This is a genomic window from Candidatus Binatia bacterium, assembly GCA_029243485.1.
In the GTDB taxonomy this organism is placed as follows: domain Bacteria; phylum Desulfobacterota; class Binatia; order UBA12015; family UBA12015; genus VGTG01.
Genome location: JAQWRY010000072.1, coordinates 114,813 through 162,281, shown reverse-complemented (window position 1 = coordinate 162,281; position 47,469 = coordinate 114,813). Strand labels below are relative to the sequence as shown.

At 65.9% G+C, this 47,469-nt stretch carries 47 protein-coding genes and 1 pseudogene (1 of these 48 cut by a window edge); 18 read left to right on the top strand and 30 right to left on the bottom strand.

Going from position 1 to position 47,469, the window contains the following annotated elements:
- Positions 1 to 171: 171 nt before the first annotated feature.
- Positions 172 to 1,881, top strand: coding sequence for a hypothetical protein (locus P8R42_20870; protein MDG2307052.1), 1,710 nt, complete (start codon positions 172 to 174; stop codon positions 1,879 to 1,881).
- Between the two features lie 19 nt (positions 1,882 to 1,900).
- Here P8R42_20870 and P8R42_20865 read toward each other — a convergent pair whose 3' ends face one another.
- Both P8R42_20865 and gor read right to left on the bottom strand, forming a co-directional pair.
- Positions 1,901 to 2,656, bottom strand: coding sequence for a DUF1353 domain-containing protein (locus P8R42_20865; GenBank protein ID MDG2307051.1), 756 nt, complete (start codon positions 2,654 to 2,656; stop codon positions 1,901 to 1,903).
- Between the two features lie 7 nt (positions 2,657 to 2,663).
- Positions 2,664 to 4,025, bottom strand: coding sequence for a glutathione-disulfide reductase (gor, locus tag P8R42_20860; GenBank protein ID MDG2307050.1), 1,362 nt, complete (start codon positions 4,023 to 4,025; stop codon positions 2,664 to 2,666).
- Between the two features lie 48 nt (positions 4,026 to 4,073).
- On the opposite strand from gor, the gene P8R42_20855 reads away from it, so the two are divergent.
- The 4 genes from P8R42_20855 to P8R42_20840 all read left to right on the top strand — a co-directional run bounded on the left by P8R42_20855 (position 4,074) and on the right by P8R42_20840 (position 9,048).
- The gene (locus P8R42_20855; GenBank protein MDG2307049.1) at positions 4,074 to 5,873 is read left to right on the top strand and encodes a long-chain-acyl-CoA synthetase; all 1,800 of its coding nucleotides are present in this window, start codon (positions 4,074 to 4,076) and stop codon (positions 5,871 to 5,873) included.
- 176 nt (positions 5,874 to 6,049) lie between these two features.
- Entirely contained in the window at positions 6,050 to 6,214 is a 165-nt protein-coding gene (locus P8R42_20850) for a hypothetical protein (protein ID MDG2307048.1), read from the top strand.
- Positions 6,215 to 6,351: 137 nt separating this feature from the next.
- A complete protein-coding gene (locus P8R42_20845; protein ID MDG2307047.1) occupies positions 6,352 to 7,602 on the top strand; it encodes a cytochrome P450 in 1,251 nt (416 codons plus the stop codon).
- A 120-nt stretch (positions 7,603 to 7,722) separates the two neighbouring features.
- On the top strand, positions 7,723 to 9,048 hold the full coding sequence (locus tag P8R42_20840) for a hypothetical protein (GenBank protein ID MDG2307046.1): 1,326 nt from the start codon (positions 7,723 to 7,725) through the stop codon (positions 9,046 to 9,048).
- Here P8R42_20840 and P8R42_20835 read toward each other — a convergent pair.
- A pseudogene (locus P8R42_20835) lies at positions 9,007 to 9,909 on the bottom strand (DUF692 domain-containing protein). The gene P8R42_20840 and the pseudogene P8R42_20835 sit on opposite strands and share 42 nt — an antisense overlap.
- Positions 9,910 to 9,944: 35 nt before the next feature.
- On the opposite strand from P8R42_20835, the gene P8R42_20830 reads away from it, so the two are divergent.
- Positions 9,945 to 10,112: a hypothetical protein gene (locus P8R42_20830; GenBank protein MDG2307045.1), complete on the top strand. Its 168-nt coding sequence runs from the start codon at positions 9,945 to 9,947 to the stop codon at positions 10,110 to 10,112.
- A gap of 111 nt (positions 10,113 to 10,223) precedes the next feature.
- Here P8R42_20830 and P8R42_20825 read toward each other — a convergent pair whose 3' ends face one another.
- The gene (locus P8R42_20825) at positions 10,224 to 10,646 is read right to left on the bottom strand and encodes a hypothetical protein (GenBank protein MDG2307044.1); all 423 of its coding nucleotides are present in this window, start codon (positions 10,644 to 10,646) and stop codon (positions 10,224 to 10,226) included.
- Positions 10,647 to 10,848: 202 nt separating this feature from the next.
- Between P8R42_20825 and P8R42_20820 the strand changes: the two genes are divergently transcribed.
- Together P8R42_20820 and P8R42_20815 are read left to right on the top strand one after the other, a co-directional pair.
- Positions 10,849 to 11,424: an RNA polymerase sigma factor gene (locus P8R42_20820; GenBank protein ID MDG2307043.1), complete on the top strand. Its 576-nt coding sequence runs from the start codon at positions 10,849 to 10,851 to the stop codon at positions 11,422 to 11,424.
- A gap of 2 nt (positions 11,425 to 11,426) precedes the next feature.
- Positions 11,427 to 12,095, top strand: coding sequence for an NrsF family protein (locus tag P8R42_20815; GenBank protein ID MDG2307042.1), 669 nt, complete (start codon positions 11,427 to 11,429; stop codon positions 12,093 to 12,095).
- 6 nt (positions 12,096 to 12,101) lie between these two features.
- Here the strand turns inward: P8R42_20815 and P8R42_20810 are convergent, their stop codons facing one another.
- The 5 genes from P8R42_20810 to P8R42_20790 are packed head-to-tail and all read right to left on the bottom strand — an operon-like array spanning position 12,102 to position 15,034.
- The gene (locus P8R42_20810; GenBank protein MDG2307041.1) at positions 12,102 to 12,788 is read right to left on the bottom strand and encodes an HAD family hydrolase; all 687 of its coding nucleotides are present in this window, start codon (positions 12,786 to 12,788) and stop codon (positions 12,102 to 12,104) included.
- 8 nt (positions 12,789 to 12,796) lie between these two features.
- Entirely contained in the window at positions 12,797 to 13,345 is a 549-nt protein-coding gene (gene thpR / locus P8R42_20805) for an RNA 2',3'-cyclic phosphodiesterase (GenBank protein MDG2307040.1), read from the bottom strand.
- Positions 13,342 to 13,953 (bottom strand): CoA pyrophosphatase, encoded by a 612-nt coding sequence (locus tag P8R42_20800; GenBank protein ID MDG2307039.1) that lies wholly within the window; start codon positions 13,951 to 13,953, stop codon positions 13,342 to 13,344. Before P8R42_20800 ends, thpR begins: the two co-directional genes overlap by 4 nt.
- A complete protein-coding gene (locus P8R42_20795) occupies positions 13,954 to 14,247 on the bottom strand; it encodes an HNH endonuclease (GenBank protein ID MDG2307038.1) in 294 nt (97 codons plus the stop codon).
- Between the two features lie 13 nt (positions 14,248 to 14,260).
- Positions 14,261 to 15,034: a type II CAAX endopeptidase family protein gene (locus P8R42_20790; GenBank protein ID MDG2307037.1), complete on the bottom strand. Its 774-nt coding sequence runs from the start codon at positions 15,032 to 15,034 to the stop codon at positions 14,261 to 14,263.
- 90 nt (positions 15,035 to 15,124) lie between these two features.
- Here P8R42_20790 and P8R42_20785 point away from each other — a divergent pair, with 90 nt between their 5' ends.
- Complete coding sequence (locus P8R42_20785) at positions 15,125 to 16,288, top strand: patatin-like phospholipase family protein (protein MDG2307036.1); 1,164 nt, start codon at positions 15,125 to 15,127, stop codon at positions 16,286 to 16,288.
- An 82-nt stretch (positions 16,289 to 16,370) separates the two neighbouring features.
- On the opposite strand, the gene P8R42_20780 is transcribed toward P8R42_20785, so the two are convergent.
- The 12 genes from P8R42_20780 to P8R42_20725 all read right to left on the bottom strand — a co-directional run bounded on the left by P8R42_20780 (position 16,371) and on the right by P8R42_20725 (position 26,442).
- Positions 16,371 to 16,955 carry a DUF4340 domain-containing protein gene (locus P8R42_20780; protein MDG2307035.1) on the bottom strand — a complete coding sequence of 195 codons (585 nt, stop codon included), beginning with the start codon at positions 16,953 to 16,955 and terminating at the stop codon, positions 16,371 to 16,373.
- A gap of 7 nt (positions 16,956 to 16,962) precedes the next feature.
- The gene (locus P8R42_20775) at positions 16,963 to 18,342 is read right to left on the bottom strand and encodes a GldG family protein (protein ID MDG2307034.1); all 1,380 of its coding nucleotides are present in this window, start codon (positions 18,340 to 18,342) and stop codon (positions 16,963 to 16,965) included.
- Positions 18,306 to 19,043 (bottom strand): ABC transporter permease, encoded by a 738-nt coding sequence (locus tag P8R42_20770; GenBank protein MDG2307033.1) that lies wholly within the window; start codon positions 19,041 to 19,043, stop codon positions 18,306 to 18,308. The genes P8R42_20775 and P8R42_20770 overlap by 37 nt, the downstream gene beginning before the upstream one ends.
- A complete protein-coding gene (locus tag P8R42_20765; protein ID MDG2307032.1) occupies positions 19,040 to 19,990 on the bottom strand; it encodes an ABC transporter ATP-binding protein in 951 nt (316 codons plus the stop codon). The genes P8R42_20770 and P8R42_20765 overlap by 4 nt, the downstream gene beginning before the upstream one ends.
- A gap of 118 nt (positions 19,991 to 20,108) precedes the next feature.
- Positions 20,109 to 21,119: an NAD(P)-dependent oxidoreductase gene (locus P8R42_20760; protein MDG2307031.1), complete on the bottom strand. Its 1,011-nt coding sequence runs from the start codon at positions 21,117 to 21,119 to the stop codon at positions 20,109 to 20,111.
- Entirely contained in the window at positions 21,116 to 21,769 is a 654-nt protein-coding gene (locus tag P8R42_20755) for a TetR/AcrR family transcriptional regulator (GenBank protein MDG2307030.1), read from the bottom strand. The genes P8R42_20760 and P8R42_20755 overlap by 4 nt, the downstream gene beginning before the upstream one ends.
- A 109-nt stretch (positions 21,770 to 21,878) precedes the next feature.
- The gene (locus tag P8R42_20750) at positions 21,879 to 22,250 is read right to left on the bottom strand and encodes a hypothetical protein (GenBank protein ID MDG2307029.1); all 372 of its coding nucleotides are present in this window, start codon (positions 22,248 to 22,250) and stop codon (positions 21,879 to 21,881) included.
- 31 nt (positions 22,251 to 22,281) lie between these two features.
- Positions 22,282 to 23,214, bottom strand: a complete 933-nt coding sequence (locus P8R42_20745) for a lysophospholipid acyltransferase family protein (GenBank protein MDG2307028.1) — start codon at positions 23,212 to 23,214, stop codon at positions 22,282 to 22,284.
- A gap of 223 nt (positions 23,215 to 23,437) precedes the next feature.
- Positions 23,438 to 24,082 (bottom strand): PHP domain-containing protein, encoded by a 645-nt coding sequence (locus tag P8R42_20740; GenBank protein ID MDG2307027.1) that lies wholly within the window; start codon positions 24,080 to 24,082, stop codon positions 23,438 to 23,440.
- Positions 24,079 to 24,498: a Zn-ribbon domain-containing OB-fold protein gene (locus tag P8R42_20735; protein MDG2307026.1), complete on the bottom strand. Its 420-nt coding sequence runs from the start codon at positions 24,496 to 24,498 to the stop codon at positions 24,079 to 24,081. The genes P8R42_20740 and P8R42_20735 overlap by 4 nt, the downstream gene beginning before the upstream one ends.
- 1 nt (position 24,499) lies before the next feature.
- Positions 24,500 to 25,648 (bottom strand): acetyl-CoA acetyltransferase, encoded by a 1,149-nt coding sequence (locus tag P8R42_20730; GenBank protein ID MDG2307025.1) that lies wholly within the window; start codon positions 25,646 to 25,648, stop codon positions 24,500 to 24,502.
- Positions 25,645 to 26,442 (bottom strand): alpha/beta fold hydrolase, encoded by a 798-nt coding sequence (locus P8R42_20725; GenBank protein MDG2307024.1) that lies wholly within the window; start codon positions 26,440 to 26,442, stop codon positions 25,645 to 25,647. The genes P8R42_20730 and P8R42_20725 overlap by 4 nt, the downstream gene beginning before the upstream one ends.
- 147 nt (positions 26,443 to 26,589) lie before the next feature.
- Here P8R42_20725 and P8R42_20720 point away from each other — a divergent pair, with 147 nt between their 5' ends.
- Positions 26,590 to 27,057, top strand: a complete 468-nt coding sequence (locus tag P8R42_20720) for a methylated-DNA--[protein]-cysteine S-methyltransferase (GenBank protein MDG2307023.1) — start codon at positions 26,590 to 26,592, stop codon at positions 27,055 to 27,057.
- 16 nt (positions 27,058 to 27,073) lie between these two features.
- Here the strand turns inward: P8R42_20720 and P8R42_20715 are convergent, their stop codons facing one another.
- From P8R42_20715 to pgm, 4 genes are all read right to left on the bottom strand, one after another.
- Positions 27,074 to 27,994 carry a branched-chain amino acid transaminase gene (locus P8R42_20715; GenBank protein MDG2307022.1) on the bottom strand — a complete coding sequence of 307 codons (921 nt, stop codon included), beginning with the start codon at positions 27,992 to 27,994 and terminating at the stop codon, positions 27,074 to 27,076.
- A 58-nt stretch (positions 27,995 to 28,052) separates the two neighbouring features.
- Entirely contained in the window at positions 28,053 to 28,472 is a 420-nt protein-coding gene (locus P8R42_20710; protein MDG2307021.1) for a Zn-ribbon domain-containing OB-fold protein, read from the bottom strand.
- Positions 28,469 to 29,626, bottom strand: a complete 1,158-nt coding sequence (locus tag P8R42_20705) for a thiolase family protein (protein MDG2307020.1) — start codon at positions 29,624 to 29,626, stop codon at positions 28,469 to 28,471. The genes P8R42_20710 and P8R42_20705 overlap by 4 nt, the downstream gene beginning before the upstream one ends.
- A 102-nt stretch (positions 29,627 to 29,728) precedes the next feature.
- Positions 29,729 to 31,381: a phosphoglucomutase (alpha-D-glucose-1,6-bisphosphate-dependent) gene (pgm, locus tag P8R42_20700; GenBank protein ID MDG2307019.1), complete on the bottom strand. Its 1,653-nt coding sequence runs from the start codon at positions 31,379 to 31,381 to the stop codon at positions 29,729 to 29,731.
- Positions 31,382 to 31,498: 117 nt separating this feature from the next.
- On the opposite strand from pgm, the gene P8R42_20695 reads away from it, so the two are divergent.
- Positions 31,499 to 33,427: a S9 family peptidase gene (locus P8R42_20695; GenBank protein ID MDG2307018.1), complete on the top strand. Its 1,929-nt coding sequence runs from the start codon at positions 31,499 to 31,501 to the stop codon at positions 33,425 to 33,427.
- Here the strand turns inward: P8R42_20695 and bioD are convergent, their stop codons facing one another.
- The 4 genes from bioD to P8R42_20675 form a co-directional block, all read right to left on the bottom strand.
- Positions 33,428 to 34,111: a dethiobiotin synthase gene (gene bioD / locus P8R42_20690; protein MDG2307017.1), complete on the bottom strand. Its 684-nt coding sequence runs from the start codon at positions 34,109 to 34,111 to the stop codon at positions 33,428 to 33,430.
- Positions 34,108 to 35,481 carry an adenosylmethionine--8-amino-7-oxononanoate transaminase gene (gene bioA, locus P8R42_20685; GenBank protein MDG2307016.1) on the bottom strand — a complete coding sequence of 458 codons (1,374 nt, stop codon included), beginning with the start codon at positions 35,479 to 35,481 and terminating at the stop codon, positions 34,108 to 34,110. Before bioA ends, bioD begins: the two co-directional genes overlap by 4 nt.
- Positions 35,478 to 36,638, bottom strand: coding sequence for an 8-amino-7-oxononanoate synthase (gene bioF, locus P8R42_20680; protein MDG2307015.1), 1,161 nt, complete (start codon positions 36,636 to 36,638; stop codon positions 35,478 to 35,480). Before bioF ends, bioA begins: the two co-directional genes overlap by 4 nt.
- Before the next feature lie 626 nt (positions 36,639 to 37,264).
- The gene (locus P8R42_20675) at positions 37,265 to 39,175 is read right to left on the bottom strand and encodes a glycoside hydrolase family 15 protein (GenBank protein MDG2307014.1); all 1,911 of its coding nucleotides are present in this window, start codon (positions 39,173 to 39,175) and stop codon (positions 37,265 to 37,267) included.
- Between the two features lie 124 nt (positions 39,176 to 39,299).
- On the opposite strand from P8R42_20675, the gene radA reads away from it, so the two are divergent.
- From radA to P8R42_20660, 3 genes are read left to right on the top strand one after another with little or no spacing between them, the layout of a single operon-like run.
- Positions 39,300 to 40,679 (top strand): DNA repair protein RadA, encoded by a 1,380-nt coding sequence (gene radA, locus P8R42_20670; protein MDG2307013.1) that lies wholly within the window; start codon positions 39,300 to 39,302, stop codon positions 40,677 to 40,679.
- A gap of 14 nt (positions 40,680 to 40,693) precedes the next feature.
- Entirely contained in the window at positions 40,694 to 41,128 is a 435-nt protein-coding gene (locus P8R42_20665; protein MDG2307012.1) for a hypothetical protein, read from the top strand.
- Positions 41,125 to 41,895 carry a hypothetical protein gene (locus P8R42_20660; protein ID MDG2307011.1) on the top strand — a complete coding sequence of 257 codons (771 nt, stop codon included), beginning with the start codon at positions 41,125 to 41,127 and terminating at the stop codon, positions 41,893 to 41,895. The genes P8R42_20665 and P8R42_20660 overlap by 4 nt, the downstream gene beginning before the upstream one ends.
- Here P8R42_20660 and P8R42_20655 read toward each other — a convergent pair.
- On the bottom strand, positions 41,858 to 43,783 hold the full coding sequence (locus P8R42_20655) for a SurA N-terminal domain-containing protein (GenBank protein MDG2307010.1): 1,926 nt from the start codon (positions 43,781 to 43,783) through the stop codon (positions 41,858 to 41,860). The genes P8R42_20660 and P8R42_20655 overlap by 38 nt on opposite strands.
- A 216-nt stretch (positions 43,784 to 43,999) precedes the next feature.
- On the opposite strand from P8R42_20655, the gene P8R42_20650 reads away from it, so the two are divergent.
- The 4 genes in view from P8R42_20650 to mrdA are tightly spaced (at most 6 nt apart) and all read left to right on the top strand, a layout consistent with a single transcriptional unit that may run on beyond the window.
- Positions 44,000 to 45,034 carry a rod shape-determining protein gene (locus tag P8R42_20650; protein ID MDG2307009.1) on the top strand — a complete coding sequence of 345 codons (1,035 nt, stop codon included), beginning with the start codon at positions 44,000 to 44,002 and terminating at the stop codon, positions 45,032 to 45,034.
- Positions 45,035 to 45,040: 6 nt separating this feature from the next.
- Complete coding sequence (gene mreC / locus P8R42_20645) at positions 45,041 to 45,916, top strand: rod shape-determining protein MreC (GenBank protein MDG2307008.1); 876 nt, start codon at positions 45,041 to 45,043, stop codon at positions 45,914 to 45,916.
- Positions 45,913 to 46,425 carry a rod shape-determining protein MreD gene (gene mreD / locus P8R42_20640; protein MDG2307007.1) on the top strand — a complete coding sequence of 171 codons (513 nt, stop codon included), beginning with the start codon at positions 45,913 to 45,915 and terminating at the stop codon, positions 46,423 to 46,425. Before mreC ends, mreD begins: the two co-directional genes overlap by 4 nt.
- Positions 46,412 to 47,469, top strand: partial view of a penicillin-binding protein 2 gene (gene mrdA, locus P8R42_20635; protein MDG2307006.1) — the 5' portion only. 910 nt of this gene lie beyond the right edge of the window; 1,058 of the gene's 1,968 nt are visible here — the first part of the coding sequence; the start codon lies at positions 46,412 to 46,414; its stop codon lies off the right edge, out of view. The genes mreD and mrdA overlap by 14 nt, the downstream gene beginning before the upstream one ends.

Below are 47,469 nucleotides of genomic sequence, written 5' to 3'. Positions count from 1 at the left end.
GCGTCTTAGAGAAGGTCCCGCGGCGACTAAACAAAAAAGGCGAGACTAACCAACGTCCCCTCCGGGCTTCCCCCGGCGCTGCCAGATAAGCTAGGCCCTTTACCTTAGTAGGTAACGTTGAACGTGGGGAGAACGTAGATGCACAGCCGGATACCCTTAGTCGCCACCGCCTTGGTCGCACTGTTCGTCGTCGGATGTGGAAGCGACGCGACCGGCCCCAGTACGTCGACCGCACCGGTTCCGGGCGAGCCGCCCCCGTACCCCGATCCGGAGCCACCGGCTCCCAACCCGAGCGATTGCGAAGAGTTCGACAGCACCTACGGCGCCATCCAGGAGCTCGTGTTCGAGCGGAAGGGCTGCACGGCGGAGGCGTGTCACGGGAACAGCGGCGCGGGCGGGCTCGACCTCCGGGCCGACGTAGCGATCGAGAACCTGATCGACGCCCCGTCGGTCGGCAGCCGCCTCGCGCGAATCGTGCCGAAGCAACCGCTGAAGAGCTACCTCTTCCTCAAGTTGGCGGCCGCGACCGACCCGCAGCAACTCGCCGGGCAAGAGATCGTCGGCAGCCCCATGCCTCTCTCAGGGAACGGCCTCACAGAGGATCAACTCGAGGCCATGCGCATCTGGATCGAGGCCGGTGCACCGGCCACTGGCGCGGTGACCGGAAATGCCGGGCGTGGCTCCGGGTACGTCGGCGACCTTCTCGGCGCCTGCCTTCCCGAAGCCGACCCCGTCGAGGTCGCCCCGCTCCCCATTCCAGCGGCGGATGAAGGCGTTCAACTCGTGATGCCGCCCCATCCCATCGCGGCCGGCGGCGAGGTCGAGATCTGCTTCGCTTCCTACTTCGATTTCTCCGACCAGATTCCGACGCGGTACCTCGATGAGACCGGCGACTTCTACTACGCGCAGCGCGAAGAAAAGCGTGAGGATCCGAACACCCACCACATCATCGTGATGAAGCCCTCGGTCGACCTCGACCTGATCCACGATCTCTCCTACGGCGGCTGGGTCTGCGCCGACGGGGGACGCGCCGAGGAGGTCTGCGACCCGCTCCAACCGAGCGATTGCCCCGACTCGCTCTGCCGCACGCATATCTTCGACTCGGTCACGTGCGGCGGATTCGGGCCCGCCGAGGGACGCCCCAACGGCGGCATCAACTTCGACGAGACGTATCTGATCCCAGAGATCAAAACCAAGGGCTTCTTCACAAAGCTCCCGGTCCGCGGCCTCGTGTACTGGAACTCGCACGCCTTCAACCTCACGACGAAGGACACGCTGCATCGAGTGTGGCGCAACTTCTATTTCACCGACGACCTGCAGTTCCAGATGACCCACTTCAATCACTTCTTCGCGATCAGCGCGGGTGCGGGTACGGAACCCTTCACAAAGAAGACCGTCTGTTCGACCCGCACGTTCGAACCAGACGAACAGATCCTCTACCTCGCGTCGCACACCCACAAACGAGGCGAGTTCTTCTGGATCGAGAATCCGGACGGCGACGTGATCTACGAGAGCCCCTTTTACGACGACCCGCTCTTCAAGAGCTACGATCCGCCGCTCCAGTACACCGCGGACGACCCCGCAGGACGCACGGTCACCTACTGCGCCACATACAACAACGGCGTGAACGACGACGGCTCGCCCAACGTCGACACCGTGACGCGCCTTTCCCGCAAACCGGCACGAAGCAGCTGCACCCCGGTCGCCTGCGCCGAGGGCCGCATCGGCGCACCCTGCGCCGGCACGACGGACCACGTCACCTGCGACACCGAACCCGGCGACGGCGACGGCCTCTGCGACGCCTGCCAGATCACTGGCGGCCTCACCACCGACGACGAAATGTTCGTCATGCTAGGCGGCACCGCCTCCACCGTGGAGTGAGAGAGGGAGGGGACGTTGGTTAGTCTCGCCCTTTTTGTTTAGTCGTCGCGAGGTTTCCTGGTGGCGACGCGCCGGCCGGCCGACGACTAAACAAAAAGGGCGAGACTAACCAACGTCCCCGTCCCACTGCGCGTTCTGTGAGAGCGTAGGTGGCGTAGGCGATCGAGATGGTGATGGCGGGGGGGCCCAGGAGGGCGGCGCCGTAGCCGGCGACGAGGCCGATTCGGAACTGGGGCCACCACATGAGGGCGCCGGCGATCGGGGCGATGACGGCGCCGATCGTGAGGAGGGGCTCGCGCGCCACGATGGCGCCGAGCAGGGTTGCGGTGCCGAGTAGGGACGCGACGATCCACGCCTGCATTCCAAAGCGCGCGAGTCCGCCGCGGTTCAGGCGAGTCTTCAGGTTCACAGCCGCCCACATCAGATGCCGACGGACGAGGGGCACCCGGAGATCCCCGAGCGCCGCGAGGAAGATCTCATCGGCGCGAACGCGGGAGACCGGGGGGACGAGTCTCGCCCCATTCTCGATCAGGTGGTCGTGCAACAACGCCGCGAGCGAGTGGCGACCATAGGCCGGAACAAACCAACGCAGGAACCACGGCACCGAGGCGAGATCGGTCACCGGCAGGTCGGCCGGCAGAACCGTGAGGTCGAGATCGGCGCCCTCATCCCGGTAGCGAAAGCCCTCGCGCAGAACGAATCCACTGTCCGCCCGCTGCTCGATCACGACCCGCGCGGATGCGGTACCGTCGGTGCTCGTGAACCGTCCGGCCATGCGTGCCTCAATCGTCCCGGGCGACCGGTTCGCGCATCGTCACGAACTCCTCGGCCGCGGTCGGGTGGATCCCGATCGTCGCGTCGAACTGCGCCTTCGTCGCGCGACACGTGACGGCGATCCCGATGCCCTGAATGATCTCGCCCGCATCCGGTCCGACCATGTGCACGCCAACCACCCGGTCCGACGCGCGATCGACGAGGAGCTTCATCATCGTCTGCTCGTCTCGACCGGTCAGGGTGTGCTTCAGCGCCCGAAACTTCGAGCGGTACACGTCGATCTCGCCGTAGGTCTCGCGTGCCTGCGCCTCGGTCAGACCAACGCTGCCGATATTCGGCTGACTGAACACCGCCGACGCCACGTCGTCATGAGTCGGGGACGTGGGACGGCCGTCGAACAACGTCGCGGCGAGGCACATGCCCTCGTGGATCGCGACGGGCGTGAGGTTGATGCGATCGGTGACGTCGCCGATCGCGTGAATGCTCGGCACCGAAGAGGCACCGTACTCGTCGACGACGATCGCTCCGCCCTTGCCCAACTTCACGCCCGCCTCCTCCAACCCCAGATCGTTCGAGAGAGGCACGCGCCCGATCGCACAGAGAACCTGGTCGACCTCCAGGCGGCTCCCATCGTCGAGAGTCACAACGAGCCCGCCTGCGACCTTCTCGATTGAAGAGAGGTTCGTGTCGAATCGCAGATCGATCTCCTTCTTTCGCATCTCCTCGGCGAGTGTGACGCGGCAATCGTCGTCGAACCCACGCAGGAACAGCGGCCCGCGGTACACCTGCGTCACGGCGGAGCCCATCCCATGCAGGATCCCGGCGAACTCAACGGCGATGTATCCCCCACCGACGACCAGGAGCCGCTCCGGCCGGCGCTCGAGATGGAAGATCTCGTTCGAACTGATCGCGAGCTCGGCCCCCTTCCCTTCGGGCATCCGCGGCCACCCGCCCGTGGCAACGAGGATGTGCTCGGCTGTAATCCGTCGTCCACCGATCTCCACGGTGTGGGGATCCACGACGACCGCGCGCCCCTCGATGATCTCGACCCCGTGCTGGTCGAGAATCCGCCGATATATCCCATTCAGCCGTTCGATCTCGCGGTCCTTGTTCGCGATGAGCGTTGCCCAATCGAAGCTCCGCGGCCCGACCGTCCACCCGTAGGAGGCCGCATCCTCGAAGTCCTCGCTGTAGTGCGAGGCGTAGACCATGAGCTTCTTCGGGATGCAGCCCACGTTCACGCAGGTCCCGCCGAGCTGCCGCTCCTCGGCGACGGCCACCCGGGCCCCGTAGGAGGCCGAAACGCGGCTCGCCCGCACGCCGCCTGAGCCGGCCCCGATGGTGAAGAGATCGTAATCGTAACGCGCCATGGGCCTACTATCCCTTTTTTGGAATGTCCCTGCTAATCCTCGAAGCGCATGGATCTGGATGGCGGCACCGCCACGCTCATCGAAGACCTGATCGAGCTACCGACGTTCCGCGCGATTAGGGACTCCCTCATGGGCGCCGGCGCCGGCGCCTTCCGGACGATGGGGTTCGTGTGCCGAGACCAAGCCGAGAAGATCCCCGACCGAATCGCGCTGCGCTTTGAGGACGAAGAGGTGTCGTTCGGCGCCTACAACGCGGGCGTGAACCGCTACACGAACCTGCTGCGTAAGCACGGAGTCGAGCGCGGCGACGTCGTAAACGTGATGATGGAGAATTCTCCCGCCATGCTCATGGCGCAGGGCGCCTGCGCGAAACTCGGAGCCGTTGGCGCACTGATCAACACGCATCTCGAAGGGGAAGCTCTCCAGCACGTCCACCAGGCTTCGGGAGCTCGAGTCGCCGTCCTCGACGAGCGATGCACGGAGTCGGTCGTACCGGTTCTCGATCGGCTCGCGGATTTTACCGTGTACGGCGACGACCGCAGTGGAGCGACGCATGTCGCGCTGCGATCTCTGCCGGAAGGCCTCGCGAGTGCATCGGATGGTGAGCCCGACATCCCGGACGTGACGATCGGCGACGTCTTCCTCTACGTCTACACGTCCGGCACGACAGGCTTCCCGAAACCGGCGATCGTGCGCCACCTCCGCTTCACGGCCGGCGGACATTCCCTTGCGATCATGCTCGGCGAGACCGAGGACGACTGCGCATACGCGCCAACGCCGCTCTACCACGGGTACGCGAACTTCGTCGGTTTCGCCCCGGCCTTCCACAAGGGAGCTTGCTTCGCATCGCGCAGAAGGTTCAGCGCGAGCGAGTTCCTCTCCGACGTTCAGCGCCACCACGCGACGGTCTTCTGCTACGTCGGGGAACTCTGCCGCTACCTTCTGCGCACTCCGCCGAGTGCCGACGACCGCGCACACCGGATTCGAGTCGCCACGGGCTCCGGCCTCCGCCCCGACATCTGGACCGAGTTCCAGGAGCGCTTCGGCATTCCTCGAATCATCGACTCGTATGGACAGAGTGAAGGGAACATCAGCCTCCAGAACCGACGCGGCCGTGTCGGTTCCTGCGGCCGCGCCCAGCCGTTCACCCACCACCTGCTGAGGCTCGGGCGCTACGACCACGACCGCGGCGAGCTCGCGCGAGACGACGCCGGTTTTTTGATCGAGTGTCGCGTCGGAGAGACCGGCGAACTGCTCGGCAAGATCGACGCGACGAGCGTGATGGCATTCGACGGATACGCAAACGCGAGCGACAACGAAAAGAAGCTTCTCCGGAACTGCTTCGAGGACGGCGACGTCTTCCTTCGAACCGGCGACCTGCTCCGCCGAGACTACGAATCGTACTACTATTTCGTCGACCGCATCGGAGACACGTTCCGCTGGAAGGGAGAGAACGTCGCCACACTCGAGGTCGAGCACCTGCTGAACCAAGCGCCGGGCGTTCACGAGTCGGCGGTCTACGGCGTGCAGGTCCCCGGAGCCGACGGCCGGGCCGGGATGGCGCTCGTCGTCGTCCAGGATGGCGCGGCCTTCGATCCGCAGGCGTTCTACGCGTACGCGACGCGGACCCTGCCGGGGTATGCGCGTCCCTTGTTCGTCCGCGTCGCCGAACGGGTCGACGCGACCGGCAACTTCAAGACCCGGAAGACGGGACTGCAAAGCGAGGGCTTCGACCCACAGGCCGTCCGGAACGACCCGCTCTGGTTCCGGGACGATTCGGCGGGAACCTTCGTGCCGCTCCAGGGCCCGCTGTACGCCGAAATCACGGGCGGAATCCGAAAACTCTGAGCTCGACCGTATCTCAGAGGATGAGCGATCCAGCCGCACTTTGCCGACGCAGAACGCTGCATGCGAGCCTGTTCTTCGGACACCTGTTCGACCTCGACTAACCGGCTCCTGCTCGCCTGCGCCCTTGCCGAGAGCGCACTCCTCACCGTTCCGACGGCAGCGTTCGCCCAACCCGGATGGGGGGCGCCTACGTGGTGCTCGCCGAAGAGAAGCTCAAGATCACGGCCGAGAGCACGATTGACGGCAGCATCGCCGCGAACAAGGACGGAGGCGCGGTGAAAGTCAGTCGCGACGTCCAGGTGAACGGTTCGGATTCCATCACGGTCAACGTCGAAGGCTGACGCTCCTAGTTCATCGGCGAGGACGCACGTTTCGACGGGCGGCTCTACGCGCCGACCGATCGGACAGCGCGCGAAGCACGGCGCATTGGTTCCGACCCGCCTTGCGGCGTAGTCTGCCCTCGAGAGAGGCGGAGCCGATGCAGATCGAAGACATCAACCTCACGAAGCTCGCGAGCTTCGGTGGCGACATGCCGGACCACTGGTTCACCTTCCTGCGGGAAGAGGCACCGGTATGGTTCCACCCACCCGTTCCGGACTGCCCGGACCTCGATGGCGAAGGCTTCTGGGTCTTCTCGAAGTACGACGACATCCAGAAGGCCAATCGAGACCATCGCACGTTCTCCGCGGAAAGCGGCCCCGGCCGAACGGGTGGCGGCATCATGCTGAAGGACGTCGACCAGATGCTCGGGTCCGTCATGATCATGACCGATCCGCCCAAGCAGCAGCGGATGCGTCAACTCGTGAACGTCGGCTTCTCGCCGAGGGGCGTCCGTCGCCTCGAAGAATACACGCGCGAACTCACCGTCCGGCTCGTCGACGACGTCCTCGCCCGCGACGAGTCCCAGTGCGAGTTTGTGAGCGAGATCGCCGCCGAAGTTCCGCTGCAAGTGATCGCCGAAATTCTGGGTGTTCCCGAGGCCGACCGTCGCCAGGTTTTCACCTGGACGAACAAGGCTCTCGACGACACCGACGGCGACGACCGCATGAGGGCGCTCGTCGACATGTACGCGTACGCAAATGCGCTCGGAAACGAGAAGAAGGCGAACCCCACCGACGACGTCTTCTCGCGCGTCGTGGCCGCCGAGATCCCGGGCGAAGACGGAACACCGGAGCGCCTGAACGACTTCGAGATCGCGTCATTCTTCCAACTCATCGCCACCGGCGGCAGCGAAACGACTAGGAACTCGATCACCGGCGGTCTTCTCGCGTTCATGGACAACCCCGACCAACTCGAGTTGCTGCTGCGCGACCGCACCCTCATGCCCAAGGCCATCGAGGAGATCCTCCGGTACACGAGCCCCGTGAACTACTTCCGCCGCACCGCGACGCACGACGTAGAGGTGCGCGGACAACGAATCGAGGCGGGACAGAAAGTGTCGCTGTGGTATTGCTCGGGCAACCGCGACGAAGAGGTGTTCGCCGACCCGTTCCGCTTCGACATCACGCGGTGGCCGAACGACCATTTCGCCTTCGGAGGTGGGGGCGCCCACTACTGTCTCGGCGCCAACCTCGCCAAAATGGAGATGGACGTCATCTTCAGTGAGATCCTGAACCGAATGACCGATTTCGAGCGGGCCGGTGAAATTGCGCGCTTCAATGCCTCCTGGTATCTGAACGTCTTCGGCGGCTACGAGAAGCTCCCCATCCGGTTCCGCGCCCTGGGCTGATCGCAGCCCGGAGCCCCCCGTTCGGGCGAACTTCGCCTGAACGACAGGCGCCCCGCTTCGTATTTCCTGCGGCACACAAAATGTCTTCACCAACGAGGCCCACCCTCGAAAGGACCATCGATGCGCAAGTTCACGACGCTCCTCAGTCTCACCTTGCTGCTCGCCGGCAGCGTCGAGGCCATCGCGGCCGATCAGCCGATTGAGGGCACCAAGATCGTTCTCAGCCGGACGAGCTCGGGCAAGGAAAAGCTGGTGTTCGTCTCGACCGATCCGGCTATCGTGACGCCGGCCTCGCTCGACGCGGATGATCCCACGATCTCGGGCGTCACGATCGACCTCTTCTCGAACCTCGACGGGGCCTCGACCGTGATTACGATTCCCGGCGCGGCCACCGCCGCTCCAGCGATCTGGAAAGACACCGGGCCCGACTACAAGTTCGTGAACGGCGGAGCACCCAACGTCGTGTCCGGAGCCAAGGTCCTGCTCCTTCGGGACGGCAAGAAGATCATGCTCGTCGCCCGCGAGGTCCCGCTACCGCTCTCCGGCCGGAACGGCTTCGTGACGATCCGAATCACCATGGGCGACACGCGCTACTGCGCCCGGTTCAACGCGACGGACGTAAAAAAGGACTACGCCGGAAAGTTCATCGCCAAGAAGGCCTCCGCCAACGACATCGAGGATTGCACGGACTTCGGGTTGGGGATCATCGACGGCCCGGCGCTTCCGACCAGCACCGAGCCGTGCCCGACCATCACCGACGGCACCATCAACTTCCTCGGAAATGCCGTACGCATCCGCGTCTCGCCCGACGCCGCTCTCCGAAACGGACCGCTCGTGTTCGCCTGGCACAGTCTAGGCAGCAACCCGAACGGCGCCATATCCCACCTTCTCGGCCCCGACAACATGCTGCAGCAGATCCTCGACATGGGAGGGATGGTCGCAGCTCCGTTTGGCCACGGAGGGCTGACGGAGTTCGGCCACGCCGACTTCCCCGTGACCGACGAGATCGTCGCGTGCGCGATGCAGCAGGTCGGCATCGACCCGTTCCAGATCCACTCCATAGGCTTCAGCGCGGGCGGGCTTCAGACGACGCTCATGGGATTCGAGCGGTCGGGATACATCGCGAGCATCGTCGGCTGGTCCGGTGGTTTCCCCGGGAACGATCAGGACCCGACCAACCTCGTCCCGTCGCTTCTCTCCCACGGTGGTCCGGGCGACTTCGTCTTCATCCCCTTCGACGAGTTGATGGAAGACTACTACGACCTGATCGTGAGCGAAGGGCACTTCGCGATCATGTGCCGCCACGGAAACGGACACTCCGTCCCGACAGCGATCCGACAGCGGACGCTGCCCTTCCTCCTCGACCATCCGTTCGGAACGGTTCCATCACCCTACGAAGGCGGGCTACCCGCGTCGTTCCCGGGGTACTGCACGGCGTCGAGCTAGTGTCCTGAGTTCGCCAGGATCCCGTCCTCGAGCCAGCGCAGGAGAAGTGCGCCCGACTCGCGGCCCGACTCCTCTTCCAACCGGCCGAGTTCGAGGAATGCCCTGAGCGCTTCGAGCGTCGTCCCATTCCACCAGGGTCGGGACCGCGCCGAAAAGCTCGACGGCGGACCGGTGGAGATCCCAGACCGGCGGGATCACGGGCCCGTCGTAGGTGTCCAGAAGATGCGTGCCTCGGTCGGTGTGCCCCGCCAGGTGGATTTGCCCGATCCGGCCGGCAGGAAGGTCCATCAGATACTGGAACGGATCGAACCGATGATTGCGGGCACTCACGTAGACGTTGTTCACATTGAGGAGGATTCCGCAGTCGGCCCGCTCGGCGATTGCTGCGAGGAATTCCCACTCGGGGACCGCGGAATGCTCGAACGTGAGGTAGCTCGAAACGTTCTCCATCAGAATCCCTCGTCCGAGACGCTCCTGCCCGTGCTCGATCCGACCGACGATGAGATCGATCGCCTCCTCGGTGTACGACAGCGGAAGGAGATCGTGGGCCTAGTGCCCACCGATGCTCCCCCAGCAGAGATGATCCGAGACGATCGTCGGCTCGAACCGATCGGTGAGCAAGCGGAGCTCGGTGAGGTAGTCCTCACGAATCGGATCCGTCGACCCGATCGAAAGCGACACGCCTTACAGTCCTGCCGGCGCCATCGTTCGTGCCTCCTCCAGAACCGCCAGGGGTCGACCGCCGCGCAGCATGAAGTTCTCCGAGATGACCTCGAACCAATCGACCGCGAAACGACCATCGAGGACGAGCGGGTAGTCAGAGGCGCGAAGACCGATACCCTGTCCGAGTAAAGTGCCCATTTCGTTTCTGCCTCTGTTCGTCGTGAGGGAGCGGCATGCTACTCGAGGATCTTGCCGCCCTTCTCCTCGCACTCGGCCTTGCTGAGCTCCTCGCAGCCGTGGCCCTTGCACTCGTTCCGCGCCTCGCACCGGTTGTCGGCGCCGGCGCACGCATCGTAGCCCTTGCACTCGTTGACGCCGCTGCGACGAGTCCCCCTTGGTGAACTTGTTCGTTGGTTTTTCGCTCTTTTCGTTCGCCGACGCTTCGTTGCGTCGTTGCGTCGCGTGGTTGTAGATCCGGCGTGATGCCGGATCCTCACTGCTTCGCGGAAGCCTCAGGAGCCTTGGCGAAGAGATGGTGAAGTGCCGGTCGTCTCGAACTCGACCGGCACCTTTGCAGCCACGGGCCCCTTCAGATCGATCGGGTCGAGAACCAGATCGAAGCTACATTCAGCGGGCGAGCCCTTCTTGTTGGTCGCCCACTGCTGAAAATGTTCGGTCTTCGTGGGCTCACTGTCGACCTGGATCGACTCGAGCGGAATACAACACGTTGCCGAGCAGACCAGCTTCGCTTCGTCGACCTCGAGTGTGCAGTCGACAGCAGAACTCACGGCCATGATGCGCTCACCGATCGCAGCGCCGAACACCGCCGACATCGAATTGTTTCCGGCATCGGCATTCGTCGCGAACTCGCGGGCCCAGGCGCCCACCGGGGCCACCGTGAGGGCCGCCACGGCGAGTCCCAGGGCCCATCCCACCCGCCGGGTCGGTCTCTTCTGATTTCTTTCGTGACACACGCCCTGCTCCTTCGCTGCGTGTGTGGCCCGCCTGATGCCGGGTTCTAAAGGCTCTACGGCGGCGCTCAAAGTGAGTTACGACCGATCCGATGCAAAAATGCGGATCCGGCAAATGGGGCGACGAATCGGGCGGGGTCGGGTAACGTACGGGGCTCGGGCACGTATGGACTCGGTAGAAGAGAAAAACGCCTCGGACACAGAGCGTGGCCAGCGGGCAGAGTGGATGGGGAAGGCGCAGGCCGGCGATCGCGATGCCTACCGTACCCTCCTGAACGACATCCACGCCGACCTGATCCGGTTCGTCCGCCGGCGGGTCCACGATCCGCAGGAGGTGGAAGACATCGTCCAGGACGTTCTGTTGATGATCCACCGTGCGCGACACACCTACGACGCAAGTCGGCCCTTCGAGCCGTGGATGTACGCGATCGCGCGCAACACGACGATCGACCATGGCCGCAAACGCTCGACCCGCGGCAAGCGCGAAGTCCTCACCGGAGAGCTCCCAGAGGTCGCCGCCGGTGCGGAGACCAGCGACGCGCCGCTTGCCGCCGCGCTCGAACAGCTCCCGGACGCGCAGCGAGAAGCGTTTTCGATGCTCAAGATCGAGGGACTGTCCGTGGAAGCCGCCGCCGAACGGGCGGGCGTCTCTGCCGGGACGCTGCGCGTGCGCGCACACCGGTCCTACCGATTCGTGAAGGCGTTCATCGGACACGAAGATGAACGCGACGGAGAGGGGTGACGGTGGCCAACACCCCCCACGACGATTCCGGTAGCACCGAGTCCCTGCTCGACGACCTGGTCGCCGACCTCGAACCGGTAGAACGTGTCTGGTCCCCCGGCACGCATCTCGGGTTCTGGCTCGCCGTCGAACTGCTCGTCTTCGGGCTCGTCGCGAGCCTGGCACTCCGGATGGACATCATGGGCCAGCTGGCGAACCCGCTCTTCCTGCTGGAGCTGACCCTTCTGATCACGACCGGCGGCCTCTCCGCGGCGATGGCGCTGCTGGCAGCCATGCCCGGCCGCGAACCGAGCAGCGGCGCCGTGGCGCTCGCGCTCGGGTTCCTCCTGGCGTCGTTCGTGTGCCTCTACCAGGAGATGCCGGGCACCGCGCGAAGCATCGCCAACGCTCCCTGGGGAATGCGGTGCGCGGTCGAAACGCTGGGCGTGGCCATCGTGCCCTGGGCCACGCTACTCTTCTTCGCACGGCGAGGCGCGACCCTCGTGCCGGTCGTGTCCGGAGGCCTCGCAGGGCTCGCCGCGTTTCTGATTGCCGCCGCCACGATGCGCGTCGTGTGTCCGGTCGACAACTTCTGGCACGTGGTGATCTGGCACTACTCGCCCGTGGTGATCGGGATCGGCGCGAGCTGCGCGATCGGCCTGCTGCTCCTGCGCGCCTGGCGCAACGACTGACGGGAGCTACTTCTTCCAGGCCGTAAGCGCGGCGTGGAACGAGGGGATCCCGTCGTAGACGGCGAGCGCGCCCGCAGCGAGGAGATCAGGCTCCTCCGAGACACCGGTCGCCACACCCACCGCAGGCATGCCGGCGGAACGAGACGCCTCGATATCACCGGCGTTGTCGCCGACGCCTAGGCAGTGCGCCGGCGTGACGCCGAGTCGTTCACAACACAGGAGCATGCCCTCGGGCGCGGGCTTGATGTGATCGAGGCCGTCACGTCCGACGATGGCCTCGAAGCTGCCAGCCACGCCGCGGTGCTCGAGAACGTCGCGGATGACCCACTCCGGGTTGGAGCTCACGATGCCGGCACGGAGTCCGATCGCCGGCAGAGCGCGCAACATCTCCGCGGCACCGTCGAACAGCTCCACCTTGCCGATCCCCACGGCTTCGAACTTGGCGAGGATCTCGGACACCTCCGTCTGCGCCCGCAGCAGCGTATCGGCTTCGAGGTGATCACCTCGCGCGACGTGTCCGTACAGGCCGAAGCAACCGCGGGGTGCGCCATCGAGATGATCTTCGGGAACGCCGTGCGCCACGTAGCGTTCGCGCATCAGGGGAAGCGCCTCACGCCACTTCACGAAGTTCCCGAGAGGCGCCAGGGTGCGATCGAAATCGAAGACGAGAGCTTGGAGATCAGGCGAGAACACGATCCTACCTATACCAAGGCGCCGCCGAGCGGGTACTCCGCCTCGGGCCGGTGGACGGCATGCTTCGCGGAAAGCTGAGAGGAGTACAGCCAGAACCGATCCACGCGAATCGGGCCCTCCCGAAAAAGGGCGTTCTGAGCCAGGAAGCTCGCGACGGCTCGGGCGGGTGCGCCCCGAAGCCGCCCCAGGGTGATGTGCGGGGCGAACTTCCTTCCCTCGGGCGCAAGGCCGGCACGGACGAGTGCGCTGTCCACAAGCCCGTGGAGAAGCTGCAGTGGCTCACTGCGCGGGGTCCCCGCCCAGAGTGTCTTCGCTTGCCCCCGAGGAGGAAAGTGGCCTACACCGCGGATCTCGAGGTCGAATGGATCCATCTTCACACGGTCGAGTGCTTCCCGGATCTCTTCGAAGGCAGGCTCCTCCACTTCGCCGATGAACCGAATCGTCAGGTGGAGCTGATCGGGGTTCGCCCACCGGGCGCCCGGCAGGTCGCAGCACAGGAGCTTCAATCGCTCCCGCACCAGGGCGGGCATCTCCAGACTCACGAAGAGTCGGATCACGCGTCCGTGGTAGCCTCGTCTTCCGGCAGAGCTGCACGGAGGAACTCGCGGATCATTCGGTAGGTCATGCCCCACACGGTGTTCCCCTCGTAGAGGAACGCCGGGAAGTCCGCGCGGAAATCGCCCCGGGCGATCGGGGTCGTGCCGTGGAAGCGCTCATCGCGGAAGACTTGGAGCGGAATCCAGATAGCGTCGGCGACTTCGCTCTCGTCGATCGTCGTGGGATGCGGATGATCGAGAGAGAAGAGGAACGGGGTGACGACCATGTCGAGCGCGTGACCTCGTGCATGGGCTTGAACGTCATCGAGTCGCGAGACCAGCTGGCCGTGCCTCGCCAGATCGATTCCGACTTCTTCGAGGGTTTCGCGAATCGCCGTGTCGGCGAGCGTGGCATCGGTCGGATCACTGTGACCACCGGGGAAGGCCATGTGTCCGGACCACGGATCGCTTTCGTGCTCGGCGCGGCGAATGAGCAGCACGGCGAGATCGTCGCCGGACGGCGCAAGGGTCATCGCAACCGCAGCGCGTCGCGAGACCTCGAGATCGACCACGTGCGGATCCCGCTGGCGAAGCCGCTCACCAATCGAATTCAGCAACTCGATCGGCATTCAGGTCTCACCCTCGGGCGACCACTCCGTCGGCAGGCTGTGCTTCTTCGCGTCGTTGCACGGCTTGCAGGCCGGGACGACGTTGCCCTTGGTGGTGCGGCCACCGCGGATGATCGGGACCTTGTGATCCATCGTGAGCTCGTGCGCGCCGACCTGTGCGTCGCAGTAGTGGCAACGTCCGCTCGAACGCTTCTGTTTCCACCAGGCACTGCGCCGCAACTCGCGAGCCTTGGCCCGCTCGGCGCGAATCTGGCTGTCGTCGACGGGGACGAGGAAAGGCGCAGGATCGGACATCGCTCTTCCAAGACTAACTTCCGGCGACCACGGCCGGCAAGATCAGGAAAAGCTGGATCCCATCGAAGACGGAGTGCGCCACCATGCACGGCAGCACGTCGCGACGCGCTCGAAACACGAGTCCGAACACCACCGACACCGCAAAAACGCCCACCAGCATGAGGGGAAGCCCGTAGCTCATGTGGCTCGTGGTAAAGAGCACGCTCGACAGAATCAGACCGCACCGCGTCTGCAGGAAGGAGCGGAAGAACGCCTCCTCGACGATGCCGGCCGAGAGAACGAGGAGAAGTCGTTCGTACCAGGCGAGCTCCACGATGATGCGGACCGTGGAGGGAATATCCCCGTCCTGCGGGAGGGACCCCGGCTCCAGGGTGACTGCGAGGGTCCCGACGACAGCCATCGTCGTCATCGTCACGGCCCAGCCGGCGGCCCCTGCGGCCGCACCGAGTCGCAAAGAGTCGCGCAAGTCGCCAAAATTTAGGTGGAGGTACTCGCGGAGCGGCGGGCGTCCGGCGAGGATCCACCAAAGGAGCAGAAAGCTCGCAAGCAGTCCGTGGCCGAGAAACAGGGCTCCGAACGGGAGATCCGGGATCTCCATGTTGGGATCCGTGTCCGGGTACTCGAGAAGCGGAGCGAAACACGCCAGCGCGAGCGTCAATGTGAGGAGTGCCAGGGCGAGTGCTCTGCGCGAGCCCGTGGGGAACGGTTCGATCGCGGCGGGATGCCACCGGGCGAGCGCGAGAACGCTGAGGGTTGCCAGGAACAGGGCCAAGAGGAAAATCGTCATCCGCCGGCCACACTATACACGGAGCGCCACGGCGACGGACTCCCCTCACGACGTGAAACAGCCCCGCGCTTCCGCCATATTGAGAAGATCGTGTCTTCCCAGAGCGCCCGCGGCGGCGAGAAGCTAGGCCTCGTCCTTTCCGGAGGCGGAGCCCGTGGTCCCTTTCAAGTCGGCGTCTACGAACGACTCCTGCGCGACGAGAGGTTTGCCGACGGCCCGGCGGTGCTGAGCGGCACGTCCGCCGGAGCACTCAACGCGGCGATGATCGCGTGCGGGCTGTCACCGGTCGAGATCATGGAATTCTGGTTCGGCCTGGCGGACGACCCACCGGTTCGGGCCAGCGCGAAGTTGTTCGAGTCGGGCGCCGTCGCCATCGTGAAAACGCTCGCCCAGGAAATCGCGCAGCTTCCGATGCGACTCCCCGAGGACCTCACCCGACTCGGCCAGCGCGCCCGCCACTACTGGCCTCCGCGGATGGGAAGCCTTGCGGCGCTCACGATGGACTACCTACTCACGAGCCGTTTCGACGTCGTGAGCCGGATCCTCGACGGAATCGAAGAACCGTTCCTCGTAGACACGGCCGAGCTGCGCGATCGACTGATCGGTGTGTTCGGCGGCACCCGCATCCCCGCGGAGCGGCGGCTCGCGATCAACGCTGTCGATATCAATACCCGGCGGGTCGTGCGCTACGTTACGGGCCCGGTCCCGGCGGTGCCCGCATCCGAGTACGTCGTCGTCCCGGCGATCACGGTCGACATGCTGATGGCGAGTGCCAGCATTCCCTTGCTCTTCAACCCGATCACGATCGGATCCCACCTCCTGTGGGACGGCGGCCTCCTCGTGAACACGCCGCTCGCTCCAGCGGTAGCGCTGGGCGCCGATCAGATCGTGACCGTTCTCGTGACCGAAGGCGACAAACAGGACGAAGAGCTCACCAACATGGGACGCGCCCTCGAACGCACGCTCGATGCATTCCTTGAGAACGCCTACAACGTCGACCGCATGCTGCTCCTCGACCGCAACCGCCTCGCCCACGTCGACGGCAGCCCCTACCGCGACGTGAAGCTGTACGAAGCCATCCGCCCCACCCACGACCGCAACCTCTTCAGCGCCGGCTCCTACTTGAACTTCCAACGCAGCATGATGCGCGACATGTACCGCGCCGGCCTCCGCGCCGCCTCCGACTGGCTCGCCCAAGGCCCCCGCGTCGACCACCTCGAGTCCCGGCCCCAGACAGTCGGGGACGTTGGTTAGTCTCGCCCTTTTTGTTTAGTCGCGCCGCGCTTTGGCCTCGCCCCGAAACGCTGGTCGCCGCGACTAAACAAAAAGGGCGAGACTAACCAACGTCCCCTCCCAACCCTCGGAGGTGGAAGAAGGCGGTGCGGGTTTGGGTGAGGAGGAGGCCGCCGATTTGGAGGATTTCGGGGGACGAGCGGAGGCGGGCGTAGAGGCCGGCGGCGCTGGTGGTGCGGGCGCCGATTTCCAAGGTCGTCGTCGCGCCGGAGGCCAGGGTGAGGGAGATCGAGGCGTCGGGGGTGTCGAGGCCGAATTCCGCGAGGGGGGCGGCGCTCTCGAAGCTGTTCACTTCGGGCAATCCCACGACGTCGCGCACGAGGACATCCATGGCCGCATCGATCGCAGCCTGGCCCGGCGGCGGAACCGATTCGGACGGGGCGACCTGCGGGGCCAGTTCGAGGATCACCACCTGCCAGTGGCCGTCGCTGCGGACGGCGCGAAGCGCGCCCTGCCAGGTCCGCACCGAGATTCCAACGACGGCGTCCGTATCGAATCCGAACACCGACTCCACCTGCTCGCCAGGCGGGAGCGGCGGCGGCGGCTGAAGGCCGACCGCTACCCAGGTCGCGAGCGCCGAAGCGGCGATGACGACGAGGGATACGACCGAGCGGAGAGCGGACGACATTCCGCCCTCACCGCCGCCGGCGGCGGAGGACCACGCCCACGCCCAGCAGCAACACTAGCCCCGGCTGAACGATCACCGCGAGCCAGAAGATCTTCGTCGCCAGGCGCTCCGAAACGAAGACCGGCGACAAAGGCCCCAGGCCGGCGGTATCGGCGCGCACCCGCGCCCCCGTCGCCTCACGCTCGGTGAGCCAGCCCAGGAGCGTGACCAGCAGGTCCTTGTTTCCGAGAAGCGTGACGAAGTTGTCGCTCGCGAAGTCCGCATCCCCGACGACGAGCAGCCGCCCCCCGGTATCGACGATCGACGCTCCGATCACACCGATGGGTCCGGCTCGATCCGTCTCGGAAGCGAACTCGACCGAACCGCCTCGCGTCCGCTCCGCCCCGTGCGCCGCGAAGCTCTCTCGAGCGGTCCGCGCGACGATCTGCACGTCATCCGCGTCGTCTCCGTCGCCGCCGCCGGCCACACCGACGGAGCGCCCCCGTCCGAGAACCGCAGGCGTCTCCAGCGCGTTCACAGAGGGATGATCACGGAAGTACGGCACGAGAACGTTCGTGCCATCGCTGCCGTAGACCCGGTTGGCCTGATCGATCACCACGTCGTCCGCCAACTCCAGCCCGTGTGTCGCAATCCAGGACGCGAGACGGGGGAGCTCCGCGGGATCCAGGAGAACGAGAACCGAACCCCCGCCGCGAAGATAGGCCTCCAACTTCGCGATCTCCTGCTCGACGTAGTCGACCTCCGGCCCAGCCAGCACGACCGCCGAAGCGTCCTGCGGGACGTCGGGCTGCTGCAGAAGCGAGAGCGGAAGGAGATCGTATCCCTCGCCGCGCAGGAACTGCGCGGCCCGACCGAACTGATCGGCATGCCCGACCCGCGTGGTGCGCTCGCGGTGGTCGTTGACGAAATAGAGGACCGGTCGTCGCTGCTCGAGGATCTGCGCTATCCCACCAACCAACGCCTCTTCCGTTGCCGCCGGAGTCACGGACTCGCGCCCATCGTACGACAAGACCGCTCGATCGAACCGACGGACGCCGTTTTCCTTCGCTTGAAGCGGATTTCGATCGATGTCGATCAGCTCATAGTGAACGCGACTCGACGCGTCCGCGATCCGTTCGAGCAGGTCCCGGGCGCGCATCCGCTCGCCCCGGCGGTAGTAGAAGTCGATCTCGAGCGGATCCTGCAGCTGCTCGAGCACTGACGTGCTGTAGCTCGACAGAGAGAGCCGCCGCGCAAGCGTCAGGTCGAACTGCCGACGCCACACTTCGGAGAACGCCTGCACGGCGACGGCAACCGCCAGCACCGCGGCGACCGAGAGCAGGAACGCCGTCCATTGCAGGACCTGCCGATTCACTTCACGCCCCGCCAACGACGAGATCCGAGACATTGGAGCGTCCACGCGAGAAATACCCCGCTGAACAGCACGAGGAACGTGACGTCCGCGGTGTCGATCCCGCCCTGCACGAAGACGTAGAGCCGATCGAACAACGACAACTGGCTCAGCACCCACAAGACCGGCGCCCCGACCGCCGCCTCGTTCCAGGTGAGAACCCAGAACAAGAGCAGCACGCTGTACGTCACCGCCGCCGCGAGAACCTGGCTCTCAGTGAGCGCGGAAATCAGAATCCCACACGCCAGAAAGGCCGCACCGAGAAGGAACAACCCCAGATAGCCCGCAGCGATCGCGTTCACCGGCAACGAGGCTTCCGCCGGCAACAGCAGAAGCGGATACAGCAGCGTGCCGGCCAACATCAGCAGGAGTACGAGGAGCGCCGCCACGTACTTGCCGAGAACGATCTCCACGTCGCGCAGAGGGTAGGTCCACATCAGCTCGAGCGTGCCGAGGCGTCGCTCTTCTGCGAAGAGGCGCATCGTGAGCAGCGGCAGCAGAGTGAGCATATACTGCCGCATGTCCAGGAACTGATACTGCCAGAGGCCCCGCGTCAGATCGAAGCCGCCCGACAGGAGAAAGAACGACAAGTTCGAGTAGAAGTAGAACCCCGAAACGGACAGGAACAGCGCAACGACTACGTACGCCAGAAGCGAGCTGAAATACGAGACCAGCTCTTTGCGCACCACCGCAATCACGAGCGCGCCTCGGCCTCCCGCGCCGCTCGCTGCGCCGGTTCTCGCACGAGACGCAAGAAGATGTCTTCGAGCGACAGTGCCTCTCTCCGAAGTTCGAGAATCACCCAGCCCCGCGCGCTCACCTCGCGCGACACCCTCTCGACCGCGCTCTCATCGGCAACGATGAGCCGAACGCGCCCGTCCCAAGACTCGGCGGACTCCACACCGTCGACCCCGGACAACGCCGTGCCGAGCTCGCTCGGCTCCACGTCGGCCCGCACCCACAACGGCATCGCGCCCGCGAGGCGCTCCGACAGACCCGCGGGACTGTCCTCGGCGACGAGCCTTCCCCGGTCCACGATGACGACCCGCTGGGCGACCTGGCTCACCTCGGACAGAACGTGGCTCGAAAAAACGATCGTGCGCTGCCCACGCAGGCTCTTCACGAGCTCGCGAATCTCGGTAACCTGCCCCGGATCCAGCCCCGACGTGGGCTCGTCGAGCACGAGCACATCGGGATCACCGAGCAGCGCCTGCGAAAGACCAACTCGTTGGCGGAACCCCTTGCTGAGCTTCCCGACGAGCCGCCGGCGCACCTCACCGAGGCCGCACGCCGCGAGCGCCTTTTCCACATGGCCCGCGCGCGCGGCACGCTCGATGCGCTTCGCCCGGGCAACGAACGCCAGGTACCCCTCGACGCTCATCTCCGGATAGAACGGCGCGTTCTCGGGGAAGTATCCGAGCACGCGGCGCGCGGCATTCGGCTCGCGTCGAACGTCGTGCCCGCCGACGCGCACGATGCCGGTCGTCGGAGGAAAGATTCCCGCGATGACGCGCATCGTGGTCGTCTTACCGGCACCGTTGGGACCGAGGAACCCGACGCATTCTCCGGTGCCGACCGAGAACGAGAGGTCGTCGACCGCAACGAAGTCGCCAAACCGCTTCGTCAAATGGGAAACCTCGATCATCGTGAACTCCCACGGTACGGCGGTTCCGGGCGGTCGGGCAAGCGCTCTCCCCACCATGCGGGCGCACGCTCAGTCGACACGAACCTGCGGCCGCGCTCAGAAGCGCCGCAGAGCAAGCTCAGGAGTCGCCGGGAAAAACGTCCGGGTTTGCGAGGAAGCGCGGGCGCCGTTTCTCCAGCCAGGCTTCGATGCAATCGCACATGATCGTGCTCTGGTGGGTCACCACGTCGTGCGACGCACCGCCGATGTGGGGCGTCGCGATGACGTTCGGCAGGACGACAAACCGATCGCCCGGCTGAACGGGTTCCTTCCAGAACACATCGAACGCAGCTGCCCGGATCTTGCCGGAGGCGCACGCCTCGTAAAGCGGCTCTTCCTCGACCGTGGCGGCGCGACCCGTGTTGACGAAGTAGACGCCGTCCTTCAAGAGGCCGATCTCCCGGGCGCCGATCATCCCCTTTGTCTCGGGAATGTCCGGAGCGTGGATCGTGAGGAAATCCGCCTCGGACATGACCGTGTCGAGCTCGGCCTTCTCGACGCCCAGCTCTTCGAACACGGACTCCGGCACGAACGGGTCATACGCGACGATGCGCGACCCGAAGGGGCGGACGCGCTGAGCGACCCGCTGCCCGATGGCGCCGAATCCGACGATACCGACGGTGCGACCGAAGAGCTCGACCCCCGTCATCGACTCGTACATCTTCAGATAGTCGCCCGCGTTGTCTAACTGCTCACGCTTTCCCTTCACGAACGACACGGCGTTGTACACGTTGCGCGCGATCATCAGCATGAAGCAGAGTGTGAGATCGGCCACCGCCTCGGCGTTGCGCGCAGGCGTATAGAAGACGGGAATCCCCTTCTTCGTCGACGCTTCGACATCGATGTTGACAGGGTCGCCACGGCACGCGCCGATCATCTTGAGGTCGCATGCCTCGAGAACTTCCTTCTGGACCAGGTCCGCCTCGACGATCACGACGTCGCAGCCCTCTTCCAAAATACGCTTGGCAAACGCATCGCCGTCGAAGAAGATGTTCTTGGTCGTCTTCCAGTCTTCGACGTGTATGTCCATGTGCTTCTGAAGCCGAGTGAGATTTGCAGCATCTATCGAAGCGGTAATGAAAGCCTTCACGCGGATTCCTCGGCGTCGGCGACACCCATGAGGTTCTCGACAAGGGAAATGACCTGCCTGCGCAGACGCACACGCCGCTTCGACTCCTGAATTGAACCGCCCAGCATCATGTTGACGTGAGGCGAGTCCAGCATCGAAACCAGCAATGCCGACTGCACCGAGAGCAGCAGGAATGAGATGTCTTGCGCCGAGATCTCGTCGCCCGAGAACCGCCGCGCCCATTCCTGGAAGACTTTCCAGGACGGACTGAGGGCGGACGCCGCGGCGTCGTCGAGATCCGGTGCCTCGATGAGCCGACGCAGAAGCAGCTTCGGAATGGTCGGCTCGTTCGCGAACGCGTCGAAGATCAGCCCCATCGTGCGATCAATCATCGCACGCGCCTCCGCGGGCGATCCCGGACGCGTAATTTCGTCCTGAACGAGCTCGACGAGCTGGCGGTAGATGTGGGCGAAGATCGCGCGGTACAGGGTTTCCTTCGAATCCCAGTGATAATGCAGGCTCGAAATGTTGACGTCGGCCCGCGAGGCAATCTCTCGCGTGGACGCGCCCTCGAAGCCGCGCTCGGCGAAAACCTCCTGTGCAGCTTGAAGAATCCGCGCCTTCGTATTCTGGCGCGGGGAGTATCTGGTGTTTTCGGTTTCAGGCTTCACGGGCGGCCGCAATTCAATCGATCGATCGATTGCCCAACCTAGGCCACCTTGGACCTCGGTTGCAACTTCCCGGGGCCCACCCCTCTGGGTCGCCGCCGAGCGCGGCCCGCTACCGCCCGGCACCGAAGAGGCGCGCGGCTTGCGATGCGGCCGCGGCGGCACGAGCCGTCGGGCGCCCGCTGTCCAGCGCCGCACGGAGGCGGTCGGTTTCCGCCTCGGCCTCGGCGATCCGCAGGTCCTTCGCGCGGAGCTCCCGCTCGAGCTGCGGCACCCGATCGACCACGAACCGAAGCTGGCCGATCTCCTGAACCATCTCGGTCAGGCGCTCTTCGAGTGCCTCGTTCTCCTCGCGCAGGCTCTCGGTGCTCTGCGAGACCGCGGAGATCTTCGCCTCCTGCGCAGTCTCGAGCTTGCCTCGCACCTCGGCGAGAGCCTTTTGCGAGGCTGCAGCGCGTTTCCGCTTGCGGCGGCTCGAAGCCATGCACCTTCTTACCGCCGGTAGGGGTGGTGGTTCAAGCGGGAACGCGCCAACGGCGGTGCATCCAGAGCCATTGTTCGGGGTACTCGCGGATGATCGCCTCGAGCTGCTCGTTCAGCTTCGTGGTCACCTCGACCAGCGCCGCGGGATCCTTGCCCCGCGGGGGCGGATCGATCGGCGGCCGCGAGATAAGTTGGTGCTTCCCAGAGTCCCCGACCCGAGCGAGCACGACGACCTGGATGGGCACCTGAGCGATCTGGGCGAGCCTTGCCGGGCCCGGGGTCGTGTTTGCCGGACGCCCGAAGAACGGGATCGGGATTCCCGACCCTCCCGGAGCGTGCTGATCGATCGGCACAACGACGCAGGCCCCCTTGCGCAGCAAACGGAGGACGTCGCGTGCCGCCGCGTGCTTGTAAACGACCTTCGTCCCCGCGAGGCCTCGGACGGCCGTCAGGAGGTCGTCGACCTTGCCGTTCTTCAGCGACCGGTGAACGACGTGAAACGGGGCCCCCGAATAGCCAGCGGCCTGCACCAGGAGCTCCCAGTTGCCGAAGTGAGCCGTGGCGATGAGCCGCTGCCGATTCGCGATGAGCTCCCGGAAGGCCGTCTCGGATTCCGCTGAGCTGAATCCGACGACGTCGAAGATGTTATCGGCGTTCAGCTCGTCGAAATGGGCAAGCTCGGCGGCCAAGTAGCCCAGATTGCGAAACGAGGCCTGAAGAGTCTTCTCACACCAGGCATGATCACGTTCCGGGAACGCCGCTTGTAGGTTCTCCAGGCCGACCCGGCGAAGCCGCGGCATCGCCATCCCGCCCCGGGAGACGATCCCGCCGACCAGGGACCTGAGCGGCTCGGACGGCACGGCGTGCATCAGACCGAGGACACCCTTGAGCAGGGCGAACTCGAGATCCACGCGGAGGCCCGTCGTCGGCTCGTGGTGACGGTGAGGTGTGGCGAGGTCAGTCATGGCTCTGCGACTGCCGAGCGCGGGTTCGCGACCGGGCGATCCTGGTGCATGAGGACCCGGGCATGCGTACCCGGAGCGCATCGTTGATCGCCATCCTCACTATCGCCCTGCTGAGCAGCTTCGTCCTCTCCGGTGTCCTGCGCGACGGGCGAGCGGCTCTCCAGCCGACCTCGACCCGACCTTCCTCGGTCGCGCGTAGGCCGACCCATACCACGAATCCAGGTCAGCCCGGACCGGGGCGAAAGTCCACGGCTTTGTAACGCCCGGCCTTGAGCGCCGAGACCAGAGCCTGCTCGTCCGCAATGTCGTCCTCGAAGTCGGTGGCGCAGATGCCGATGAAGCTCGCCAGGTGGGAATCGCTACCGCCGAAACCGAAGTAGCCGTGATCGGTCATGAGATCCTGCACGCGATCGTTCTCTGGTCCCTTGCTGCCGCCGTTGAGGGCCTCGACCGCGATGACGCCCTCGAGCGCCGGCTTCGATTCGTAGTGGGCGCACAGCCCGACGTTAGAGCGACCCGGATGGCAGGGCGTCGCGATGCCTCCCAGACGCTCGACCTCGGAGATCACTTCCTGCGCGGGGAGCCGGATGTCGGTGAAGTCGAAGCGTCCCAGAATGTCCTCGTTCACCCCGTAGAGAAGGATGTGGCCGTACTCGCTCTCGACTTCCGCGCCACGCAGGACTCGCAGCTCGTACTGATCTTCGAGGGCGCGATAGTCGACGTCGAGATCGAAGCGCCGGTGCTCGGTCACGACGATTCCGTCAAGCGGCCGTTCCTCCCGCTTGCGCATGAGGATCTTCAGATACGTCTCGACCTTCGCCCGGCTGTCGTCGGAGAGCTCCGAGTGCAGATGAAGATCGAGGATCATGACGCGCGGGGCCGGAATCGCGGGATGGCGATCTCATCGGTGACGTCCTCGAACGTGACTTCGACCGGCATCCCGATCTTCACGTCGTCGGGCGGACAGTCGACGATGTTGGTCAGCATCTGAACGCCCTCTTCCAGTTCGACGTAGGCCAGGACGTAGGGCAGCGACTCCCGGAAACCCGGCGAGTGATTCTGGTGCGTGACCGTGAACGTGTAGACCTCTCCGCGCCCCGAGCACAGAGCCCACTCCACGTCGCCCGACATGCACGCCGGACAGACCGCGCGCGGGTAGAACCGCAGCTGGCTGCACGAACGACAGCGCTGTACGCGAAGCTCATGTCGCCGGCACGCTTCCCAGTATCCCTTGGATTCCTCGTCGGCTCGTGGAACCGGCTTTCCAGGACGGCGATCTGCCATGTCACGCCCCTCCCAGGATCAGCGTCGCGCCGCTGTGTTGGATACCGAGGTAGCCACCCGTTCCGTGACAAAGCGCGACCTCGGCGTTCTCGACCTGCCGCTCGCCACACTCCCCGCGGAGCTGCTTCGCCGCTTCGATGACGAGGAACATGCCGCGCATCCCCGGATGGTTCGACGAGAGCCCGCCCCCATCGAGATTCAACGGCAATGCGCCACCGAGACCGATTCGCCCTCCCTGCACGAAGGCGCCCCCCTCCCCGGCCTCGCAGAAGCCGAGGTTCTCGAGCGTCGAGAGGACGGTGATCGTGAACGAGTCGTAGATCATGCAAAGATCGATGTCGTCGCGCCCGACTCCCGCGCGCTCGAATGCGCGCTTTCCGGATTGCCGCGCGGCGATGTCGGTGATGTCGCGCTCACCGATGCCGGAGTGACGCGCGGCGATCCCGCCCCCGAGGACGCGCACCGGTCGGGTCGCGAGATCCTTGGCCCGCTCCTCCGAAGTCACGACAAGGGCACCACCGCCGTCCGAGATCACACAACAGTCCAGAAGATGAAGCGGTGACGAGATGATCCGCGACGCGAGCACGTCTTCGACCGTGATCGGATCGCGGTACTTCGCGTTCGGATTCAGGCCGGCGTGCCGGCGCATCGTGACCGCGATCTCCGCGAGCTGCTCGCTCGTCGTTCCGTACTGATGCATGTGCCGCTGGGCGACCATCCCATAGGCGCCGACGACGGTCGGTCCGTAAACCCCCTCGAACGCATCCGGCGGGTCCCCGGCCGTTCCGCCGCCCGTGCCGACGGCGAACCGGTCCGATGCCGCCGTGCTGCCGTACGTGATCAAGACGGTGGTGCACAGCCCGTCACGGATCGCGGCGGCCGCGTTCAGAACCTGGGCCACAAAGGACGATCCGCCGATGGAGGTCGAATCGAGCCAATCCGGCTGAAGGTTCAGATGGTGGCACATCGAGAGGACGCCGATCGGACCGACACCCGAGCAGGCGTAGCCGTCGACGTCGCCGAAGGTCAGACCTGCCTCGGCGAGGGCTCCCCGCGCCGCTTCGGCCGCGATCTGGTAAGAGGTCTTGTCGGGTGCCCACCGCGTCGGATGCTCGAACGCGCCGGCGATCGCGATCTCGGTGCGGCTCATCCGAGAAGCTCCTCGATGATCGCGTTCACCCGCTCCGGCTGTTCGAGCTGCGCAACGTGACCGGCTTCGGCCACGACTTCGAAGCGCGCGCCGGGAATCGCGGCGGCGATCTCCTCACCACAGTCGCGGGCGCAGTATCCATCCTGCTCTCCGTGAAGCACTCGGGTTGGCACCGCAATGGATGCCAGGCGACTTCTCAAATCGCAGCCACCGTACGCCTCGAGGTCCTGCAGTCGTACGCGCGGATCGGTCTTCACGATCTCGCCCCAGACCTCGCGCATCACGTTCATGTCGGGCTTCGCGGCGAAGAGCGGCGTATCGAAGGTCTGGGAGCGACGACCGCGCACGACGTCCCGCATCCCCGCAATCTCGCCGGCGGCCGCGAGCGGCGCCGATGTCGTTCCGATGGTGACGACCGCCTTCACGCGCGGTGCGTGGTCCAAGGCGAGCGCGAGCGCGATCTTTCCGCCGAGGCCATGCCCGACGACCACGGCCGGCGGCGCTCCGAGCGCTTGGAGGACGCCGGCGAGGATCTCGGCGGCGGCTTCGATCGAGGCGGGGCCGTCGAGGCCGCCCGATCGGCCGTGGCCCGGGAGATCGACCGCGACGGGGCTGTGCGAGCCCGCGAAATGCGCGAGCTGTCGTGACCAGAGCTTCCCGTTGCCGCCGGTATCGTGCACGAACAACAACGCGCCACCCCGATCCATCGGCGGCGGCACGCCGGGCAGCGTCGTTTCGCCGGCATGCTCGTAGTGAATCGCGAGATCCCCGCGGTAGAGATACTTCGTGGGCACTGGAAGATGCTTACGGACCGCCCGCCGTCCAAGTCAAATCTGGACCTTCCGCGATTCACTTGCGATGCTCGGAGTACGGAAACGATCGAACATTGGTTCCAGCCCTGGCCCCTCGGCGAGCTTTGCGTCGCAACGAGTTCCCTCGGCGTGCGCCGTATCACCTGGTCGGAATGCGGCGACCGCGAAAAAGTCCTCGCGCGGCTCCGCGAGGAATTCACCGACACCGAACTCGTCGAACGTTCAGCGGACGAGCGCGTACAAGGCGAACTCGACGAATTCTTTGCCGGCAAGCGCGAGCGATTCGAAGTCGCAGTCGACCCGAGGCCCCAGAGCGCGTTCCAGGAACGTGTCCTCCGCCGCGTTCTGCACACCCGTTTCGGTGAGACCGTGACCTACGGCGAACTCGCCCGTGCGGTCGACAAGCCAGGCGCGGCCAGGGCCGTGGGCCGGGTCATGGCGACGAACCCGCTGCCGATCATCATCCCCTGCCACCGCGTGCTGCCCGCGGACCGCTCGCTGGGGAACTACACCGGTGGGGTCCGCGTGAAGGAGTTCCTCCTCGGCCTCGAGGGGGTGCATCTGGAAACGCCTCTCCTCGACCCGAGCTGGACCTGAGCCGAGCCCCGGTTCGCTAACGTCCTTCCCAGGCCGGCGTCAGCCAGGACGACCACGCGTCGTCATTTCCAGACGCGACGTCGTGGAACCGTGCGCCGAGCGCGCGCGACCATTCGCCGATCGCACCGTTCCCGATCGGTCGATGGTCGATTCGCGTGACCGGAGTCAGCTCCGCCGCAGTTCCACACAAGAAGACCTCGTCGGCGGTGTAGAGCTCGGTCCGCGAGATCTTACGCTCGGTGACCGGCCACGACAGCGGCTCGCTGCGCGCCAGTTCCATCAGACTTCGTCGCGTGATGCCGTCGAGGTTGTCCTCCGTCGACGGGGGCGAAACGAGTTCGCCGCGACGCACGATGAAGAGATGTGCCGCACTCCCCTCGCTGACCGAACCTTCTTGGGTGAGGAAGATCGCTTCGTCAAAGCCGTTCCGCTTGGCTTCGGCGCGGGCGAGAGCCGAATTCAGGTACGCCGCAGTGGGCTTCGCACGAGCCGGAATCGCGTTGTCCGACACACGGCGCCACGACGACACGCACGCGTGGATCGAGTCGCCCCCGAAATACTTTCCGAGCGGTTGGGTGTAGATCGACAGGGCGACCGGAACGTCGGTCAGCGTAGGTGAGAGCTCGTCGGAGTCGACGTAGATCAGCGGCCGCACGTACTGATCGGACCGAGCGTCGTTCTCCCTCAGAACATCGAGGACGGCCTGAACGGCGTCTTCCTCGCTGACCGGCGGCTCCAGTCCGAGGATAAGCGCGGATCGATAGAGCCGCTCGATGTGATCCATGAGCCGGAAGACGAACAGCTCCTTCTTTGCGTCGTTCCAGTAGGCGCGGATACCTCCGAAGCAACCGAGCCCGTAGTTCACTGCCTTCGATCGGATGCTGAGCTGCGCCTCCGCGTCGTCGACGATCTTGCCGCGATGATAGGTCTTTCCCACGAGCAAGATTCGACACAGCGCCACCCCTCAGGCAACCCGCGCTCGATGACCGTGGAATTCAGGAGCGAGTCGGCCGGAAGAAAAGCAGCGCCGCGCCCTCCCCCACCGACTCGAAGACGGGCTCGACCGGGAGGTCGATCTCGACCGCTTCCGGCGCACACCCCACGATCGTGGTCGGCAGCCGAACCCCGGCGCCCAGTGTCACGACGGCGTACACGTAGGGCGTCCGGCTCATGAACCACGGGTGGGTCGCACGGTGGACGACGCTGTACGTGTAGACCCGTCCGGCGCCGGGGATCTCCTCCCAGGCCACGTTCGTCGAATGACAGGCAGGGCAGAACGGGCGGGGATAGAAGATCAGCCGAGCGCAGGCTTGGCAGCGCGGCAACTCGATCCGCCCCTCGGCGAGTGCCGACCAGTAGCGGGCCGCATCCCCCTCCCCGGTCGGAAGCGGGCGGGGGAAGTCCGGCGTGCTCACGATGCCGTCCCCAGGACCAGAGAACACTCCTCGGTGAACGTCCCACCGTTGCCATGGATGAAGGCGAGCCCGTTGTTCTTCACCTGTCGGTCGCCGGCGCGGCCCATGACCTGGCGAACACCTTCGACCACGAGAGTCATCCCCCCCCCGAGGCCCGGCTGTCCGAACGACAGCATCCCGCCGCCCGTGTTCAGCGGGAAGTCCCCGGCGTACGTGAGGTCATGCGCTTCGATGAAGGCGCCGCCCTCGCCCTTCGCGCAGAAACCGGCGTCCTCGAGCTCGATCAGGACCGCGCTCGTGTAGCAATCGTAGATCTGCGCAACGGTGACGTCCTTCGGTCCGACACGAGCCATCTCGAACGCCCGCCGTGCCGACTCCACGGTGGGCGTGACGAGGAAGTCCTCGCGCTGGAACGGGTCCGGTTCGAGCGCTTCACCGTAGCCGAGCACCCACGCCGGCGCGTGCGGGGCATCGACCACCCTTTCTCCCGAGGTCACGATCACCGCTTCCGCTCCGGTGCACGGCAGAACGATCTCCAGCTTGTGCAGCGGATCACAGATCAGAGGCGAGGCGAGAACGTCGTCGATGGTGAGCGGCTGATCGCGAAACAACGCGAGTGGATTGCGCTGCGCGCTCGTCCGCTGATCCGCGGCGATCTTCGCGAGCTGGCGCGCCGTCGTGCCGTAGCGCTCCATGTGCAGGCGGGCCGCCATCGCGTAATCCGCGTTCGCCCCGGCCGCACCATAGGGCAGCGTGAAATCACGCAGGGGCGAGACCATCGGGGGCGGCTTCAGATACATCCCCTGCGGATCCCAGGTGTCACCGTTCACGCACAGGACGTTGCGCGCACGCCCCTCCGAAACCGCGGCTGCGGCCCGGGCGATCATCGCGCAGGACGTCGCTCCACCCAGATCGACGAACTCGAGATAGCCCGGAGTGAGCCCTAGATGCTCGGCCACGACCGACGGCCAGAGCATCGAGTACTGCATCATCGCCGGGCACACGACGATGCCGTCGATATCCGCGGGGCCGAGGCCGGCGTCGGCGATCGCAAGACGCGAAGCCTCGGCAATCAACCCGAGCGGGGTCTTCCCCTCGGGTTTCTTCGTCGGAGCGAGCTCCGAGAATCCGATGATCGCCGCCCGCGTCCCCATGGCGTCTTAGTCTTACTCTCCGCGTCGCAGCCCGTCGAGACGCTCTACGGAAGCGGGAGCTTCTACTGATTTCGGCCGGGCGAGTGGGGGGTGGGGGGCAGGTCAGGCCGCTTCGACCTGCAGGACGGAATCTACGAGATCCTGTGCCTCTGCCTGAATGCGAGCCAGATGCTCGGCGCCGAGAAAGCTCTCCGCGTAGATCTTGTAGACGTCCTCGGTCCCGGACGGTCGCGCGGCAAACCAACCGTTCTCCGTCACGACCTTGAGGCCTCCGATGGGCGCGTCATTGCTGGGCGCTCGCGTGAGCTTGGCGACGATGGGCTCGCCCGCGAGCTCGGTAGCCCCGACCTGCGAGGCGTCGAGGCTTTTCAGTTTCGCCTTCTGTGCCGGTGCCGCCGGTGCGTCGACCCGTTCGTAGACCGGGCTGCCGAACTGCTCTTCGAGGTCGCGGTAGTGCTCGGCCGGATCCTTCCCCGTGCCGGCCGTCATCTCGGCCATGAGGAGGTTGATCACCGGGCCATCCTTGTCGGTGGTCCAGACCGTGCCGTCGAACCGCAGGAACGAAGCCCCCGCACTCTCTTCCCCGCCGAACCCGAACGTTCCGCCGAGCAATCCGTCGACGAACCACTTGAACCCGACCGGCACTTCGGCGAGCGGGCGTTTTACCAGCCGCGCGACCCGATCGATCATCGAGCTCGAAACCAGAGTCTTGCCGATCGCAGTCTCGGCGGGCCACTGCGTTCGCGTTTCGAAGAGATAGCGAATGGCGACGGCGAGAACGTGGTTGGGGTTGAGGAGCCCCGCGCTCTTCGTGACGATACCGTGTCGGTCGGCGTCACCGTCGTTGCCGAACGCGAGATCGTACCTGTCCTTCAACTCCACCAGGCTCGCCATCGCGTAGGGCGACGAGCAGTCCATTCGGATCTTGCCGTCCTTGTCCACGGTCATGAACGAAAACGTCGGATCGACCCGGCGGTCGACGATGTCGATGTCGACGCCGTAGGTCTCGACGATCGGCTCCCAGACCGGAAGGCCCGCGCCTCCCAGCGGATGCACGCCGAGTTTCAATCCGGCTTTGGCGATGCACTCCAGATCGACGACGTTCTTCAGGTCGTCGACGTAGGGCTGGATGTTGTTCCGTTCTCGGGTCGAGTCGAGTGCGCGAGCACGCGCCCACGGGATGCGCTTCACACCCTCGAGATCGTTCTCGAGGATCTCGTTTGCCCGAGCCTCGATCTTCTTCGTCGTGGCCTCGTCGGCGGGTCCACCCGTGGGAGGGTTGTACTTGAAGCCGCCATCGCGCGGCGGATTGTGCGACGGTGTGATGACGACGCCGTCGGCCAGGTGGTCCGTACGACCGCGGTTGTACTGAAGGATGGCGTGCGAGACGACCGGCGTCGGCGTGTAGCCGAGCCCCTCTTCGAGAACGATCTCGACCCCGTTCGCCGCAAGGACCTCGACCGTAGAGACGAGCGCCGGCTCCGACAGAGCGTGCGTGTCGATCCCGATGAACAGAGGACCGTCGACACGAGCCTCCGCGCGATGCTCCGCGAGCGCCTGCGAGACGGCGAGCACATGGGCCTCGTTGAAACTTCCGTCCAGAGCGCACCCTCGATGGCCCGAGGTCCCGAACGCCACACGTTGCGCCGGGTCAGACGGATCCGGTCGCCGCGAGAAGTACTCGGTGACGAGTCGCGGTACGTTGACCAGAATCTCTTGCGGCGCGGGCTTTCCCGCCAGTTTGTGTAGTGCCATTCGAACGCTCTCCCGTTTGGACGCGGAGGCTACAATGCCCGGGTTTCACCCGCTTCTCAAAGGAAGATCGGCATGGTGGACTGGCCACCTTAGGCCGGAAGAAGTACCCCCGAAGACATGGCCTCGACCGTTGCCCCGTATGGCTCCTGGAAGTCTCCGATCACGGCCGACCGCATGCTCGGCGGCGCGGTCGGACTCGGTGGGGTCTCGCCCCTCGGCGGCGACCTCCTGTGGACCGAGAGCCGCCCCGGCGAGGGCGGCCGATCGGCTCTCGTACGGATGCGCTCCGACGGCTCTCGCGAGGACCTGCTCGCCGCCCCGTGGAGCGTCCGCTCCCGCGTACACGAGTACGGTGGAGGCGCTCTGTGCGTCGCCGCTGGGCGCGTGTTCTTCTCGAACGACCGGGATCGGCGCCTGTACGAAGCCTCGCTGGACGGTCACGACCCCCGCCCGCTCACTCCCGAGAGCGCCTGGCGCTTCACCGACGCGGCGGTCGACGCGAGCCGCGAGCGCCTGATCGCGGTCGGGGAGGATCACACGGAGCCCGGGCACGAACCCACCAACGCTCTGGTGACGATCGCAATCGCCGGAGGCCCGCCCCGCACTCTCGTCTCAGGCAACGACTTCTATGCCGCCCCGCGGCTGTCCCCGGACGAAACCCGACTCTGTTGGCTCACGTGGGACCACCCGAACATGCCGTGGCAGGAAACCACGCTCTGGGTGGCGGACCTAGACTCGGACGGCAGCCCGGGCACACCACGGCGGATTGCAGGCGGAAACGGTGAGTCGATCTTCCAACCGACCTGGGCCCCCGACGGCATCCTGCACTTCGTCTCCGACCGGACCGGGTGGTGGAACCTGTATCGCCGCGAAGGCGACTCCGACCGTGTGCTCGCGCCGCGCGAAGCCGAGTTCGGTCGACCGCAGTGGAGCTTCGCGACGAGCACGTACGACTTCGAAGACGCGAGTACGATCCTCGCGAGCTACGGCCGCGGTGGTCAGTGGCACCTCGCCCGCATCGATGTCGCGACCGGCGTAGCCACCGCCATCCACACGCCGTTCGTCGACTTCGGAAGCCTCCGCGTCACAGACGGGCACGCCTACTTCGTCGGCGCCTCGACGGCCTCCCCCGCCGAGTTGGTGGACCTCGACCTCGAAACCGGCCGGCATCGCGTCCTGCGCCGGTCGCTCGAACTCGACCTCGATCCCGCGTGGATCTCGATTGCCGAGCCGATCGAGTTTGCGAGCGGCGACCGCACGGCGCACGCATTCTACTACCCGCCGGCGAACCCGGACTTCACAGCACCTCCCGGCGAGCGGCCGCCTCTGCGCGTGCGGTCTCACGGCGGCCCGACGGGAGCGACGGATCCGTCGTTCAAGCTCCCGATCCAGTTCTGGACGAGCCGGGGCTTCGCCGTCCTCGACGTGAACTATGGCGGCAGCACCGGCTACGGCCGACCGTACCGGGACGCGCTCGCAGGCGAGTGGGGCATCATCGACGTCGAGGATTGCGTGAATGCCGCCCGAGACGTGGCCGGGCGCGGGCTCGCAGATCCCGACCGGCTGACCATCAGCGGCGGCAGCGCAGGTGGCTATACCGTCCTCTGCGCGCTCACCTTCCACGACATCTTTCGCGCCGGCGCGAGCCACTACGGAATCGGCGATCTCGGTGCCCTCGCTGCGGACACCCACAAGTTCGAATCGCGCTACACCGACTGGCTGGTCGCACCGTACCCCGAAGGCGAAGAGATCTACCGGGCGCGCTCGCCGCTCTTCCACACCGACCGGTTGTCGTGCCCCGCGATCTTCTTCCAGGGCGGCGAGGACCGTGTCGTACCGCCCAATCAAGCCGAGGGAATGGCGCAGGCGCTCCGTGAGAAGGGGCTGCCGGTCGCCCACGTCGTGTTCCCCGACGAGGGGCACGGTTTCCGGAAGGCGGAGAACATCAAACGTGCGCTCGAAGGCGAGCTCGCTTTTTTCGGCCGCATCCTCGGATTCACTCCCGCGGACAAGATCGAACCCGTCGAGATCGAGAACCTCCCGTAGCTACGAAGGGCTGGGGCCGACGAAAAGATGCTCGCCAGGATCGCTCCCGTGCGGAATCTCGGCCAGGATCGGCACGTCGATCAGATCCCGCAGGCTGTCGGTCAAGGTCTGCGTGGCCAGATCCTCTTCGGCCGATGCGTGATTCACCACGACGCCGATCACGTCGAGACCCCGCTGCGCTGCCGCCTCGAGGGTGAGCAACGTGTGGTTGATCGCCCCGAGCTTCGCCGCCGTCACGACGAGCAGGCGGGCCCCGATCCGCGCTCCGAAGTCCGCATAGGAAACGCCGGTCGCGAGTGGGACGAGGAGACCACCGGCGCCCTCCACCACGAGGCAGTCGAGGTCCTCGGCGCGCGATCGGTAGTCCCGGACCAGCTCGTCGACATCGATCTTCACTCCCGCGCGCTCTGCGGCGATCCCCGGCGCCAGCGCCTCGACGAGGCGAACGGCGCAGATGTCCTCGACGGGCTCGATCGATCCCGAGGCCGTGCGAAGCGCCGCCGCGTCTTCTGGGAACGGCTCGCCGTCGACGAGCTCACACCCGCTCTCTGCGGGCTTCCGCACCGCCACGATCCAGCCGGCGTCAGTGAGAGCGCGCGCGAGCCCACACGCGACCCACGTTTTCCCGACGCCCGTGTCGGTCCCCGTCACGAGGACGGCGCCCCTCCAGGACGGGTCGCTCACGACTCGGTGACCTCGCGGATTCCCGCCACCGTGGCGTCCACGAGACGATCGACCTCCTCCAACGTTATCGACAGAGGCGGCATGAGCACCACCGTATCGCCGAGCGACCGGATGATCACGTCGTGCTTGCGCGCCGCGAGACAGGCGCGGTACCCGACCCGCGCCGCGGACTCGAAGTGCGCGCGCGTCTCGCGATCCTGGACGAGTTCGATGCCGATCATCAGACCCTGCCTCCGCAGATCCCCCACGGAGGGAAGCGACCCGACGTCCTTCTCGAGGCGCTTATGGAGGTGCGGGATGATCTCGCCCACGTGCTCCATCGTCTTCTCTTCGTCGAAGACGTCGAGCGAGGCAAGGGCCGCCGCACAGCACAGCGGGTTCCCCGTGAACGTATGCCCGTGGAAGAACGTGGAGAGCTCCTCGAAGGGTGCGAGGAAGCCCTCGAAGATGGCCTCCGTCGCAAGAGTCGCCGCCAGCGGCAGATAACCGCCGGTAAGTCCCTTCCCCAGACACATCAGGTCGGGCTCGACGCCGGCCTGCTCGCACGCGAACATCGTCCCCGTCCGGCCGAAGCCGGTCGCGACCTCGTCGCAGATGAGAAGCGCACCCGCCTCCTTCGTGAGACGGGCCAGCTCGGCGAGATACTCGGGCGGGTGGGGCCAAATCCCCGCGGCGCCCTGAACGAGCGGCTCGACGATCAACGCGGCGATCTCAGCACCGTGGGCCTCGAACGTTCGTCGCGCCTCGTCGATCGCGACCCGTAACGCGGCCTTCGCGTCGAGCCCGCGCTCCCAGCGAAAGACGTGCGGAGGTGTCGTACGAATCGTGTCGAACAGAAGAGGCCTGTGATGACGATGAAACGCCTCGCTGTACCCGACCGACATCGCCCCGATGGTGTCGCCGTGATACGCCTCGGCGAGCGAAACGAATCGATTGCGCTGCGTTTCGCCGCGTAGCCCGAAGTACTGAAACGCCTGCTTCAGCGCGATCTCGACCGCCGTCGCGCCCGCGTCCGAGTAGAAGACGCGGGTGAGACCCTTCGGCGTCATCGCGACGAGCCGCTCGGCCAGATCTGCGGCGCCGGGGTGAGTGAGACCCAACATCGTCGTGTGCGCGATGCGGTCGAGCTGATCGCGGATGGCCGCGTTGATCTTCGGATGACGATGGCCGTGCACGTTGCACCACAGGGACGAAACCCCATCGAGGTACCGTCGCCCCTGATCGTCGATCAGATCGTTCCCGTCGCCGCTCTCGATGACGAGCGGCTCGTCGCCGAACCACTCCTGCATCTGCGTGAACGGATGCCAGAGTGCACGGAAGTCCTTCTTCACGGAGTCGTTCTTCGGATCCTCGTCCACCGGAGTCGTCATGCCCCCTCCTCTCGAGCCGCGTCCGCCAAGACCCGAACGACGCGATCGATCTGCCCGTCGTCATGCGTCGCGATCGGGGTCAAACGCAACCGCGCCGTGCCCGTAGGCACCGTCGGTGGCCGGATCGCCGGTGCCCAGACCCCTTCTTCCATCGCACGATGTGCGACGGCCAGCGCCGTCGCCGGCTCGCCCAGGATCACCGGCACGATCGTGCTCTCGAGCGGCTCCAGCCGGAGGCCCGCCGCGCCGAGCCCCTCGTGCAGCCGGCGCGCGTTGCGCCACAGCCGCTCCCGACGATCCGTCTCCGTACGCGCGATCCGCACCGCCGCCCGTGCAGCCCCGATCACGGCCGGCGGAAGCCCGGTACTGAAGACGTACGACCGAGCGCGGTTCACCAGAAGCTCGATCAGCGCGCGCGAGCCCGCCACGAAGGCGCCGTAGCTCCCCAGCGCCTTGCCGAGCGTTCCCATGCGGATGTGCACCCGGTCGCCGACGCCACGCGCAGCAGCCAGACCGGCCCCCTCCTCGCCGAACACACCCATCGCGTGCGCTTCGTCGAGCATGAGCCACGCATCGTGGCGAGCCGCGAGCGCGACCAGCCCTTCGAGCGGAGCCGTGTCGCCGTCCATGCTGAATACCGAGTCGGAAACGATGAGGCGACGGCGCGACGGCGTGGCTTGGATCTTCTCTTCCAAGTCGTTCAGGTCACGGTGCTCGAAGATGCGGACGTCGGCACGGGCGAGCCGACAGCCATCGATCAGCGAGGCGTGATTCAGAGAGTCGCTGAAGACGGCGTCGCCCTTCTGCGCGAGCGCTGCGATCACACCGATATTCGCGTGATAGCCCGACCCGAACACCAGGGCAGCCTCGCACCCGAGCCAATCCGCGAGCTCGCGCTCGAGGGTGTCATGGGCGTCCATGTGGCCACTGATGAGCGGCGACGCCGCCGCACTGGCACCGCCGGCCCGCAGCGCCTCGGCGCTCGCCTCGATCACCTGAGGGTCGCCGGCGAGTCCGAGATAGTTGTTCGACGCGAGGCAGAGGACCCGACGTCCGTCGAGCTCGACCTCGGGGCCCTGGACACCCCCGACGAGCCGGCGAACACGGAGCAGGTCGCGAGCCTCCAGATCGGCAAGATCCTCCGCCAGAGCACGCATCCCTCCGTGGCTAGGAAACCGACCCTTCCCTGTCAACCAAGCAGGAACCCTGAGTTGACAGGCGGATTCGCCCCCGGCCCGGCAGCCAATCCGCGTGGAACGCGGATTGATCCTCTACGAAGCCCAGGACCGAGTCGCGACACCCAGCACGGTCCTCCCCAGGAACACCCCAATGCGCTCATCCGGGTCGATGCCCACCTCGGACGTCTCGTAGACGGTCTGCACGTGCTCGGGGTCGTACTGCGATTCGAGCGTGGCAACAGGCTGTCTCGATGGATGGCGTAATGAAACCCCCAGAAAACGGGCACCCGATCCAGATCCGAGCCGACCCAACGACGAACGAGACGGGCGAAGGCGAACGCGCCATCGGTCATCATGCGTGCGGTACGCACGCTGTGATCGTTCCCGTACACGAAGCCCAGATGAAGCTTCCCCTCGTTGTGGAAGGAAGCCTCGTTCAGGCACCCACCGGCCCGCTCGAACAGGTCGACGGGGGTCGCGCGCGAAGCGAGTTCCAGCGCCACGCCGGCGCCCTGCAGCCCACCGCCGAGCACGGCTACGCGCTTCTCCATCAGAGGGGTAGTGGCATCCCGCCCCGCACCGTCAAAGGCGCGAATGCGGCGCGATCAGGAGATGGTGCGGGGCACGGCGCCGATCAGATGGGGCACTCTGTGCGAGCCCTCATCGCGGATCCGAAGGGCGACATCGATGCGCAGGGCCGCGTTGATCAGCCCGAGGTGGCTGAACGCCTGAGGGAAGTTGCCAAGAAGAGATCCGTTCGAGGGGTCGATCTCCTCGGCGAGCAGTCCGAGATGATTGCTCGCATCGGCGTGAGCCGAGAAGACCTCGAGCGCCTCGTCGACCCGGCCGATGAGCACCAAGACCTCGGCCAACCAGAAGCCACACAGGACAAAGGCCCCTTCGTCGCCGCCGACGCCGTCGTCTTCTCGGTAACGGTGCAAAAACGGGCCGGTCCCGAGTTCGCGGCGCACGAAGTCGACCGTGTTCGCGAGGCGCGGGTCGTCGCCCGGCAGGAACGCATGCGTCGCGAGTTGAAGCAGTGTCGAGTCCGCCGACTCGCCGTCGTAGACGCTCACAAAGTGCGAACCGTCGCGCGACAGGCCACGCTTCAGGATGTCCGCGTGGATCTCGTCGGCACAGGCATTCCATGCGTTGTGGCGGTCGCCCGAGCCGAAGGCACGCGCAATGCCGGCGCCCCGGTCCAACGCCAGCCAGATCATCAGCTTGGAGTGGACATTGTGACGCTTACCGCAACGGGGCTCCCAGATGCCGTGATCGGGGAGTCGCCAGGCGGTCTGAAGCGAGTCGATGACACCGCGAAGAATCCTCCACGCACGCACCGTGAGAGTCCCGCCAAAATGCTCGTACAGGTGCGCGGCGTCGACCAGAGCACCGGCGCTGTCGAGCTGAACCTGATCGCGCGCGCCGTTGCCGATCCGCACCGGACCAGAGCCGTGGAAGCCTGCGAGATGGCTCAGGACCCCTTCGTCGGGAACGCGAGAGCCGTCGATGCGGTACATCACCTTGAGACCGACATCGAGATCGACGGTGTCGCGCAGGAAGTGGAAGAAGTCGCGCGCCTCGGAGCGAAACCCGATGAGGTTGTTCGCGCGCACGGCAAGCGCGGCATCTCGGGCCCATGCGTACCGGTAATCCCAGTTCCGCGCACCGCCGAGCCACTCGGGCAAGGACGTCGTCGGTGCCGCGACCATCGCCCCGGTCGGCGCGTAGGTGAGGAGCTTCATCGTCAGCGCAGAGCGCAGCATGTGATGACGCCAGGGACCGTCGTACTCGAGCCCCGCCGACCACTCACGCCAGCGATGGCGCGTATCGCGCAGCAAATCGAACGGTCGATACGCCGCGGGAGGCTCGGGCTCGGACGCGTCCCACGAGATGACATTCCACACCCGCTGGCCAGTCCGCAGCTTGAGGCGTGCCTCGACCCCACCCTGATTGCGCTCGGTCCACGTGTTGCCTCGCCCGACCACCGAGACGACCTGCTCGCCGTTCTTGCCGCGCGCGAGCACCCCGTGCTCGCCGATTTCGATCTCGGCCGGGTCGGCGCCGTACGAAAAGCGTGGGTCGAAGATCACGTCGACTTCGAGCGTGCCCTCGAGGCACTCGATACGCCGGTGCACCTCGTGAATCGAGGCCCGCGGATCGTCCACCCACGGCATGAAGTCGGTCAGGCGTCCGACGCCCTGTCCCGGCACCGTGAACAACGTCTCGAGCACGTTGGTATCCGGGTCGTAGCGCTGGAGACTCTCGAACGGCCGGCGCGATGGCGTGATCGCTGCGAGCCCACCCTTCTCGGCATCGAGGATGGCCGCGAACAGGCTCGGGCTGTCGAACCGCGGCATGCACAGCCAGTCGATCGCACCGTCGACACGGACAAGCGCGGCCGAGAAACCGTCGCCGATGATCCCATGCGCACCGATGGGAAGATCGGCCGCCCGATCCGATTCGGTGAAGACGAAGGGCCGCGAGACGTGCTTTGCAGTGCTGTACAGATCCATGCCGATCCCCGGCAGATTAGCAGCTTTCGGAGTCTAGACGAGAGCCGGACGCGGGCTGTCCGTCGCGGACGATCTTGTCACCCCAGAGGTGTAAAATCCGGCAGGCGTGTGATTCTCTCCCCGCGTGGCTCGGACCCGAACAATCTACGTCTGCCAGCAATGCGCCGCGCAGCACCCGAAGTGGGTCGGGCGCTGCAACGAGTGCGGGGCGTGGGAGAGCGTGGTCGAGGAAACCCTGCGCGAAAAGCCCAAGGGCCCGGCACGCACGTCCATCGCGGTCGGCGGAGTCGCCGGTGCCAAGCCCATCCCCTTGTCGAAGGTCGAGCCCCAAGGGCACAAACGGACCTCGACGGGCCTCCAGGAACTCGACCGCGTGCTCGGTGGGGGCCTGGTTCCGGGCTCGGTCACCCTGCTCGGCGGCGACCCGGGGATCGGGAAGTCGACGATCGGGCTTCAGATCATGGCGGCGTTTTCCAGCTCGGGCCACCAGACGCTCTACGTGAGCGGCGAGGAGTCGCCCGAGCAGCTGAAACTCCGGGCCGACCGCCTCGGCGCCGACGAATCCGTCCTGGTTCTTCCCGAGACCTGCCTCGAAGACGTCCTCGGGCACACGGAGGCCGTCCAGCCGGCGATCCTCCTCATCGACTCGATCCAGACGATCCATTCCCGTGAGCTCAGCTCCGCCGCCGGCAGCGTTGCCCAGGTGCGCGAGTGCGCGGCGGCACTGGTCCGACATGCCAAGTCCACGGGCCGACCGACGATCCTCGTGGGACACGTGACCAAAGAGGGGACGATCGCGGGGCCTCGCGTGCTCGAGCACGTCGTCGACACGGTCCTGTACTTCGAGGGCGAACAAGGCGGAGGACTCCGCCTCCTCCGCGCCGTGAAGAACCGCTTCGGTCCGACGAACGAGGTGGGTGTGTTCGAGATGGAGGAGACCGGCCTGAAGGACGTGACCGACCCGTCCAAGCTTCTCCTCGCCGAGCGCCCCGAAGGCGCGTCGGGCTCCGCCGTGCTCCCGACCATCGAGGGCACCCGTCCGTTGCTCGTGGAAGTCCAGGCCCTCGCGGCCAAGTCGGCTCTCGCGATGCCTCGGCGTACGACACTCGGCCTCGATTCCAACCGAATCGCCGTACTCACCGCGATCGTCGACAAACGGGCCGGGTTGAAGCTCTACGAGCACGATCTCTTCGTGAGCATTGCCGGAGGCATCCGTGTGCGAGAGCCCGCCGCCGACCTCGCAATCATCGCCGCAATCGGGTCGAGCGCGCGCGACAAGCCGCTGGCGAACGACCTCGTGCTCTTCGGCGAGGTCGGTCTCGCCGGCGAGGTTCGCGGCGTGCGACACGCGGAGACGCGCCTGCGCGAAGCCGCGAAGCTGGGCTTCGCGCGCGCCATCATCCCCGAAGCGACGGCGCGGCAGATCACTCCGCCCGACGGGCTCATGATCACCGGTGTGAGCTCCGTTCCCGATCTCTTCGCAGATCTCTGGACGGCGACCTGACACCGCACCGGATCATGGACCGCCACAAGGCCATCCTGTCCCTGTTCATTCTCCTGGTCTGCACGACGAAGGTTGTCGAGGTCGCCTTTCGAGTCGAGGAGTTTCCGCTGACCCACACGGGGCTCTTCGAGGAATACGAGCCCATCGAGAAGATCCCGTGGACGTACGCGCTCGAAGGATGGCGCCGGGGGCGCTGGCGTGAGATCCGGCCCTGGTACCTCGGCATCAACCCGGGCGCGATGCGCGCCAAGCTCGGAGCGGATCTCGACGACCTGGCCCAGACCTGCGGAGAGCTCGTCGACTCCCTGAACCGGGCACGACCGCCCCGACTGCGCATGCAGCGTGGACGCGTCCGCGCGGTCGGCCACGCCCGCGCCGGCACCGGACTCGAGGACGATCGCCGCACCATCGAATGTGACATCAGCGTCTCGCTAGCGGAGAAGCCGTGAGCCGCCTCCTCGACCAATGGCAGCGGTGGTGGTTCGAACCAGCCCCGCTCCTCGGGCTGGACCAACCCGATCTCGTCACGATGCAGAGAGCGGCGTGGGCAACGACGAGCGCCCTCGTGCTCGCGGGCATCGGCGTGCTCACCCGCCCCGCCCTGCTCGCCGCGTTCCTGCTTCTCCTCGTTCAGGAGGGGCTGTTGATGTCGTTCGGCAAGACCGACCACGCGACGATCCCACTGCTCTACGCACTGCTTTTCTTTGCGCTCTCACCCTGCGATCGGCGCTTCTCAGTAACTGCGCTGGCGCGCCGGATGCTCGGACGCGATCTCGGACCGTCCGAGTCGACCTTCGCTCGTTGGCCAACCGAGCTTCTCTACGTCGTACTCTCGAGCTTCTACTTCTCCGCCGGCCTCTCGAAGCTACGCGTGAGCGGACTGCGCTGGGTCGACGGCAACACCCTCCAGTTCCATCTGCTGCAGAAGCAGGTGCCCCTCGGCATCGAGTTCGCGGAGTTCCCGTGGCTCTGCGCCGTTGCCTCGGCGCTGGTGCTCAGCTGGCAGATCGGCTTCCCACTCGGGCTCGTGCGCCAACTCCGTCCCGCCTTCTTGCTCGGCGGCGTCGCCTTCCATCTCGGCACCGGCTTCTTGATGAACGTCTGGTTCTGGCCGGTGCCGTACCTCTACCTCGTCTTCGTCCCGTGGTCGCGTCTCGCGACCACGGCTCTCCTGCGACTCAGACCGGCGGCAACTGCGCCAGCAGATCCGCGTTGACCTGGATCTTGACGCCGGACTTCAACTCGTCGACGTAGCGTTGGAAGAGACGCTGCTGGCTCTGCTCGACGAGGGCCGTGCGGGTCTGCTCCAGCTTCTCCTTCAGCTCATCGTCGGTCGGCAGGTTGGTGTCGCCGAGGCCGATGACGATGGAGTCGCCCAGCACGGTGAAGGACTCGTCCCCGACGGGCTTGTCGTCGGTGAGTCCGAAGACGGCGTCCTTCAGCTGCTGGTTCACCCCCATGCCGGGTACGTAGGGGCCTTGCCGGCTGAAGCTCTGGGAGGTCTCGACCGTGCGGCCCGAGGCCTCGGCGGCCTTGGCCAGGGAACCGAGCTCGTTGGCCTTCGCGAGGAGGGCCTTTGCTGCGGCCTGGCCTGCCTTTTCACCTTCCGTCCGGCGCAGGTCACCGGCGACCCGGGAGCGGACGTCTTCGAGGGCCGGCGTCTGCGACGGGACCTTCTCGTCGAGCCGCGCGATGACCCACTTCTTCTCGACCGCTGAGACGTCGGTGTGCTTCCCGGCCTCGAGACCGAAGAGCGCCATCGTCAGCGGGAACGAGCGACCCACGCCGGGGATGGTCGCGTTCTGCGCGAACGGCTCCGGCGTCGCAACCGTGAGGCCGTCCGCTTCCGCGACCTCGTCGAACGTCTTGCCCTCGCCGAGCGCCGCGTACGCGGCTTCGGCGGCTTCCTTGGCCTTCTCGCCACCCTGCGCCGTCTGCATTTCCGTCACGATCTCTTCGCGGACCTCGTCGAGCGGTTTCACCCGCTCTTCGCGGACCTCTTCAACGCGGATGATGTGAACTCCGAATGGGCTCTCGACGATGTCGCTCGTCTCACCGGGCGCGAGCGCGAAGGCAGCTTCTTCAAACGCAGGGACCATCCGGCCCTTCCCGAAGAAGCCGAGATCGCCTCCCTTGGTCGCGGACCCCGTGTCTTGTGAGACCTCGGTCGCGACGGCCGCGAATTCTTCGCCGCCCGCGATCCGCTCCTGGATGTCGACCAACTCGGCACGCGCCTCGGCTTTGTCTTCGTCCGATGCGCCGGCGTCGAGCTTGATCAGGATGTGACGGGCCGAGACCTCGTGCGGCTGCGTGAAGCGGCCTTCCTTGTTCTCGTCGTAGAACTTCGTCACGTCGTCGTCCGAAACCTCGACCTGCTCTGCATAGGTCTCGGGCCCGAAGACGAGCATCGCGGCGCGAACCGTCTCCGGCGTCGCGTACTTGGCCTTGTTCTTCTCGTAGGTGGCCTTGATCGCGTCTTCGTCATCCACGGCCACGTGTTCTTCGAACTCGACCGTAGGCAGCTTCACGAAGGTGAAGGTACGCGTCTCGAGCTCCGCGAGAGCCGTGTCCAGCACGGCGTCCTCGCTGACGGACACGCCGTCCTGAACGACTTGCTGCAGCCGCTGGATCGCGAGGTCGCGCCGACGGGATTCCTCGTAGTCGGCTGGCGTCAGCTGCGAGTAGCGCAGGGCTCGAACGTACGCCTCCTTGTCGAAGCGCCCGTCCCTCTGGAAGCCGGGGTTGCCGACGATCACATCGCGCAGCTCGTCGTCCCCGATCTCGATTCCGAGCTTCTGCGCCTGGTCGGCGAGCACGGCTCGGTCGATCAGGTTGTCGAGCGCTCGTTGGCGGAGGTTCAGCGAATCCCGCACCGCGTCCGTGAACTGGTCCTTGTAGGCGTTGCTATACGCCTGGACCAGATTGAACTCGGCCCGCTGGACTTCGAGTGGCTCGATAGTGGTCTCGCCGACCGTGGCGATGGCCGTGACCCCCGGGCCGCTCACGACCGCCTCGACGCCAAAAAAGACGAAGACGAAGCAGACGACACCCAGGATCAGGTAGATGATCCACGACTGTTTGTTCTCACGAACGAAATGCAGCATGGGCGGATTGATAAGACCCACCCCGGTTCAAGGCAACCTGGAGCGACCAATGTCTTCGGGCGGCCCGAAAAACTGCTTTCAAAACACTCGTTTTACACGATCGATCGGTTCCGTCCGTTGCTGCCCCGGTGAAGCTTCTGTTAACGATGGGCCACTCGCCGATCGGGGCGCTTTTTCGGTGATCTCCGATTCGGCTGAGGGGGACTTGGGCGGCAAATGATCTTCGACTCGCTCCTGGGCTGGTTCTCGAACGACCTAGCCATCGATCTCGGCACTGCAAACACGCTCATCTATCTCAAAGGTGAGGGTATAGTCTGCAATGAGCCTTCCGTGGTTGCCATGCAAAAGGAGAGCCGGAGCGGCCGGCGCGTCCTTTCGGTCGGAGCCGAGGCAAAACGCATGCTCGGCCGGACACCGGGCAACATCATCGCCATTCGGCCCCTGAAGGACGGCGTCATCGCCGACTTCGAGATTACCGAGGCGATGCTGCGGTATTTCATCCAGAAGATTCACAAGCGGAAATCGCTGATCCGCCCCCGAATCATCATCTGCGTGCCCTTCGGCTGCACCGAGGTGGAAAAGCGGGCTGTGCGGGAATCCGCTGAATCCGCGGGCGCCCGGGAGGTCTATCTGGTCGAGGAGCCCATGGCTGCCGCGATCGGGGCGGGCCTCCCCATCACCGAGCCGACCGGCAACATGATCGTCGACATCGGCGGTGGCACGACCGAGGTCGCGGTCATCTCCCTGTCGGGCGTCGTCTTCTCCAAGTCGGTCCGCGTCGGCGGCGACAAGATGGACGAGGCGATCATCCAGTACATCAAGCGGAAGTACAATTTGCTGGTTGGTGAGCGCACCGCCGAGCTGATCAAGATCACGATCGGGTCGGCCTACCCCTCCAGCGAAATCCAGACAATGGAGATCAAAGGCCGCGATCTGGTCGCGGGCGTGCCGAAAACCGTCGAGATTTCCGACGAGGAGATCCGCGACTCCCTGCTCGAGCCCATAAATCAGGTCGTCGAGGCAGTCCGGATAGGCCTCGAGCGCTGCCCGCCGGAGCTCGCTTCCGACATCGTCGACAAGGGCATCGTCCTCGCCGGTGGCGGCGCGTTGCTCCGGAACCTCGACGTCCTCCTGCGAGAGGAAACCGGTCTTCCGATCATGGCGGCCGAAGATCCGCTCACGGCCGTCGTCATGGGCGCGGGCAAGGTTCTCGACGAGCTGAGCCTCCTGAAGGACGTCACGATCTCGTAGGACTGCGTGCTGGATCTGCTGCGACGGCGTTCGACCCCTCTCACGACCGCGGCCCTGATCCTCGCCTCGCTGGCGCTTCTCGTGACAAATAGCCGTGGCGGACAACGGATCGACCCTCTCGGCGTCGTCTTCCTCGAACTAGTGACGCCCATCGCCCACCTCGGAACGAGAATCTCGAGCTCCCTCACGAACACCTGGAACGCCTACGTCGACCTCGTGGGGGCCCGCCAGGAGCGGGAGTGGCTCCGCACCCGCGTCCGGTCCCTCGAGGCCGAAGCGGACGCCGCGAGCGCAATCTCCCGTGAAAACGAGCGTCTGCAGGCGCTGCTGGGCCTGCGGGACACCCTCCCGACGAGCGCCGTGGCGGCTCGGATCACCGGCGCCGAGGCGAGTGGGCTCTTTCGCACCGCCACGCTCGACAAGGGTGCCGGTGACGGCGTCGCAGAGGGATTCGCCGTCATTGCGGGTGGCGGCGTGGTCGGACGGGTGGTCGCCACCAGCCCGCACGCCTCCCGGGTCCTGCTCCTGGACGACCACGCGAGCGGGGTCGATGCCCTGGTTCGCCGGACCCGCGCCCGGGGGATCGTCGAAGGGGGCTCCCAGGCGGGCTGTCGGCTGAAATACGTGAAGCGCCGCGAGAACATTCGGGTCGGCGACAAGGTGATCACGTCCGGGCTCGACGGAATCTTCCCCAAGGGCCTCGCCATCGGAGAGATCGTCCAGTTGGGCGAGGAAGAGCACGGTCTGTACCGAACGGCCGAAATCCGCCCCACGGTGGAGTTTGCCAAGCTCGAAGAGGTGCTGGTCGTGGAGCCGCCGAGCCGCGAGGTGCCGCCGCCGCCGACGCAGGCCGCGGTGACGGCCGGTGAGCGCGACGGATGAGAGCCCTGCTGATCTTTGTCGTGGCGGGCGCCCTCTCGGTGGTCCTGCAGACGACTTTACTCGAGCAGGTGTCCTTCCTGCCGGCAGCGCCGGATCTCATCGTCGTGCTGTGCGTCTACCTCGGGCTCCACTACCACTCGGTGGGCGGGGCGACGGGTGCCTTTCTGCTGGGCTATCTGCTCGATACTTTTTCGGGTTCACCGCCCGGACTCTACGCCCTAGCGATGACGTTGGTCTTCGCATTGGTGTATCTTGTCTCCAAGCGACTATGGGTAGAGAACCCCGTAACCAGCGTTGCCGCGGTGGCGCTCGGCTGTGGCGTGAAGATCGTGACCGTGGTCACGTACTTCGCGTTGGCGGCACCGTCGAACGTGGGCTGGCTGAGCCTCCTGCGCACACTGTTCTTCGAAGCCCTGTTCGCGTTGATCTTGTCCCCGCTCCTGTTCTCTGCGCTCGACGGCAATCTTCGAACGGCGCGCCAGGCAAAACGCCCCCATGCGATTGAGTAGCCGAGAGACACCGCACGAGCTTCGCCGCACGATCGTCGCGGCCGGGCTCATCGTAACTGCAGTCTTCTGCGTGATGGGCGCCCGGCTCTACGCGCTCCAAGTCGGCGAGGCCGAGCGGTGGAGCTCTCTGTCTGAGAACAATCGCATCCGACTGCAGCGGATCCCGCCCACTCGGGGCCTGATCCTCGACGCCAACGGCGCACCGCTGGTGGACAATCGTCCCGCCTACGACGTGGTCGTCGTCCCGGAGGACACAAAGGACCTGGAGGCGACTCTCCAGCACGCGAGCGCCCTGCTGGACCTGCCTCAGACCCGGATCGAGACACTCAAGAAGGCGGCGCGAAAGCGCCCCGCGTACGAAGGACTCACGGTCTACCGCGACGTCGACTGGGACACCGTCGTCGCCCTCGAAACCCGCCAGCTCGAGCTGCCTGGCGTGAGCCTCGAGGTCGGCCCCCTGCGCACGTACCCCTTCGGGGACTTCGCCTCGCACCTCCTCGGCTACGTGGGCGAGGTGTCGGGCTCGGATCTCAAGTCGGGTGACAGCTACCGCATGGGCGACCTGATCGGGAAGTTCGGCGCGGAGCGCGCGTGGGAGGGCTACCTGCGCGGCGTCGCCGGCGGCCAGCAGATCGAGGTCAACTCCCTCGGACGACGTCTGCGCGTCTTGTCTCGCGTTCCCGAAACGCGCGGCAACAGTCTCGTCCTGACCATCGATCGACGACTCCAACAATTCGCCGAACAACTCCTCGAGGGAAAACAAGGCGCAATCGTCGCGCTGCGGCCCAAAACCGGCGAGGTGCTCGCGATGGCAAGCGGCCCGAGCTTTGACCCGAACCCGTTCGCTCGCGGCATCCGACAGAAGGAATGGGACGAGATCACCTCGGCCGAGTACGACCCGCTGTCGAACCGCGCGCTCCAGGGCCAGTACCCACCCGGCTCGACGTTCAAGATCATCACGGCAGCCGCGGCCCTCGAAGAAGGCGTCATCACCCCGTTCTCGAGGCTGTACTGCGGTGGCAGCTACCGGTTCGGCAAGCGTCG

Coding starts and splice junctions, on each gene's coding strand:
- P8R42_20820 (MDG2307043.1), top strand. CDS start 10,849: ATGGACTCGGTAGAAGAGAAAAACGCCTCGGACACAGAGCGTGGCCAG.
- P8R42_20740 (MDG2307027.1), bottom strand. CDS start 24,082: ATGATCCTCGATCTTCATCTGCACTCGGAGCTCTCCGACGACAGCCGG.
- bioA (MDG2307016.1), bottom strand. CDS start 35,481: ATGACGACTCCGGTGGACGAGGATCCGAAGAACGACTCCGTGAAGAAG.
- P8R42_20655 (MDG2307010.1), bottom strand. CDS start 43,783: ATGCTGCATTTCGTTCGTGAGAACAAACAGTCGTGGATCATCTACCTG.
- P8R42_20790 (MDG2307037.1), bottom strand. CDS start 15,034: ATGACGATTTTCCTCTTGGCCCTGTTCCTGGCAACCCTCAGCGTTCTC.
- P8R42_20665 (MDG2307012.1), top strand. CDS start 40,694: ATGGACCGCCACAAGGCCATCCTGTCCCTGTTCATTCTCCTGGTCTGC.
- P8R42_20735 (MDG2307026.1), bottom strand. CDS start 24,498: ATGGCAGATCGCCGTCCTGGAAAGCCGGTTCCACGAGCCGACGAGGAA.
- pgm (MDG2307019.1), bottom strand. CDS start 31,381: ATGGCACTACACAAACTGGCGGGAAAGCCCGCGCCGCAAGAGATTCTG.
- P8R42_20730 (MDG2307025.1), bottom strand. CDS start 25,648: ATGAGCCGCACCGAGATCGCGATCGCCGGCGCGTTCGAGCATCCGACG.
- P8R42_20765 (MDG2307032.1), bottom strand. CDS start 19,990: ATGATCGAGGTTTCCCATTTGACGAAGCGGTTTGGCGACTTCGTTGCG.
- P8R42_20750 (MDG2307029.1), bottom strand. CDS start 22,250: ATGGCTTCGAGCCGCCGCAAGCGGAAACGCGCTGCAGCCTCGCAAAAG.
- P8R42_20845 (MDG2307047.1), top strand. CDS start 6,352: ATGCAGATCGAAGACATCAACCTCACGAAGCTCGCGAGCTTCGGTGGC.
- P8R42_20800 (MDG2307039.1), bottom strand. CDS start 13,953: ATGCCGATCGAGTTGCTGAATTCGATTGGTGAGCGGCTTCGCCAGCGG.
- bioF (MDG2307015.1), bottom strand. CDS start 36,638: ATGCGTGCTCTGGCGGAGGATCTTGCCGATCTGGAGGCTCGCGACCTG.
- gor (MDG2307050.1), bottom strand. CDS start 4,025: ATGGCGCGTTACGATTACGATCTCTTCACCATCGGGGCCGGCTCAGGC.
- P8R42_20675 (MDG2307014.1), bottom strand. CDS start 39,175: ATGGATCTGTACAGCACTGCAAAGCACGTCTCGCGGCCCTTCGTCTTC.
- P8R42_20850 (MDG2307048.1), top strand. CDS start 6,050: ATGGGGGGCGCCTACGTGGTGCTCGCCGAAGAGAAGCTCAAGATCACG.
- P8R42_20705 (MDG2307020.1), bottom strand. CDS start 29,626: ATGGGGACGCGGGCGGCGATCATCGGATTCTCGGAGCTCGCTCCGACG.
- P8R42_20865 (MDG2307051.1), bottom strand. CDS start 2,656: ATGGCCGGACGGTTCACGAGCACCGACGGTACCGCATCCGCGCGGGTC.
- mreD (MDG2307007.1), top strand. CDS start 45,913: ATGAGAGCCCTGCTGATCTTTGTCGTGGCGGGCGCCCTCTCGGTGGTC.
- P8R42_20855 (MDG2307049.1), top strand. CDS start 4,074: ATGGATCTGGATGGCGGCACCGCCACGCTCATCGAAGACCTGATCGAG.
- P8R42_20695 (MDG2307018.1), top strand. CDS start 31,499: ATGGCCTCGACCGTTGCCCCGTATGGCTCCTGGAAGTCTCCGATCACG.
- P8R42_20795 (MDG2307038.1), bottom strand. CDS start 14,247: ATGTCCGATCCTGCGCCTTTCCTCGTCCCCGTCGACGACAGCCAGATT.
- P8R42_20830 (MDG2307045.1), top strand. CDS start 9,945: ATGCTACTCGAGGATCTTGCCGCCCTTCTCCTCGCACTCGGCCTTGCT.
- P8R42_20840 (MDG2307046.1), top strand. CDS start 7,723: ATGCGCAAGTTCACGACGCTCCTCAGTCTCACCTTGCTGCTCGCCGGC.
- P8R42_20780 (MDG2307035.1), bottom strand. CDS start 16,955: ATGTCGTCCGCTCTCCGCTCGGTCGTATCCCTCGTCGTCATCGCCGCT.
- P8R42_20745 (MDG2307028.1), bottom strand. CDS start 23,214: ATGACTGACCTCGCCACACCTCACCGTCACCACGAGCCGACGACGGGC.
- P8R42_20650 (MDG2307009.1), top strand. CDS start 44,000: ATGATCTTCGACTCGCTCCTGGGCTGGTTCTCGAACGACCTAGCCATC.
- P8R42_20775 (MDG2307034.1), bottom strand. CDS start 18,342: ATGTCTCGGATCTCGTCGTTGGCGGGGCGTGAAGTGAATCGGCAGGTC.